A 49,407-nucleotide genomic window follows, 5' to 3' on the forward strand; every position below is an offset into this window, starting at 1 on the left:
GGTCCGGCCTGGGTTTCGGCATCAGTAAGGCTCATGATCTCAACGCTTCCGTCCGGAGGCGCCGGTGCGCCTCTATCGCCGGGGGTCGATATGGATCTTCGGGCCCGGGCCGGCGCCGGCCGGGCGGCGCCCCGCCAGTACGCCGGCGGCGTCGTCCAGGCCGACGGTGGCGGCCACGAGCGGGCGGGCGTCGACCGACCCGTCCGCGTACGCCTCGATGGTCCCGGCCAGACCGGCCGAACCGCTGAGCACGCCGACGGCGGTGACGTCCCTGAACACGAGGTCGCGAGTGTCGATGCGGCTGGGGGACCCCGCGAGACCGACATAGACTACCCGGCCCGCGGGCCTGACCAGGTCGAGCGCGAGCGCCGGGAGGTCCGCCGCAGTGGACGCGTCGACCACGGCGTCCCACGTGAGGGACGGAAGTGACGGCCGGGTCCACACGCCCGCGAAGCCGAGGTCGCGGGCCAGCCGGAGCGTGGGCTCGTCGCGGCCCATCAGATGCACCTGCGCGCCTCGCGTCCGCGCGAGCAGCGCCACGAGCAGGCCGATCGTGCCCGTGCCCAGCACCAGCAGCCGATCGCCGGGCTCCAGGGCGGCGCAGCGCACCGCGCGCAGGGCGTTGCCGCCGGGTTCGACCAGCGCGCCCAGCGTCGCGTCGATCGTCTCGGGCAGCGCGTGCAGTGCCGTCGCCGGTACGGCGAGCCGTTCCGCCAGCGCCCCAGGGAAGCCGTTGCGGATGCCGATCTCCGCCCGGTCGGGGCACACGTGGTGCAGGCCGTCCCGGCACAGGGGGCAGTGGCCGCAGCCCAGCATGGTGTCGGCGGTGACCCGGCGGCCCAGCCAGCCGGGGGCGACGCCCTCGCCGAGCGCCGTGACGACGCCGCACCACTCGTGACCGGGGCGCAGCGGATATCGCGCGTGACCGCTGTGCAGGTAGCTCATCCCACCGGTGAACAGCTCCACGTCGGTGCCGCAGAGGCCGACCCGCTCGACGTCGACGACCACCTGCCCGGGCGCGGCGACCGGGGGCTCGACGTCCCTGACCTCGGCCCTGCCGGGGCCGGTGATGACCAGTGCCCGCACTACCGGGAGAAGGGGCCGGGCGCGACGGCGCCGATGCGGGTGAGGGGCAAGGTCGTGTCTCCTCGACGGGGATCGGGGTTCATGATCGGGGCGGCACCCAGTAGGGCGTCGCCAGGCCGCGTACGCCCACTCGGGCGGTGAACAGGTGCCCCGACCCGGGATGTTCGGCCAGATCGACGCCCTCGGTGGACGTGGTGATGACGAGGACGTCGAGATCCGGCCCGGCGAAGGCGGGACAGGTGACGTTGGGCGCGCCGACCTCGACCGTGGCGAGCAGGCGCCCGCCGGGATCGCGGCACTCCACCCGGCCGCCGCCGAAGATCGCGATCCACAGGTTGCCCTCGGCGTCGGCGCACATCCCGTCGGGCATGCCGTCGGCGAGCCTGAACAGCTCCCGCCGGGGTCCGGTCCGCCCGGTGGCCGGGTCGTAGTCGCGCTCCCAGACCACGTGCGGCGTGCTGTCGATGCTGTAGAAGCGGTCGCCCGCGGGGCTCCAGGCCAGGCCGTTCGACAGGGTCAGGTCGTCGTCGAGGCGGACGCAGGTCGTGCCGTCGAGGCGGGCCAGCACCTCCTGGCCCTCCCGGTCGTCCAGCGCCATGCTGCCGATCAGGAAACGCCCGGCCGGGTCCACGGCGCCGTCGTTGAGCCTGCTCGGTGCGCCGGGAGGCAGCACCCGGGCGAGCTCGGTGCGGCGGCCGGCGGTGTCGACCCGGGTGAGGACCTCACGCTTGGCGACGACGAGTTCCCCGTCGGCGGAGACGGCGACCGCGCAGACGGGGCCGTCGAAGGTGTGCGCCGCGGTGGCGGTGACGGCGCCGGTGGCGGGGTCGAGCCGTCCCTCGTGCACCGCCCCCGCGTCGATGTCCACCCACAGCAGGCGCTGCCTGGCGGGATCCCACACGGGGCCCTCGCCGAGGACGTACACCTCGCCGCAGGCCTGGGCGGCGGTGAACTGCCTGGTCACGGGACCTCCTGTCCGGCGGCGATCGCACCGATGGGCGGTGGGCCGCCGGGAACCGCCCGCGGCGGAGCGAGCGGAAGCGCGGTCATGTTCCGGATACTAGAGCCGATTTCGGGCGGGAGAAAAGGTCCTCACCCGGATCTTCCGGGCAAGGTGAATGGTGGGTTAGCCTCGCAAAGTCTCTGCCTCCCCGCAGATTGGGTGCCGAATGGGGACGAGCCGCAGCGCCGAGTGGTATGCCGGCACTGGTCGCAACGCGTTCATCCACCGGGCATGGATGAGACGCGGGCTGCCCTCCCACGCCTTCGACGGCCGTCCGCACATCGCGATCGCGAACACCGCGTCGGACCTGACCCCGTGCAATCTGCACCTGGACGAGGTCGCCGAGCACGTCAAGCGGGGCGTCTGGGAGGCGGGCGGCGTCCCGCTGAACCTGCCGGTGGTGTCGCTGGGGGAGACGCAGGTGCGCCCCACGGCCATGCTGTGGCGCAACATGGCCGCGATGGCCACGGAAGAACTGCTGCGGGCCAACCCGATCGACGGGGTCGTGCTGCTCGGCGGATGCGACAAGACGATCCCCGCCCTGCTGATGGCCGCCGCGTCCGTGGACCTGCCCGCGGTCGTCGTGCCGGGCGGGCCGATGCTCACCGGGCACTTCCGCGGCGTCCCGCTCGGCTGCGGGACCGACGTGTGGAAGCTCAGCGAGGAGGTCCGCGCCGGGACGCTCACCGAGCCGGAGTTCCTGCGCTCGGAGTCGTCCATGATCCGCAGCAAGGGCCACTGCAACACCATGGGCACCGCCTCCACCATGGGCCTGCTCGCCGAGGTCCTCGGCATGACCCTGCCGGGCGTCGCGGGCACCCCGGCGGCCGACAGCCGGCTGCTGGAGGCCGCGCACGCCACCGGATCGCTCGCCGTCGAGATGGTCGCCGCGGACCGCCGCCCCAGCACGGTGCTCAGCCGGGGCTCCTTCCTCAACGCCGTCGTCGCGCTCGCCGCGCTCGGCGGGTCAACGAACGCCGTCGTCCACCTGCTCGCCATCGCGGGGCGGCTGGGAGTGGAGCTCACCCAGGACGACTTCGACCGTACGGGGTCGGGTGTGCCGCTGCTCGTCGACCTGCTGCCCGCCGGGCGCTTCCTCATGGACGACCTCTACCGGGCGGGCGGCCTGCACGCCGTGCTGCGCGAGGTGCGCGACCTGCTCGACCCGCAGGCGATCACCGTGACGGGCCGTCCGCTGGTGGACTACCTCGACCAGGCCCGCATCCACGACCCCGAGGTCATCCGCCCCCGCGAGACGCCCCTGCTGGAGGAGGCCGGGATCGCGGTGCTCCGCGGCAACCTCGCCCCCGACGGCGCGGTGATCAAACCGGCGGCGGCCTCCCCGGAGCTGCTGCGCCACCGCGGGCCCGCCGTCGTGTTCGACTCCGTCGAGGACCTGCACGCCCGGCTGGACGATCCGGACCTGGACGTCACCCCCGACTCGGTGCTCGTCCTGCGCGGCTGCGGGCCCAAGGGCTACCCCGGCATGCCGGAGGTCGCGAACATGCCGCTGCCCGCGAAGCTGCTCGCCCAGGGCGTACGGGACATGGTCCGCATCTGCGACGGGCGGATGAGCGGCACCGCCTACGGCACGGTCGTGCTGCACGTCGCGCCGGAGGCGGCCGCCGGCGGGCCGCTCGGCCTCGTCCGCACCGGCGACATCGTCGTCCTCGACGTCGAGAACCGCAGGCTCGACGTCGAGGTCCCCGACGAGGAGTTGGCCGCCCGCGAGCCGTCACCGGCCATGGTGCGGGCCTTCGCCGCCCCGCGCCGCGGCTGGGAGCGCCTGTACGTCGAGACGGTCGGCCAGGCGGACACCGGCGCCGACCTGGACTTCCTCACCGGCTCCAGCGGCCACCGGGTGTCGCGCGACTCCCACTAGGTTCCGTCGCCGACGACGACCCATGACACGGTCTCCGGCTCGCCGGGTGGTCACCCCTCCAGGTGGTAGACCCGCGTCGCCGTGTCCCGGAAGACGGCCTCGCGGTCGGCGGCCGGCAGCCCGGCATCCGCGAGCAGCGCCGAGACGGTCTCGGTCCAGAGCGGCAGGGAGCCTGCGAGGAGACAGACCGGCCAGTCCGAGCCGAACATGAGACGACGGGGCCCGAACGCGTCGAGCGCCACGTCGACGTACGGACGCAGCGCGGCGGCGTCCCAATCGTCCCACGCCGCCTCGGTGATCAGGCCGGACAGTTTGGCCGTCACGTTGGGCTCCGCGGCGAGCTCGCGGATGAGACCCGCCCAGGGTTCGAGCTCTCCGGAGGCGATGGGCGGTTTCGCCAGGTGGTCCAGGACGAAGGTCAGCTCGGGCACGGCGCGTACGGTCTCGATCGCGGCGGGCAGCTGGTGCGGCAGGACGAGCAGGTCGTAGGCGAGCCCGGCCGCCGCCACCTGCCGCAGTCCCCGGCGTACGTCGTCGCGGGCCAGCCAGCGCGGGTCGGACTCGCCCTGCACCAGGTGGCGGATTCCGCGTAACAGGTCGCCACCGGGCGAGGCGGCCAGGGCGGCGAGCTCGTCGGCGAGATCGGGCCGGGTCAGGTCGGCCCATCCCACCACCGCGGCGACGGTCCGCGACCGCGCCGCCAGCGCGAGGAACTCGCGCGTCTCCTCGGCGTCGGCAAGCACCTGTACGAGCACGGAGCGGCCGATGCCCGTTCCGGCCGCGGCGGAGGCGTAGTCGGTGAGGGTGAAGTCGCGGCGGATGGGAGCCATCTGCGGGGGGTCCAGCCACGTCTGCGGGCGCCGGGAGAGGTCCCACAGGTGGTGGTGGGCGTCGATGCGGCTCTCGGCCGGAGTCGCAGGGGGAGTCGGGGGAGTCACAGCGGAATTCACAGCGCGTCGAAAGCCTCTCGTGCCAGTTCCCTCAGCGGTCTGCCGGTGGCCTCGGCCAGCGCGGCAAGGTCGTCGTATTCGGGTTTGACCCCCCACGGCCCGTGCTTCATCCTGACGTCCCGGCCGTGCAGGCGTACGGTCTCGAAGTGCCGGGGGAGGGCGATCTTCTCCACCACGCCGCGCCGCAGGCCCAGGCTCCCCGTCTCGGCGAGAACCAGGTTCTGCAGGTCGTCGGCCAGCTCGGGGGGCGTGAGAACGTGCAGGACGTGCGCGGGCCGGCCCTTCTTCATGACGGCCGGTGTGATCCAGGCGTCCGCGGCGCCCGCCGCGAGGGCACGGTCGATGACGTGCCCGAGGACCTCCCCGGTCACGTCGTCGAGGTTCGTCGACAGGACGATCTGCCTGCCGGCCTCGGCCACGGGCTCTCCGATCACGGCCACGGTCACATTGGGCCGGTCGGGCAGCACGCGGCCGCCCGCGCCGTACCCCGTGGCACGCAGGGCCATCTCCGGAGCCGGGCCGTACGTCGTGCCCGCGGCGCGCAGCAGGGCCGCCCCGGTCGGCGTGACCGCCTCTCCCGCCTCCCCGCCCCGCACCCGCGCGCCGGTCAGCAGGGCGAGCGTGGCGGGGGCCGGGACGGGCAGCACGCCGTGGCGGGTGTGCACGGTGCCGCCGCCGAGCGGCAGCGGCGCGGAATGCACGCGCGTCACCCGGAGGTCGCGCAGCGCCGCCGCGCATCCGACGATGTCGATCAGCGTGTCGTGCCCGCCGAGCTCGTGCAGGTGGACGTCGGCGGCCGGCACGCCGTGCAGCGCGCCCTCCACCTCGGCGATCGCGGTCAGCGCCGCCTCCGCCACGGTCAGGCCGGTCCGGGCCGCCATCGCGATCAGTTCCGCGGCCGGGCGCTCGGTGGCGTCGTCGTCGACCTCGATCCGCACGCGGGTGGCGGTCAGCGCTCCGGTGCGCACCCGCTCGGCGTCGAGCCGCCAGCCGGTGAGCCCGGTCGCGGCGACCGCCTGCCGTACGGCGTCGAGCGAGGCGCCTGCGTCGAGCAACGCGCCGAGCAGCATGTCGCCGGCGAGGCCGGTGAACGGGTTGAGGTAGAGGATCATCGGCACGTCCCTGATGTCGTGTCCGCCGCCTGCGGTCCCTCCTCGCCCGCCGGGCCGGTCTCCGCCCGGGACGCCCTCCGCGTGAGGCGGTACGCCGCGAGGGCGGCGCCGAAGCCCGAGTCGATGTTGACCACGGTGATCCCGGCGGCGCAGGAGGTCAGCATGGCCAGCAGCGCCGTGACACCCTCCAGCGCCGCGCCGTATCCGGTGGAGGTGGGCACCGCGATCACCGGCGTCTCGACGAGACCGCCGACGACGCTGGCCAGGGCGCCCTCCATGCCGGCGACGACGATCACGCTGTCGGCCGCGCGCAGGTCATCGGTGGCGGCGAGCACGCGGTGCAGTCCGGCCACCCCGACGTCCCTGACCATGGTGGTCCGCAGGCCGAGCGCGGAGGCGACGGCCGCCGCCTCCGCCGCGACGGGACCGTCGGCGGTGCCGGCCGTGACCACGGCGACCGTGTGCTCGATCCGCCGCGCCTCGCGCCAGACCAGCAGCCGGGCCTCCGGGTCGTACGCGCCGCCGGACACGAGCGCGCGCACGGCGGCGGCCGTGCCGGGTTCGATCCGCGTCACCAGGACCGGCCCGGTGTTCCGCCCGAGCAGGGCGGTGACGATCCCGGCGATCTCGCTCACCTGTTTGCCCGGGCCGTAGACGATCTCGGGCAGCCCCTGGCGCGCCTCGCGGCCGAGGTCCACGCGGGCGTAACCGAGGTCGAGTGCCTCGTTCATGCGGGTACGACGTACGCGAGCGCGGACCGCAGCGGCGGGTGGGGCAGGGGACAGCGGAGCACGTCACTCTCCCGCGAGGTAGGGAATGGTCATCGGCCCCTCCGGCAGGACGCAGACCCGTCCGGGCAGGGCGCGCACGGTGGCGGAGATGTCGCCGGTCTGCTCCAGGTGGGCGGCGGCGAGGTCGGCGTCGCTCAGGTGCGAGGTGTGCATGATCACGCGGGCGTGCCGCTGGACGCGGGCCTGGATCTGGACCTGCCACTGGTCGGGCACGGTCTCGGTGCGGCGAGAGATCTCCTCGAACAGCGCGTCCGGGGAGGCCGCGGAGGTGAGCACGTCCCGGTAGGAGCCGTGGTCGGGGAAGCCGTCCCGGCACTCGGCGGCGCAGACGATGGTCCCGCCGGGCCTGACGACCTGGGCGGCGGCGCTCATCCCCTTGACGGACTGGTAGAGGTTCTGGTCGAGCGGGAAGCCCGCGTTCGTCGTCACCACCACGTCGAACAGTTCGCGAACCGGGCGCATCGCGGCGGCGCGGGCGGCGGCGGTGGCGGCGGCGTGCATCGGCAGCAGATCCCCGCCGAACGCCTGCACGATCTTCTGTTCTCGGTTGAGCACGACGTCGAGGGCGAAAGTGACGCCGGTCGCGGCGGCGATGGCACGGACGTCGTCGTGCACCGGGTTGCCCTCGATGACTCCCCAGGTCGCCCGGGGATCGCCGATGCGGGCCGCGTCGTGCAGCGTGAGCACGGTCTCCAGGGCGGCGAGCCCGGGCGCGACCAGCTTCGGACCGCCGGAGAACCCGGCGAAGAAGTGCGGCTCGACGAACCCCGTCGTGATCCGCACGTCGGCGTCGGTCCACTCCCGGTTCAGCCAGACCGGTACGTCCTTGCCGTGTCGGCCCATCCACCTCAGGGACGACGCGTCACGTGCGTCGTGGTTGACGATCCGTACGGCGTCCACGACCTGGTCGCCGAACATCGCGCGCAGTTCGGCCTCGGTGTTGCCGCGGTGGGTGCCGGTGGCCACCAGGATCACGACGTCGTCCAGGCTGACGATCCCGTCCAGCTCGGCCAGGATCGCCGGGATCATCAGGTGGCGGGGCTGGGGCCGGGTTCCGTCACAGGCGGAGATCGCCACCGTCTGCCCGGGCCGCACCCGCTCACGCAGCGGCGGGCCCGCGACCGGCTCGCGCAGGGCTCGGCGCAGCTCGGCCGCCTCGTCCGCCGCCGCGGGCCGCGCGACCGGGGTGATCACCGTGGTCCGTTCGTCGGGCAGGTCCACCGCGAGCCCGCCGGCGCCGTAGGCGAGGTCAACCCACATGGTCCAGGTCCTCCCAGAGCGCTTCCGGGATGTCCGTCGCCGCCAGCTCCAGATCCTCGGCGATCTCCTCCGCGCTGCGGGCGCCGATGAGGACGGTGGTGACGGCGGGGTGGCGGTGGGGGAAGCGCAGGGCCGCGGCGGGCAGCGGGACGCCGTGGGAGGCGCAGATGCGTCCCAGCTCACGCGCCCGTTCCAGCACGGCGGGCGGGGCGGTGTTGTAGTCGTAGGTGGTGCCGCCGGCGAGGATGCCGCTGTTGAACACCCCGCCCGCGATGACGGCGACGCCGCGCCGCTCGCATTCGGGCAGCAATTCGGCGGCGGTGCGGTCGAGCAGGGTGTAGCGTCCCGCGACCAGGACGGCGTCGAGGTCGGTCTCGCGGACGAACCGGGTCAGCATCTCGGCCTGGTTCATCCCGGCGCCGATCGCGCCGATCACCCCCTGGTCGCGCAGCTCGGCCAGCGCCGGGTAGGCCTGGCCCGCGGCCTGCTCCCAGTGGTCGTCCGGGTCGTGGATGAATACCAGGTCGAAGCGGTCGAGCCCGGTCCGGTTCAGGCTGTCGTCCAGGGAGCGCAGCACGCCGTCGCGGCTGTAGTCCCGCACCCGCACGAACCCGGTGCGGCCGGGGAAGCCCTCCTCCTCGCCCTGGCCGGGGACCAGCACGCGGCCGATCTTCGTGGACACGACCGCATCCCCCGCGTCGGGCAGGCCGCGCAGGAACCGCCCCAGACGCTGTTCGGCCAGCCCGCTGCCGTAGTGCGGCGCGGTGTCGAAGTAGCGGATCCCCGCCTGCCAGGCGGCGGCCAGCACCTGCTCGGCCTGCTGTTCGCTCACCGGCGCGAACAGCCCCGCCAGCGGCGCGGTCCCCAGCCCGTACCGCCCCAGCCTGCCCACCACACTCGGGTGGCGCTCGCCGGCCGTCACGAGGTCACCGGCCTCAGCCGCAGACCGGCCATCCCGCCGTCCACGGCCAGCTCGACCCCGGTCGTCGACCCCGCCCGCGGACTGGCCAGGTAGGCCACCGCGTGGGCGACCTCCTGCACCGTCACCAGGCGGCCGTGCGGCTGCCGGGCGCACAACGCCGCCCGCTCGGCCTCCGGATCGGGCGCGGTCTCCAGCAACCGCCCCACCCACGGGGTGTCCACCGTGCCCGGGCTGACGCAGTTGACCCGGATCCCCTCGCGGATGTGGTCGGCCGCCATCGCCCGGGTCAGCGCCAGCACCGCCCCCTTGGACGCCGAATACAACGCCCGCTGCGGCAACCCCACCGCCGCCGCGACCGAACAGGTGTTGACGATCGCGGCGTGCGGCGACTCACGCAGGTGGGGCAGCGCCGCCCGGGTCACCCGCGCGATCCCCACCACGTTGAGGTCGAACACCCGCAGCCACTCGGCGTCGTCGTTGCCGGCCACCGTGCCCTGCGCGCCGATACCGGCGTTGTTCACCAGCACGTCGATCCGCCCGTACCGTTCCGCCACGGCCGCCACCGCCCGCCGTACGGAGGCGTCGTCGGTCACATCACACACGAACTCGGTGCCGCGCAGGTCCAGCACGGCGACGTGGGCGCCCCGCGCGGTCAGCTCCTCGGCGACCGCCCTGCCGATGCCCGACGCCCCGCCGGTGACGATCGCCACCAGCCCCTCGAACTCACTCCCACTCATGCCTGGCCTATCCGCTGGCGCTGGCGGCCCAGACCGTCGATCTCCAGCTCCACCACATCCCCCGCCCGCAGGTACGCCTGCGGGCCACGGCCCAGCGCCACACCCGCCGGGGTGCCGGTGTTCACCACATCACCCGGCTCCAGCACCATGAACTGGCTGAGATACCAGATCACGTGATGCACCCCGAAGATCTGGTTCTTGGTGCTCCCGTTCTGCCGCAGCTCCCCGTTGACCCACAACCGCAACCCCAGCGCCTGCGGATCACCCACCTCATCCGGCGTCACCAGCCACGGACCCAGCGGATTGAACGTCTCACACGACTTGCCCTTGTCCCACTGACCCCCACGCTCGTTCTGGAACTCCCGCTCCGACACGTCGTTGGCGATCGCGTAGCCGGCGATCACGTCCGCCGCCTCCTCCGGAGACGACAGGTAACGGGCCGTACGGCCGAGGATCACCGCAAGCTCGACCTCGTAGTCGGTCTTCACACTCCGGCGCGGCACCAGCACCTCGTCATCGGGACCGACCAGCGTGTTGGACGCCTTCAGGAACACCACCGGCTCGGCGGGGATCGCCGCCCCCGTCTCCTCCGCATGATCGGAATAGTTCAACCCGATACATACGATCTTCCCCGGCCGGGCCACCGGCGCCCCCACCCGCCCGTACGGCCCGGCCTCCGGCAGCCGCCCCTCCGCCAGCGCCGACCGCACCCGCTCGACCCCGCCCCCCGCGAGGAACCCGCCATCGATGTCGCCCGTCACCGACGACAGATCGAACACCCGCCCGTCCGGTGCCAGCACACAGGGTCGCTCCTCACCCGCCGGACCCACCCGCAACAGCTTCACGATCTTGGCCTCTCCGCTGGTTCACAGGGCCGTACGACGTGCCGAGCCTGCCAGATTCATCGGGTTGAAGTAAAGCCTTTGGTTGGATATCTGCCGACTTGTCTTGACCTTCTCCCGGCGCGATCCTACTGTTCCATTCATATTCATCGGATCAATTGGAGTTCGCCCATGCCGACGATCACCTCTGTGAACGTGATCGACATCAGGTTCCCGACCTCCGCGACGCTCGACGGCTCGGACGCCATGAACCCGGACGGCGACTACTCCGCGGCGTACGTGGTGCTGGAGACCGACGACGGCGACCTGGCGGGGTACGGTCTGACGTTCACGATCGGGCGGGGCAACGACCTGTGCGTGGCCGCCGCCCGGCAGATCGGGGCGCGGCTGGCCGGGCGCGACGTCGACGAGCTGGCCGGGAACCTCGGCGGCCTCTACCGGGAGATCATGGCCGACAGCCAGATGCGCTGGCTCGGGCCGGAGAAGGGCGTGGTGCATCTGTCCGCCGCGGGCGTCCTCAACGCGGCGTGGGACCTGGCGGCCCGCCGGGCCGGCAAACCCCTGTGGCGCGTCGTCGCCGACATGACGCCCGAGGAACTGGTCGCCGCCTGCGACTTCCGTTATCTGTCCGATGTGCTGACCCCCGCCGAGGCCGTCGCGATGCTGGCCCGGCTCGCCCCCACGCGCGAGGAGCGGATCGCCGAGCTGGCCGAGCACGGCTACCCGGCGTACACGACCTCTCCGGGCTGGCTCGGCTACGACGACGGCAAGCTGCGCCGTCTGTGCCGCCAGGCCGTCGCCGACGGCTGGACGCACGTCAAGCTCAAGGTCGGCGCCAACGTGGAGGACGACGTCCGCCGGCTGTCGATCGCCCGGGAGGAGCTCGGCGACCGCGTCCTGATGATCGACGCCAACCAGGTGTGGGACGTGCCCCAGGCCATCGAGTGGGTCAACCGGCTCGCGCCGTACGAGCCGCTGTGGATCGAGGAGCCGACCAGCCCCGACGACGTGCTCGGCCACGCGGCCATCCGCAAGGCGGTCGCCCCCGTCGGCGTCGCCACCGGAGAGCACTGCCACAACCGCGTGATGTTCAAGCAGCTCCTGCAGGCGGGCGCGATCGACTTCTGCCAGATCGACTCCTGCCGCCTCGCGTCGGTCAACGAGATCGTCCCGGTGCTGCTGATGGCCGCCAAGTTCGGCGTGCCGGTCTGCCCCCACGCGGGCGGCGTCGGTCTGTGCGAGCTGGTCCAGCACATGGCCGTGGTCGACTACGTGTGCGTGAGCGGCAGTCTGGAGGGCCGCGTCCTGGAGTACGTCGACCACCTGCACGAGCACTTCACCGACCCCGTCCGCATCGAGCGCGGCCGCTACCTGCTGCCTGAGAAGCCTGGTTACAGCGCTCGTATGCACTCAGAGTCGATCGCCGCGTACCGCTACCCTGATGGTCACCATTGGGGAGGCTGACGTGGGCGTCATCGAGACGGCGATCGACACGATCAAGCAGATGATCATCGATGGGGAACTGCGTCCGGGGCAGAAGCTCCCCGTCGAGAAGAATCTGGCCGAACAGCTAGGTGTCGCCCGCAACACGCTGCGCGAGGCCGTGCGCGCGCTGGTCGCCATGCGGGTCCTGCAGACGCGGCAGGGCGACGGCACCTACGTCACCAGCCTCTCTCCCGACCTGCTGCTCGACGGGATGAGTTTCGTCGCCGACATCCACCTGGACGCCGGGGCGGGGGAGTTCCTGCACGTGCGCAGGATTCTGGAGGCGGAGGCGACGGCGCTGGCGGCCACGCGCATCCCCGACGCCGATCTCGTCCGCCTGGGCGATCTGCTCGACGAGGCCGAGACGGTCGCCGCCTGCGATCCCGTCGACCACGAGAAGCTGATCGCGCTCGACCAGGATTTCCACGCCCTCATCGCCTCCCACTGCGGCAACGCCGTCCTCGCCGCCGTCATCCAGAACATGTCCGGCCGCACCGTACGCGCCCGCATCTGGCGGGGCATGAGCGATCCCGAAGCCGTTCACCGCACGCTCCGGGAGCACCGGGCCGTCCATCGGGCTCTGCTGGCGCGGGACTCCGAGCGGGCCAGGCTCCACGCCGCCCTGCACGTCCTCGGCGTCGAGGAGAGCCTCACCGTCCCACGTGCCTTCGAAGGCGAGGCCGCTCGTGGCTGATCGTCCCGCTTCCAGCGGAGAGAGGACCCCGGACGCCGGTCAGGCGGGCGCGGTGAGCGACGCCATGGACCGGCTGACGGCCCGGCTGCTCCGTGAGGACGCGGTCGTCGTCGCCTACTCCGGCGGCGCCGACTCCGCGTTGCTCGCCTTCGCCGCCGCGAGGGCGCTCGGCAGGCGCGCACTGGCCGTCACCGCGGTCTCACCCAGCCTGGCCGCCTCCGAGCGGGCCGCGGCCCGTGACTTCGCGCGCGCCCACGGGCTGGCGCATCTGGAGGTGTGCACGGACGAGGCCGACCGGCCCGAGTACGCCGCCAACGGCGCCGACCGCTGCTACCACTGCAAGTCGGCGCTGTTCGACGCGCTCACGCCGCTGGCGGCCGCCATGGGTGCCCGGATCGCGCTCGGCACCAACCTCGACGACCTCGGCGACCACCGCCCCGGACAGCGGGCCGCGGCCGAGCGCGGGGCCATCGCGCCGCTGGTGGAGGCCGGGCTCACCAAGGCCGACGTCCGCGCGGTCAGCCGGGAGCTCGGCCTGGTCACCGCGGACAAACCCGCCGCGCCCTGCCTGGCCTCGCGGGTCAGCTACGGCGACCCCGTCACGCCGGAGGTCCTGCGCAGGATCGAGACCGCCGAGGGCGCGCTGCGCGATCTCGGCTTCCCGGTGTGCCGGGTGCGCGCCCATTCCGGCGGCACGCTCGCCCGGGTCGAGGTTCCGGCCACTGAGATCCCGCGCGCGTGCGAGCTGCGCGAGCGCGTGGATTCCGCGGTCCGCGGCGCCGGCTTCACCTTCTGCTCGCTGGACCTGTCCGGTTTCGCGTCCGGACGCCTCAACGCGCTGCTGCCGCTGCTCCCGTCCTGACGGGCTTCCGGCCCTCTCGCGTCCGAGGCCTTCCAACCCGTACGCGGTGATGAGTGGGGGAGGCCGGTCCGGGGATCGGCCTCCCCTTCTCGTCATTCCTGCGACTTGCCGCCGGTGAGGCGGGAGATCGCGAGCGCGGTGAGGATGATCGCCCCGTTGAGCGCCTGGATCCACTGCGCGGGGACGCCCGCGAGGGTGAGGACATTCTGGATCATGTAGAGCAACAGGATGCCGGTGAACGCGCCGAACACCGTGCCCTTGCCTCCGTTGAGGCTGACTCCGCCGATGACGGCGGCGGCGAACACGGTGAAGATCGCGCCGTCGCCCTGGGCGGCGGCCACGGAGGCGAGCCGGCCCGTCAGCAGGAGGCCGCCGATCGCGGCCAGCAGGCTGGCGGAGATCAGCACGATCCACAGCACCCGGTCGGTGCGGATCCCGGCCGCCTTCGCGGCGTCGACGTTTCCGCCGATCGCGTAGAGCGCCCGGCCGAACCGGGTGAATCCCATGACCACGACGCCGGCGGCGAACAGCAGCAGGCATATCCAGATGGACGCGGGCACGCCGAGCCACATGGCCGAGCCGAGGTAGGTCATCGATTCCGGGAGGTTGAAGAAGGTCTGCCCGCCGGAGATGCCGGTGAGGAGGCCACGCAGCACGATGAGCATGCCCAGGGTGACGATGAAACCGTTGAGCCCGAAGCGGACGATGAACAGCGCGTTCACCGCCCCGATCAGCACTCCCACCGCGAGGGTGACGGGGATTCCCCAGGCGCCGGGCAGCAGCCCGAGCCCGGGTCCCGTTCCAGCGGCGACCGTCAGCCATGCGGCCACGCCGGGGGCGAGCCCGAAGGTCGACTCGAGCGACAGGTCCATCCTGCCGGCGATGAGCACGAGCGTCTGCGCCAGGACGAGCAGCGAGATCTCCGACATGGTCTGCAGGATGTTGATCAGGTTGTCGCTCTGCAGGAAGATCGGGTTGACGATCTGCCCGACGATCGCGATCACGATGATCGCGGGGACGAGCGCGAAGTCCCGCAGCCGCGCCAGGGGGATCGGCGGGCGGCGCTTTCTCGCCTCCTCCGGCGCCGGCGGGCTCGGCAGGTGTCCCGTCGTGGCGTGAGCGGTGGTGCTGTCAGGCATCGAGGTCGACTCCTTCCATGGCGGCCACCATCTCGTGGTCGTGCCAGCCGGCGGCCAGTTCCGCGACGACGCGGCCGTGGAACATCACGAGCACCCGGTTGCACAGCCGCAGGTCGTCAAGTTCATCGGAGGCGATCACGACGCCCGTTCCGTTGCCGGCGATCTCCTCGACCTTGCCGAGCAGGAACTCCTTCGACCGGACGTCGACTCCGGCGGTCGGCGTGATCAGTACGAGCAGACGAGGGTCGCTGGCCAGGGCGCGGGCCATCACGACCTTCTGCTGGTTGCCGCCGGACAGCCCGGAGACGGGGAGCTCCGGGCCGGGTGTCTTGATCGCGAGATTGGTGATCATCTCGCGGGCCAGCGCGTCCCTGCGCCGGCCGCTGACGAAGCCCGCCTGACCGAGCCGCTCCGGCACCGTCATCGTGGTGTTGTCGGCGATGGACATCAGGGGGACGAGCCCCTGGTGGTGACGGTCGCGGGGCACGAAGCCCACCCCGGCGGCCAGCGACTCCGGCACGCTCCCGGGGCGCGGGCGGCTCCCGGCCACCTCCAGGGTCCCGTCCTTGGCGGCGCGCAATCCGGCGATGGTCTCGGCGAGCTCGGTCTTCCCGCTGCCGCCCAGCCCCGCCAGCCCCACGATCTCCCCGGCCCGTACCCGCAGGTCGACGTCCTGGTAGACGTCGCCGTCGCACAGGCCCCGTACGTCGAGGACCACCGGGGCCTCCGCCGGGACCGGCGGGCGCACGGCGTGCTCCCGCAGCCCCGCGGCCTCACCGGTCATCGCCGCCACCAGCTCGCCCTGCGGAAGGTCCGCCACCGGCGTGGTGAGGATGTGCCGGGCGTCCCGGAACACCGTGACCATGTCGCAGATCTCGTAGATCTCCTGCAGGTGATGACTGATGAACAGGAACGTGACTCCCTGCTCCCGCATCGCCCGCATCCGCTCGAAGAGCCGGGAGATCGCCGCGCCGTCCAGCTGGGCGGTGGGCTCGTCGAGGATGATGAACCTCGCGCCGAACGACAGCGCCCGGGCGATCTCCACGAACTGCCGCTGCTCCACACCGAGCTCCCCGGCCGGCCGGCGGACGTCGACGTCCACCGACCACGCCTCCAGCAGGTCGGCGGCCTTCCGCCACAGGCCCTTCCACCCGACCAGCCCCAGCCGGTTGCGGTCGTGCCGGTTCAGATAGAGGTTCTCCGCCACGGTCAGCTCAGGGATGATCGTGGACTTCTGGTAGACGCAGGCGACCCGTTCCCGCCAGGCGTCACGGTCCGACAGCCGCGGCGCCGGGGACCCGGCGAAGCGCACCTCGCCCTCGTCCGGCGCCTGCAGCCCCGTCAGGATGGAGACCAGGGTGGACTTCCCCGCACCGTTGCGCCCGACCAGTGCGTGGGTCTCCCCGGGCCCGATCGCTATGTGGGCACGGTTCAGTGCCGTCGTCTCGCCGTACCTCTTGGTGATGCGCTCCGCCTCGGCGACGGGCGGGTCCGAACGGACCGGCCCGCTGTCACGGGCGGGTGGAGGGCTCGCGGGCCCTCCCGCGAACTCTTCCATGGCCACGCCCTCTCAGCTCAGGTTGTTGCCCCACAGCGACTTGTCATCGTGCTTCACGCTGGGGATCCCGCCGTAGGTGCCGCCGTCCGCGGTGACGAGCGGTGCGGACAGCTGGTCCTCCAGCAGGCCGGGCCGCACCTGGATGATGGTGCTGTCGTGATCGGTCTTGCCCGGCTGGAAGGTCTTGCCCTCGATCGCGGCCTGGGCGTACGACAGCGCCCACTTGGCGTACAGGTCCGCGGGCTGGGAGACGGTGGCGTCGATGTTCCCGGCGGCGATGTCCTTGAGCTCCTGCGGGATGCCGTCGTTGGAGACGACGAAGACGTGCTTGGGGTCAGTCGGCGGCACCAGGAGGCCGCGCTGCTTGAGCACCTGCAGCGTTCCGGCGAGGGCGAAGCTCGACTGCATGTAGACGCCCTTGACGTCGGGGTTCGCGGTCAGGACCGTGGAGAGCTTCTGCGAGGCCACGGCGCCGTCCCAGTTGGTCGCCTCGCCGAAGACCTTGATGCCGGGGTAGTTCTGCCTCATGCAGTCGTTGAACGCCTCGGTGCGGTCCCGGCCGTTGATGGAGGCCAGGTCGCCCTCCAGCATGACCACCTTGCCCTTGCCGCCGAGCTTCTCGCCGAGGAACTTGCAGGCCTTCTCCCCGTACGCGCGGTTGTCGGCCCGTACGACCATGAAGGCGTTGCCGGTGTCGGGCCGGGTGTCCACGAGCACGGCGGGAATCTTCTTGCTCTCGAGCTGCTGCAGCGTGGGCGCCACCGCCGCGGTGTCCTGCGGCGCCATGACCACGCCCTTCACGCCCTGACCCACCAGGGTCTGCACGTTGGCGGTGAGCTTGGCGATGTCGTTCTGGGAGTTGGTGGTCTTGACCTCCGCACCCAGCTCGCCGGCGAACTTCGGCACGTAGCTGATGTAGGAGTTCCAGAAGTCCGTATCGGAACGCGGGTAGTCGACGCCGATGACCGGCTTCGCCGCTGCGTCCCCGCCGGAGTTGTCGTTCCCAGTGCCGCTGTTCCCGCCACAGGCCGCGGCGAGGCACCCCGATATGGCTAAGGCCGCGGCGAGCGCGAACCGTCTGCGTTCCATCGTCTCTCCTTCTGAAGCACCACGGCTGCCATGCCGTCCCTGACCGCGCCACGCTCAGGTGACGCCCACGTGCGGGGCTTGGGCGAGACTCGCCGTGAGCGGGCTCATCACGCACAGGACATGGGATGTCTTTCTATGCTCAAACCCCGTCAGTGTCCAGACCTTGAGGACAGAATGGTGATATTCCGTTATTTGGGTGGCTCGCAGTGGGCAAGGGATCCGACGTATCGACTGTCCCGGCCGGGCCGAGATCACGACACATCGCATGTCTGTCCCGGCTGAAGGCGTGGCACGACGGGACCGTGCCAGGCAGCACATGTCACGGCACCCCTCATCCGGCAGGGGTGCGGCTGGTTCCGACAGCCTTCCCACGCACCCGCAGGGACCGTGTGGAGGTCCGCTGTCCTGACATACCAAAATGCAGGTATGTCGTTGACCGAGCAGGCGATCGAACGCATCAGGCACCTCATCAAGGACGGGACGCTTCCCCCGGGCGCCCGGCTGCCTCCAGAACAGGAGCTGGCCGCCGAGCTGGGCCTGTCCCGCAACCTGCTCAGAGAGGCGGTCCGCTCCCTCGTCACCACACGCGTGCTCGAGGTGCGCAGGGGCGACGGCACCTACGTCACGAGCCTGTCGCCGGAGCTGCTGCTCGAAGGAGTCGGCCTCGCCGTGGAGATGATGCGGGGCGACGATCTGCTCGAGATCACCGAGGTGCGGCGCCTGTTCGAGCCGGTGGCGACGGGTCTGGCCGCCGCCCGGATCACCGCCGACCAGCTCGCTGACGTCGAACGGCACCTCAACGCGATGATCGCGGCGCAGGACGACATCGAAGCGCTCAACCACCACGACGACGCCTTCCACCGGGCCGTTTTCGACGCGACGGGCAACAAGTCCCTGTCCGCCCTGCTCGGCGGCATCGCCAGCCGGACGCTCCGGGCCCGTGTCTGGCGCGGGCTCGTCGAGGAGAACGCGGCCGGCCGCACGATTGCCGAGCACGCCGCCATCTACCGCGCGCTCGCGGCCGGCGACGCCCCCCTCGCCCAGGCGGTCGCGCTCATGCACGTCAGCACCACGGAGACCTGGCTGCGGGAGAACCTCGGTCGTTCGCGGTCCGGCGCGGACCCCCAAACGGTGAGGTGATCGCGCCGGTCATCGCGCCGTGCCCCCACCGGGTCACCCCATGACGGCCCTCGCCCGGCCCGAGGTCAGCCGGCCACGGGTTCGGACGGCGCGTCGCCGTCGTCGGGCAGCCGCTGCAGGGACTCCTCCACCCCGATGAGATGGTTGGCCATCCGGATGCGCGCCCGTTCGGGATCGCGCGCCGCGAGCGCCGCCCAGATCGCCACGTGCTCCTCGTGGGTGCGCCGGTCGGCCCCCTCCTCGTGCAGGCTGCGCCACAGCCGGCCGCGGACGGTGCGCCTGGCGAACGCCTCGATCAGGCCGACCATGACCGGGTTGTCGGTATGGGCGGCGATGATGCGGTGAAAGGCGATGTCGATCTCGATGAGACGCTCGTGGTCGTGAGGCGCCTGACCGACGATCCTGGCCGACTCGCCGAGCAGGTCCCTGGCCTGGCGGAGCGCCTCGTCGGTGATCCTGGTCGCGGCCAGCCGTGCCGCTTCGGACTCCAGCAGGCGCCGTACGGAGTGCACGTGCCGCGGGTCGCCTTGGCCGTGCAGCTCGACGACGAAGCCCATCGGAGCCAGCAACTGCGTCGCGTCGAGGTTCGTGATGTACGTCCCGTCACCCTGCCGGGTACTGACGATCCCGAGGATCGACAGCGCCGACACCCCTTCGCGCAACGCCCCGCGCGAGACGCCCAGCGACTCGGCGAGGTCCTTCTCGACGGGCAGGCGGTCGCCGGGCCGCAGGACGCCGTCGAGGATCATCCGCTTGATGCTGTCCACTACATCGTCTGTGCGTGACATGGCAGGTAGGTTCCCAGAGTCCGGCCGGAGCGGGGAGTTCACCCGTCCACCATGGGCGGCCAGGAAGCGGATGCGGCTTGCCCGTACGTCGCCGTCGCCCCATCCCACCCACGTGGACAAGTCAAAGGTTAGATGTTTCCTGCCGTTGCAAGGGTCAGATGGCCGCCTTTCGGGCGTTTATAGACGAATCGTTGACCGATACATCAAATCTTTGTAGCTTTGCCCTCACCCCCTACACAGCCTCGTCACGCAGCCGGTTCGCAGCTCCATTGGCGCGGTGCCGGCCGCCGGCAAGGCCGCAGCGCGCTTGGAGAGCGAATGCCAGATCTGACGCGAAGGCAGTTGATGAAGATCGGCACGGTCGGAGCCGGGGCTCTGATGCTGCCGATGCAATGGACAGCGGTCGCGCGAGCCGGATCGGTGGCGCCTCCGGAGGTGCGCGCCGCCGGCGACCTGGCGCTGTGGTACGACAAGGGCGCCGGCACGGACTGGCTCCGCGCCCTCCCCATCGGCAACGGGCGCCTCGGTGCCATGGTGTTCGGCAACGTCGACGCCGAGCGGCTGCAGCTCAACGAGGACACCGTCTGGGGCGGAGGACCGTACGACCAGAGCAACCCCAAGGGCCTGGCGGCGCTGCCGGAGATCCGCCGGCTCGTCTTCGAGGACAAATGGACCGAGGCCCAGAGCCTGATCGACCAGAACATGCTGGGGAAACCCGCGGGCCAGCTCGCCTACCAGACGGTCGGCAACATCAGGCTCAACTTCCCCGGCACGAGCGGGTTCTCGGAGTACAACCGTCGGCTCGACCTCACCACCGCCACCACGTCCGTCGACTACCTCCTGAACGGCGTGCGGTACAAGCGCGAGGTGTTCGCGAGCGCACCCGACCAGGTCATCGTCGTCCGCCTGACCGCCGACAAGCCAGGCTCGATCACGTTCACCGCGACGTTCGACAGTCCCCAGCGCACGACACGCTCCAGCCCTGACGGCACGACGGTGGCGCTCGACGGCGTCTCGGGCGACTTCGAGGGCATCCCCGGCTCGGTCAAGTTCCTGGCGCTGGCGCGGGCCCTCGCCGAGGGCGGCAGTGTCACCAGTTCCGGCGGAACACTCCAGGTGTCCGCCGCCGACAGCGTGACCCTGCTGATCTCCATCGGCTCCAGCTACGTGAACTACAAGGACGTCAGCGGCGACTACCAGGGCATCGCGCGGCGGCACCTCGAGGCCGCCCAGCAGACGCCCCACGACAGGCTGCGCAGCCGTCACGTGGCCGACTACCAGGCATTGTTCAAGCGGACGTCACTCGAACTGGACCGCACCGACGCGGCCGACCAGCCCACGGACGTCCGGATCGCGCAGCACTCGGCCGTCGACGACCCGCAGTTCTCCGCGCTGCTGTTCCAGTTCGGCAGGTACCTGCTGATCAGTTGCTCGCGTCCCGGGACCCAGCCGGCCAACCTGCAGGGCATCTGGAACGATTCCCTGACCCCGTCGTGGGACTCGAAGTACACCATCAACGCCAACCTGCCGATGAACTACTGGCCCGCCGGCTCGACGAACCTGTCGGAGTGCTACGAGCCGGTGTTCGACATGATCCAGGACCTCACGGTGACCGGTGCCCGCACGGCCCAGGTGCAGTACGGCGCCGGCGGCTGGGTCACCCACCACAACACCGACGCGTGGCGGGCGACCTCGGTCGTCGACGGCGCGTTCTGGGGCATGTGGCAGACCGGCGGCGCGTGGCTGGCCACCATGATCTGGGACCACTACCTGTACACCGGCGACGTCGAGTTTCTCCGGAAGAACTACCCGGCGATGAAGGGCGCCGCCCAGTTCTTCCTCGACACCCTCGTGGAGGAACCGAAGCTGGGATACCTGGTCACGAACCCATCGAACTCGCCCGAGCTCAGCCATCACGCGAACGCCAGCGTGGCCGCCGGTCCGACGATGGACAACCAGATCCTGCGCGACCTGTTCGACGGCTGCGCCGAGGCGAGCGAGGTTCTCGGCCTGGACGCCGGCTTCCGGGCGCAGGTCCTGGAGGCCCGGAAGCGGCTGGCTCCGATGAAGATCGGCTCGCGCGGCAACATCCAGGAGTGGCTGTACGACTGGGTGGAGACCGAGCGGAACCACCGGCACATCTCGCACCTCTACGGCCTGCACCCCAGCCACCAGATCACCAAGCGGGACACCCCCGAGCTGTTCGAGGCCGCGCGGCGGACGCTGGAACTGCGCGGCGACGACGGCACGGGCTGGTCGCTGGCCTGGAAGATCAACTACTGGGCGCGGATGGAGGAGGGCAAGCGGGCGCACGACCTGGTCCGCCTCCTCGTGACGCCGGCCAGGCTCGCCCCGAACATGTTCGACCTGCACCCTCCGTTCCAGATCGACGGCAACTTCGGCGCGACGTCCGGCATCGCGGAGATGCTGCTGCACAGCCGCAACGGCGAGCTGCACCTGCTGCCGGCCCTGCCAGAGGCCTGGCCGAAGGGACGGGTCAAGGGCCTGCGGGGCCGCGGCGGTTACACCGTCGGCGCGGCGTGGAGCGACGGGCAGGCCGACGAGTACCTCGTCACGCCCGACCGTGACGGCGTCGTCAGGGTACGCGGCGCGATCTTCGCCGGGCGCTACAAGGTGGTCGACGACACGCGCGGCGGCACGGCCCGCACCGAGAAGGCCGAGTCCGACCTGATCGAACTCACCGGGAAGGCCGGGCACACCTACCGCGCCTACGCCCTGCAGAAGGTCAAGATCAGCGCGCCCGCCGAGGTGAGCCCGGGCCAGGAGGCGAAGGTCGGCGTCACCGTCCGGGCGGTCGAGATGCCGCTGGCGCCCAGGACGGTCGTGACCGTCGAGGCGCCGGAAGGGTGGAGCGTCTCACCGGAGAAGGTCGAGTTGCAGCCCCTGCGGCCCGGCGCGGAGCGCACCGTCGAATTCACCGTCATCCCCGCCCAGGGCCAGGGCGCGGGCGACGTGGCCCTGATCGGCACGGCGAGCGGCACCCAGGCCGGCAGCGGCTGGACCGCGTCCGCGAAGGCCACGGTCCGGGTATGGGACGGACGGGAGAAGCCGCTGGAGGAGCTCTTCAGCAACGTCGCCGTCACCGACGACGCCAACACCGCTCCCGGGAACTTCGACGGCAACGGCGCCAGCATCTCCGCCCAGGCGCTGGCCCAGGCCGGGGTCACCCCGGGGAGCACCGTCACCAAGAACGGGCTGAACTTCACCTGGCCCGGCGGCGCGGTGGGCACCCCCGACAACGCCATCGCCTCGGGGCAGTCGCTCAAGGTGACCGGCACCGGCAAGACGCTCGGATTCCTGTTGTCCGGCACGTACGGCGCGGTGTCCGGACCGGCCACCGTCGTCTACAAGGACGGCACGAGACAGACCTTCACCCTCAGCTCACCGGACTGGTACGGCGGGCCAAGGCCGGAGGGCGACGCCGCCGTCGTGGCCGCCTACCAGAACCGGCCGAACAACCAGCGGCAGAACACCGCGGCCACCATCTACTACGCGGGCGTGGCCCTGCAGAACAAGGAGGTGTCCCGCGTGGACCTGCCCAACATCAGCGCGCGGGCGGCGAACGGGGTGGCGACGATGCACATCTTCGCCGTCGCGATCGGCGGCTAGCGCCCCACCTGAACGAGCCGGACGACATGGCCGGGGGCGCGGCGTGGGACGACCCGCGCCGCGCCCCCCGGCTCACGCATGCCGATCGCTCCGCTCCGTGTTCTCGCACACTCGATGAAAATTTCAGACATCCCATTTCTGGGCAGCAACGGGATCAACGCTCTCGTAGACATGGGTTGAATGCACCCAGGGTGGCGAGGGTGGCGGCAATGCCGACGCGGCATGCGCAAACGTGCGAACTCGCGCGCCTAACGCTCATCTCCGCTTGTCGTACGCCCCACGCTCCGCTGGGCCAGATCGCGTCACCGTCACGTCCGGCGGCGGGGGAGTGTGGACATATCGCCGCCCTTGGCGTACAACGACATCCAATGTCTCCGCGGTGACCGTCCTTTCATCTTCGTGAAACATCCAAGGGATCGTGCTCATACGTACTGTTGCCGAATCTCCCCGATCGTGAGAGGTGCCTCCCCATGTCCGCATCCTCGTTCCGGCTCAGTCGCAGGCAGCTGCTCGCCACGGCCGCGGTCGCCACGGCTGCCGGTGTGCTGAAGACCGGTCCCGCGTGGGCCACCGCCGGTCCGCAGAGCTACACCCCGAGCTGGTCGTCGGTGGACCAGCACCCGCCGGCCGCCGAGTGGTTCCAGGACGCGAAGTTCGGCATCTACTACCACTGGGGGGTCTTCAGCGTCCCCGCGTACGCGAACGAGTGGTATCCGCGGAACATGTACAACAACGGGTCGAACGAGAACAATCACCACAAGAGCGTCTATGGTGACCCGTCGGTGTGGCCGTACCACAACTTCATCAACGGGGCACGGGACAAGGCCGGCAACTGGGTGCAGTTCGCGCCGAAGCTGAAGTCCGCCGGGGGCAACTTCGACCCCGCCGAGTGGGCCCAGCTGTTCGCCGACGCCGGCGCCAGGTTCGCGGGCCCGGTGGCCGAGCACCACGACGGTTACTCGATGTGGAACAGCCGGGTGAACGAGTGGAACTCGGTCGCCACCGGCCCCAGGCTCGACCTGCTGCGGTTGCACGCCGACGCCATCCGGGCCAAGGACCTCAAACTGCTCGTGGCCATGCACCACACGTACAACTTCACCGGCTTCTACCAGTGGGTGCCGGCCCAGTCGACCACCTCGCTGAAGAAGCTGTACGGCCAGCTCAGCTTCGCCGAGGAGCAGCAGCTGTGGTACGACAAGCTCAAGGAGGTCATCGACGGCTACCAGCCGGACATCATCTGGCAGGACTTCAACCTCAGCCGGCTGGACGAGTCCCGGCGGCTGGACTTCCTGGCGTACTACTACAACCAGGCGGTGGCCTGGAACAGGGACGTCGTCGCGACGTACAAGGACGGGTTCAACACCCGGGGCGAGGTCTTCGACTACGAGCGCGGCGGACCGGCCGCCATCCAGAACCCCTACTGGCTGACCGACGACAGCATCTCCAGCTCCAGCTGGTGCTACACCGTCGGCATCGGCTACTACTCGCTCAACGCCATGCTGCACTCGCTGATCGACCGGGTCAGCAAGAACGGCAACATGCTCCTGAACATCGCCCCGATGGCCGACGGCACGATCCCGTCCGGGCAGCGGTCGATCCTGCTGGGCATCGGGGATTACCTCACCCGTTTCGGCGAGTCCATCTACGCCACCCGGGCCTGGGCGACTTACGGCGAGGGCCCCACTCAGATGGGCGGCGGTTCCTTCACCACGCCGCGGGCGGGCACCAACACCGACATCCGTTTCACCCGCAGCAAGGACAACACGGTGCTGTACGCCACCGTGCTGGGCTGGCCGGGCGGCACCCTGCACATCACGACTCTGGGCGCCAACCGGATCAACCTGAGCAACCTGGCCTCGGTGCAGTTGCTCGGCCCCTCGGCCGGTCAGTACACCACCCTGCCCAACCGCACGCAGGACGGTTCCGCCCTGCACATCTCGATGCCCTCGTCCAACGCCCCGTTCAGCGCCCCGGCGTACGTGGTCAAGCTGACCTTCAACGGCCAGATCCCCGCCCTGGGCTCCGGCGGCACCCCCACCGGCTACGTGCGGATCGCCAACGTCGCCACCGGTCTGGTGCTGGACAGCGGCGGCAACGTGGCGTCGGGGTCGAATCTCAAGCAGTGGAACTGGGACGGCAGCACCAACCTGCAGTGGCAGCTGGTGGACCTCGGCGGCGGGTGGTATCGCATCGTCAACCGCACCAACGGCCTGGTGGCCGACAGCTGGGGCAACACCGCCAACGGCGCCAACGCCAGGCAGGCGGCCTGGAACGGCGGCAACAACCAGCAGTGGCGCCTGAACGATCTCGGCAACGGCCGCTACCAGATCGTCAACCGCGGCACCGGGACGTCCCTCGACGGCATGGGCTACACCACCGCCGGCTCCGCCGTCGGCATGTGGACGCCCAACGGCAGCACCAACAACCAGTGGACCATCACCGCGCTCTGACCAGGCCCACCACGCATCCGCTCTCGACCCTCGCGGCTCGAGGCGGGACACGGCTGCTGACCGTCACCTTCCTGGCGAGGGGAGGTCTCCGATGCGGAGGGACTTCGTTCCTCCGCATCGGAGACCCTCGGGTGAGGGCCCCTCGACGGACACGCTGCTCGCCAAGCCGACCGGCAGCGTGATGGCGGGGGTGGTCACCTGCCCGCGGTCACGGCTTTCAGCTCGTCGAACGCCTCGCGAACGAACCGGCTCAGGTCCGGCTCGCCGGTCCCGCTGATCCAGCGCTCGAACGCTATTTTGAACACGGCGATCCCCGCCTCGGCGGCCAGGCTCGCGGCCGGGTCAGGGACGCCGCGCCGCCGCAGGGCGTCGGCGAGCGCCGCGGACAACGACGCGAGCTTGATCAGCTCGCGTTCCCGCAGTTCCGCGTTGGCGGCGATGACGGCCTGCCGCTGCCGGGCGCTCTCGTGACGCTCGTGGAACAGGACGCCGACGCTCGCGACGGCTCCGGCGATCACGTCGATCGGCGCCGCGGAGTCCGGCGCGGCGTCGACGGCGTTAACGAGGTGATCCCGCAGCGAGCCCGAGCCCGAAAACAGCACCTCGCGCTTGTCCGCGAAGTGCCGGAAGAACGTGCGCTCCGTCAGCCCCGCCCGCTTGGCGATCTCCGCCACCGTGGTCTGCTCGTATCCGCGCTCGACGTAGAGCTCGATCGCCGCCTGCGCGAGACGGCCGCGCGCGTTCGGCTCCCATCGACCCATGCCCAGGATCCTACCCTGATGACAGCGGCTGACATCAGTGCTACCCTGACGACAGTCACTGACATCGTCATCCGCTCGGGGTGCACGGGGAGTCCTCGCTGTGCACCGGTGCGGAGGGCAATCGACCACTTGGAGCACGTCATGCGCGTATTCGTCACCGGCGCGTCCGGCTGGATCGGCTCCGCCGTCGTCCCCGAACTCATCGGCGCGGGGCACGAGGTCGTCGGTCTGGCGCGGTCCGACGCCTCGGCCGCCGCACTCACCAGGGCCGGGGCGCAGGTGTGCCGCGGCACCATCGACGATCTCGACACCCTGCGGAGCGCGGCCGCGGCGTCGGACGGCGTGATCCACCTCGCGTTCAAGCACGACATCGCCTTCAGCGGCGACTTCCAGGGCGCCGCAGACGCGGATCGCCGCGCCGTCGAGACGTTCGGCGAGGCCCTCGCGGGCTCCGACCGGCCGTTCGTCCTCGCCTCCGGGCTCCTCGGGGTCACGCCGGGGCGGGTGGCGACCGAACGGGACGGGCGCGGTCCCGGCTCCGACGCGGGACACGACGGCCCGCGGGCCCGGCAGGCCACCGCGCTGAGGACGCTCGGCCTCGCCTCCCAGGGCGTCCGCTCGTCGGTGCTGCGCCTGCCCCCCACGGTGTACGGCGAGGGAGACCACGGCTTCATGGCGGCCCTGGTCGGCATCGCCCGCGACAGGGGCGTCTCCGGTTACGTCGGCGACGGGTCCAACCGCTGGCCCGGGGTGCACCGGCTCGACGCCGCGCACCTGTTCCGCCTCGCACTGGAGAAGGCCCCCGCGGGTTCGGTGCTGCACGCGGTCACCGACGAAGGCGTGCCGATCCGCGCCGTCGCCGAGGTGATCGGCCGCCACCTCGACCTGCCGGTGGTCTCGATTCCCCATGAGGAGGCGGGTGAGCACTTCTCCTGGCTGGGCGGCATGATCGGGGCCGACGCCCCGGCGTCCAGTGCGCTGACCCGTGAACTGCTGGGATGGCAGCCGGTGCAGCCGGGGCTGATCGACGACCTCGACAAGGGCCACTATTTCCGTGCCGGGTGACCCGGCAGGTGCGCCGGTGCGGGATCGTCAGGGCCGGGGGAGGGCGATGGAGGTCGCGATGTGCCCGTCGCTCACCACCCACCGGCCCCGCAGGGCGCGCGTTCCCATGGCCGGGTCGGCGACCAGGAGCCGTGCTCGGAACGTGCCGGAGGGCTCGATGTCCACGACCGCCTCGGAGAAGTCGAGCCAGCGGCCGGTCAGCGGGAACCACACCTTGTAGACCGACTCCTTGGCGCTGAACAGGATCCTGTCCCAGCAGACCTCGCCGTCCGCGTCGCCCAGCGCCCGGAGGGCGGCGATCTCCCCGGGCGAGGCGATCGTGACAAGGACCTCCTCCGAGAGGGGTTCGTGCGGTTCCGCGTCGATGCCGACCGCGCGGGCGACGTCCGCGGAGGCGACGGCCGCCGCGCGATAACCCGAGCAGTGCGTGATGCTGCCGACCGTGCCGGCGGGCCAGACGGGCGCGCCTCGCTCGCCGCGCGGGATCGGCACCGGCGTCACGCCGATCCGGGCCAGCGCGAGCCGGGCGCAGTGGCGTCCGGTGACGAACTCGCGCCGCCGCCGGTCGACGGCCCGCGCGATCAGTGGCCTCTCCTCCGGGAACAGCGTCTCCTCCGGTACGTCGCCGAACTTCTCGGCCGACGCCACCCACGGAGGCAGGATCTCGCTGATCATGCGGCGGTGCACCATCCCCCCATGCTGCCCCCCGAAGCGCTGTCGCGGAAAAGCGGTGGGAGTCGCCTTCGCCGCGGCGGAGTGTTCTCCCAGGAGGGCACCGAGGTTATCGCAGACAATGGCTTACTTTCCGCCGGCCTGCCCGGCCACGGGCGGTCCACTGCCGCTTCCCGATCGACGCTCGATCACGGCAGGCGACCAGCGGGGCCATCCGTGGACCGGAACCGCTCTGGCGTCGCGTCGGCCGCCTCCTGCCGGAGGGCTGCCGCGCGCTCCTCGCGGCGGTTCCTGTACTGGCTCGCGCCCACGGAGATCACGAGGCAGGCGCAGATGACCGTGAGCGACAGCCATACGGGGATCTTGTACACGTCCGCCAGGAGCATCTTCGCGCCGACGAACACGAGGATCGCCGCCAGGCCGTACCGCAGATAGCCGAACCGGTGCATGGCCCCGGCCAGCAGGAAGTACATCGCCCGCAGCCCCAGGATCGCGAAGGCGTTGGAGGTGAAGACGAGGAACGGCTCGGAGGTGACGGCGAAGATCGCCGGGATCGAGTCGACGGCGAAGACGATGTCGCTGGTCTCCACCGCGACCAGGACGGCCAGCAGCGGCGTCGCGGCCCACCGGCCGCCGGGCCGCCCGTCCGCGTCCTGCCGTACGAGGAACCGCTGGCCCTGGTAGGAGTCGGTGACGGGGATGAGCCGGCGCATCGCGCGCAGCACCGGATTGCGGTCGGGGTGCACCTCGATCGCCGAATGCCTGGCCATCTTCACGCCCGTGTAGAGCAGGAAGGCGCCGAAGACGTACAGGATCCAGTGGAAGTGGTCGAGCAGGACGGCGCCCGCGCCGATGAACATCGCACGGAAGACCAGCGCGCCGAGCACGCCGAAGAACAGCACGCGATGCTGCAGTTCGCGGGGGACGGCGAAGAACGAGAACAGCAGCGCGATCACGAAGACGTTGTCGACGGCCAGGGACTTCTCGATGAGATAACCGGCCAGGTACTGTCCGCCCGCGTCCGGCCCCCAGACCAGCCAGACCACGACCCCGAAACCGAGGCCCAGCGCGATCCACACTCCCGACCAGGCCAGCGCCTCGCGGACGCCCACCACGTGGGCGCGGCGATGGGCGAACAGGTCCACGGCGAGCATGGCGAGGATGACCGCCAGAACCGCGGCCCAGACCCACAGGGGCACAGACATCGTCAACCTCCTCACCGCCGCATGGGCGGGCTCGGCAGGCCGACGGTCTCCCCGTGCCACCGCAAGCGGTGACCCTCGCGCCGGGACGCCCTACGACGGCGGCCGTGATGACGACGCTGAGGAAGCCGGGTACTCCCCCTCGAACTGTGTTCAAGTATTCACGAAATCAGCTTCGTGCGTCAACCGGCGCCCCGAACAGTTCGAGCAGCTCGCCGATGTGCCGGTGCCGCTCGATCGGGTGGCGGAACGGGGCCAGCGGGTTGATCGTGTAGTGGTTGCGCCGTCCTACGCGCTCACGGCGCAGGTAGCCGGCCGCCTCCAGGTCGGAGACGATCGCCTGGGCCGCCCGCTCGGTGATGCCGACCGACTCGGCGACGTCCCGCAGCCGCGCGTCGGGATCGCGGGACAGCGCGAGCAGGACGTGCGCGTGGTTGGTGAGAAACGTCCAGCCGCCCGCGGGGGAGGAGGTGCTCATACCTCATTATGCGATGAGGGATTCACGAAACCCAGATCGGCTACCCGCGGCACCGCCACGGCGAAGACCCGCCAGGGCCGCCGAGGAGTACGTATACGCGCAGAAGTGTGCCGCAAACTGGGCAGAATGGGGCTTTCAGGATCTTCGGGAGGCTTCACGTGACCATCGACGTCGGACGGGTACGGGCGGACACGCCGGGATGTGAGCACGTCGTCCACCTCAACAACGCCGGTTCGTCCCTGCCGCCCCGTCAGGTGACCGAGGCCGTGGTCGACCATCTGCGTCTGGAGGAGCGGGTCGGCGGTTACGAGGCGGCCGCGGCCGCCCTCGACCGGTCCGAGCGGACCTACGACGCGGTGGCCGAGCTCGTCGGCGCGGACCGCGATGAGATCGCCCTCGTGGAGAACGCCACCCGCGCCTGGGACATGGCCTTCTACTCCCTGCCGTGGAAGCCGGGCGACCGCATCCTCACCTCGCGCGCCGAGTACGCCAGCAACGCGATCGCCTTCCTGCAGATCGCCAGACGGCACGACGTACGGGTCGAGGTGGTGCCCGACGACGAAACCGGTGCCCTGTCCGTCGAGGCGCTGCGGGACATGATCGACGAGCGGGTCAAACTGATCGCCGTCACCCATGTGCCGACCCAGGGCGGCCTGGTCAACCCGGCGGCCGAGATCGGCGCCGTGGCGCGGGAGGCCGGGGTGACGTTCCTGCTGGACGCCTGCCAGTCGGTTGGGCAGTTGCGGGTGGACGTCCGTGAGATCGGCTGCGACCTGCTGTCGGCGACCGGCCGCAAGTTCCTGCGCGGGCCGCGCGGCACCGGGTTCCTGTACTGCTCGCGGCGCATCCTCGACCGCCTGGAGCCGCCGTTCCTCGACCTGCACGCCGCCACCTGGACCTCCGCCGACTCCTACGAGGTGCGCGGCGACGCCCGGCGGTTCGAGAACTGGGAGGGCTACGTGGCGGGCAAGATCGGTCTCGGCGTGGCCGCCGACTACGCGCTGAGCCTCGGGCTCGACGCCATCGAGGAGCGGGTGACCGGCCTCGCCGAGACATTGCGCGGGCGGCTGGCCGCACTCCCCGGAGTGACCGTGCACGACCAGGGCGCGCGGCGGTGCGGCATCGTGACGTTCACCGTGGACGGGCACGACAGCCGGGACGTGGCCGCCCGGCTGTCGGCCTCGAAGGTCAACGTCTCGGTGTCCGCCGCGTCCTCCGCCCGGTGGGACTTCGAAGCCCGCGCCCTGCCCTCCCTCGTGCGGGCCTCGGTGCACTACTACAACACCGAGGAGGACCTGGACCGGCTGTGCGAGGCGCTGCCCTCCAGGTGAGCTGGGTCGTGTCCGTGATACGGCAAAAGATCACGGACACTCCCTAGAGGCTCCAGTCGATGACCGGCCCCGCGGGCACGATGCGCAGCGGGTTGATCTTCGGGTGGGTGCCGTAGTAATGCCGCTTGATGTGGTCGAAGTTCGTCGTGCCGCCGAAGGCCGGGTTCGCGTACAGGTCCCGGGCGTAGCGCCAGAGGTTGGGGTAGTCGGCCAGGCGGCGGAGGTTCGCCTTGAAGTGGGTCACGTACACCGTGTCGAACCGGGCCAGTGTGACCCACAGGCGGACGTCGGCCTCGGTGAGCCGGTCGCCGAACAGGTAGCGGCGGCCGGCCAGGCGCTCCTCGAGCTCGTCGAGCGCCGTGAACAATGTCGTCACGGCCGCGTCGTACGCCTCCTGGCTCTCGGCGAAGCCGCACTTGTACACGCCGTTGTTGACGTCGGCGTACACGCGCTCGTTGAGCGCGTCGATGTCTTCCCGCAGGTCCTTCGGGTAGAGGTCGATTCCCGGCCTGGCCCACCGGGCGAACGCCTGGCCGAGGTCGAGGCTGATGTCGGGGAAGTTGTTGCTGACGATCCGGCGGGTGCGCCGGTCCCACAGCACGGGCACCGACACGTGGCCGTCGTAGCCGGGCTCGGTCGCCTCGTACGCCTCCCGCAGCAGGGTGAAGCCGTTGAGGTCGTCGGGGCCGTGGCCGGGGCCCTCGCGAAACGCCCACCCGCGCCCGTCGCGGACGGGATCTACGACGGACATCGACACGACGTCCTCCAGGCCGAGGAGCGCCCGCACGATGACCGAGCGGTGGGCCCACGGGCAGGCCAGTGACACGTACAGGTGATACCGGCCGGGCTCGGCGGGATATCCGCCGCTCCCGTCGGTGGTCACGCGGTCGCGGAAGCCGTACAGGGGCCGCTCGAACGACCCGTCCGGCCGGGTGGCCGCCTTGATGGTGTAGTCGCCGTAAGCCGCGAAGTCCACCGGACTCGCCACGGGGGCCGTTGTCGTCACGCCGCCACCGTCCTCTCGTCTCCGACGAGACGAGAGTAACGGGAGCCGGTGACATGACCGCCACGGTGTCGGCGGCGCCGATACGGCATCCCGGGGACGGCGGTGCCGCGCCTGCGCGCCGCGCGTGACCGGTGCGGGGCGGGGGCGCCGCCCGCCGTCGGCCGGGGTCCGGTCAGTGGGCCGGGCCCATGTGCGCCGATCCCGTCGTGCGGAAGCCGCCGGGCTGCCCGCGCTCCATCATGCCGAACCGCATGGTCGCGAGACCGAAGAGCAGGATGAGCGCGCCCACGATCACGTTGCTGATGATCGTCGCGGTGGTCGCCATGCCCCCGCGGATCACCCAGGGGGCGATGATGGTCCAGATACCGAGCAGCGGGGCGACCCAGGAGATTCCGTAGGTGCGCCCGAACGCCGAGCTGTACCCCATCGCCAGGAGCGCCACGGCGAGGCCCGTGATCAGATTGTTCACGGCAAGCGGAGTTCGCGTGCCGCTGAATCCGACGATCCACGGCGAGAGCGCTAGATACAGGCCGCTCAGGAGCGTGAGCCCGTCGGCGAGTTGCGCGGCGGGATTCGCCGCGGCGGCCTCGTAGCGAGCGCGCATCTGCATGATGTCGGGATGCGTCCCGATGTCGGCACCGTGTGTCATACGTCACACCACCCTTCAGAGGTGTGTGCTGAAGTTCTTATTCCTAGCGTACGCCCGATTCGTCACTTTTTCCCGTTTTGGTGGGATTGTGTTTGCGGGGTGTGAGCGGCGACACGCCGGGTGGCGTTTAGCCCCTTCACCAGGGGAAAGAGGGAGTTCGTCAGCTTCTGGAACCGAGAGGAGCGCCCGGATGAGCACGGAGGACAAGTTCCGCAACAAGTCGGAAGAGGTCGCCGGCAAGGCCAAGGAGGGGCTCGGCAGGGTCACCGACGACGAGAGCCTGGAGGCCGAGGGCCGGGCCGACCAGTCCAAGAGCCACATGAAGCAGGCCGGCGAGAAGGTCAAGGACGCCGCCGGCAAGGTGAAGGACGCCTTCAAGGACTGACCGGCCCGCGACGATTTCGCGGGAGGCGACAGGCCGTACAGGGCCCGTGCGGACGGGCCGGTGGCCGTCGCCGGGGGGCGAGGGGCCGCCGAGCCGGGCGTGATGTGCCCGGCGCTCCCGTCCCCCTTGATGGTGGAGAGCGGCCGGCTCCCTGGGGGAGCCGGCTTCCGCGTTCACCGGACGTTCACTGTGGGGCGTCCACTTGCGGGACGTTCAGTGTGCTTTCGCCGGCTGCGGCTCCTGTGGTGACGGGCGCCGTCCCCGGACTCGTGGTTCGGGACTTTCGGGCCGGCGGCACCGGCCCGCGATGACCAAAGACGTGCGCCGGTCAGGCCGCGTGCGGCAGCGAGACGCGGAAGGTCGACGTCAGAAGAGCCTGGACGAGACGCACGAGCAGCGCCTCCAGGACCATGAGGGCCGCCCGGGAGAGTACGGCGGCGAGGAACTCAGACACTTCACACCTCAGTAGGACAAATCGGCTTCTAGGGAAGAGTGACGCATCAACCTCCCAAAACGGCGTAGTTAAGGTTACCGTTCGGTGAGCGGTCGGTGACCGTTGCGGATACACGTCCTGATCATGCGTTCCCTGCCGTGTCCCCGATCATGATTTGCCCCCGGCGCGGGGCGTGAGCGTGCCCCGGCCCCGCCTGGTCCCCGTGCCGGTCCTCCGCCGGCTGTCTCTGGGCGCGCGCCGCTCGCGCGGTGCCGCCGGTTCGCGGACCCGCGCGAGGCGCCCTGCGTTATTTGGCGCCGGCCCTGCTGCGCCGGGTGGTGGTGGCGGGGGTCTTCGCCTCGCCCTTGGCCGAGGTGGCCCTCCTCCCGGCCGTCCGGCCTGTCGCCGGCGCCGCAGGCTCCTGCATGGCTCCGGCCCCGGTCGCGGCCGTCCCCGGTGTGGGCGCGGCCGTCCCGCGGGTCTCCCTCTGCGGGCCGCCGAACGGGGACCAGCGCTGCTCGCGGCCCCTGGCGCGCTGCGCGATCATCGTTCCCGCGCCGATCGCCGCCGCCACCGGCCACTCCAGGATGCCGAGCGCGGCCAGCGCACCGAGACCGCCGTAGTACATGATCCGCTCGGGCGGCGGAAGGAACGTGCGGGCGACGTCCACGGCGTGCCCGACGTCCTGGCCGCTGATGTGCGGCATGCCGACGTGCGGCAGGTGCATTTCGGGCGCCCGCAGCTGGACTCTCAGGAACGGCAGGTTCAGGTCCAGCTGGGGCCGGTGCTCCTCCTTCATCTCCATGCCCGGGCCGGTGGGCGGAGCCGGAGTGGGCGTGGGTGTTGGCGTGGGCGGCTTGGTCGTCGTCCGGGCACGGGTCGTCCGGCCCCGGGCGGTCGTCGTGCCGGTCGTGGCCGTGCCGGCAGGCGTGCCTGCCGTGGTCGTGCCCGGCGTCGCCTCGGTCGTGGTCATGGATCCTCCCCCGATGACGTGTCTCCCGACGCGGATCTGTGCCCGACCCGCGAGAGCTTCGGGAAAATGACCTTTCTATCCTCTATCGAGCCCCCTGTGGTTGCTGGTGCTGATAGCGACTATTTGCCTACTTTTGCCGGTGCTTTCGTCTCCGTACGCCCCTGCGCGAGGATGACGGGCATGACACGGCCGCCTCGACGTGCTCGTGCACCCGGGCGGGGCCGGGACCCGTCCCCAGCTCAAGGACCCGGACCACCTCGCGTGGGTGCGGGACCTGCGCGCACGCGTGCCCCTGATGACCAGCGTCTGCACCGGATCGCTCGTCTTCGCCGCGGCCGGGCTGCTGGCGGGCCGCCCCGCGACAACCCACTGGGGCGCCCTCGACCTGCTCGCCGAGCTGGACCCGACCGTCGACGTCCGGCGCGAGGAGCGCTTCGTCGACGACGGTGACGTCGTCACCTCGTCCGGGGTGTCGGCGGGCATCGACATGGCGCTCCACCTGGTGGCACGGCTCGCGGGGGTCGAGCGGGCCCGCGAGGTGCGCCGGCACATGCAGTACGACCCCGAGCCACCGGTTTGACGGCTCGACCGGTCTACCGGTCGAGGACGTGCAGCGCGCGGGAGCCGGTGCTGAGCAGCTCCGGCCCCTCCACACCGCACACGACCACGTCGGCCACCCGGGCGCCGAAGAGGTCGGGCAGGTAGATGGCGGGCTCCAGGCATACGGTCATCCCGGCCTCGAACCTCTCCCCGGCCGCCAGCCAGGGCCCCTCCGCCGGGCTCAGTCCGATGCCCCGGCCGGCTCGGACGGCGGCGTAGTCGCCGTAACCGCTGCCGTCGATGACCTCGCCGGCGATCGTCGCGGCCTCTGCGCAGGCCACCCCGGGCCGTACGCGGTCGACGGCGGCCCGCTGGGCGGCGAGGACGACCGAATACATGGCGTCGAAGTCCTCCGGCGGCTCGGCCACCGCGAAGACCCGGGCGACCTCGGCGCAGTAGCCGTTCCAGCGTCCGCCGACCGAGACGAGCAGCGCGTCGCCGGGATTGATCACCCGCTCGCACGGCCGGTGACGCGCGTCGGCGGAGTGCTCGCCCGCGGCGACGAGCACGGAGGGCGCCCCTTCGCAGCCCGTCTCTGCGAGCATCGCCCGCAGCCTGCGGGCCATCGCCAGCTCGGTGGCGCCGAACCACGTCAGCTCGCGCGCGGCGAGCAGCACGGCGTCGGCCGCCGCGGCGGCATGCCGCATCGCGGTCACCTCGTCGGCCCGCTTGCGCAGGCGGAGCGGCGCGAGCACGGCCGAGGCCAGCACGAGTTCCGCGTCCAGGCGCAGCGCGAACAGCTCGGCGGCGTGCATCTGCGGGTCCACCGCCACGCGGCGGGCCGTCGGCGGCACGAGGGCCGCCGCCTGCGCGGGGTCGTCGGCCGGGGCGGGCGGCCCGTCGAGCGCCACCACGAGGTAGCTCTCCTCGCCGCCCGCGGCCGACAGCGGGGCCGCCCGCAGATACCGGAAGTCCGGGGAGGGCCGCAGCACGAGGGCGTCGATGCCCGCCCCGGCCATCCCGGCGCGCACGTCCTCCAGCATGAGCGGGTCGATCATGGCGTGGAGGACGACTCCGGCGCGTGCAGCCAGCAGGCCGCCGGTCCGAAGTCCGGCTCCCGCTCCCGGCACACGTCCATGACGAACGGGCAGCGGGGGTGGAACCGGCAGCCCGCCGGGGGATCGGCGGGGTCGGGCACGTCCCCGGGCAGCTCGGCGGGCAGCACCCCGGCGCCGTCGGGGGAGGGGATCGCGGCGAGCAGCGCCCGCGTGTACGGGTGCTTCGGGTCGGCCCACACCTCCGCGGTCGGCCCGGTCTCCACGACCTTGCCGAGGTACATGACCGCGATCCGGTCGGCGATCAGCCGTACGACGGACAGGTCGTGGCTGATGAACAGCAGGCCCGCGCCGGACTCCACGGCGAGGTCGCGCATCAGCCGGGCCACCTGCGCCTGGGCCGAGGCGTCCAGGGCGGAGATGGGCTCGTCCCCGATCAGCAGCGACGGCCGGGCGGCGAGCGCCCGCGCGATCGCGACGCGCTGCCGCTGCCCCCCGGAGAACTCGTGCGGGTATCGGCCGGCGAACGCGCGCGGCAGCCCGACCCGTTCGAGCAGGTCGGCGGGCTCGGTCGCGGTGTCGCCCGCCGTACGCAGCCCGTCGGCGATCTGCGCGCCCACGCGGCGGCGCGGGTTCAGCGAGGAGTACGGATCCTGGAACACCATCTGCACGCCGGTCAGCGCCGGGTCCCTGCGGCGCAGCCCGAGGGGCGTCACCGGGTGCCCGCCGACGAGGATCCGTCCCGAGGCCGCGCCGTGCAGCCCGCACACCGCCCGGGCCAGGGTGGACTTGCCGCACCCCGACTCGCCGACCAGGCCGACGACCTCGCCGGCGGCGACGTGCAGGCTGGCCCCGGCCACGGCCCGCACGACCGGGCGGCCCGGCGTGCGGTGCTCCACGACCAGGTCCTCCACGGACAACAGGGGCCCAGTCAGAGGCACGGTCATGGCGAGTTCTCCCCAGGAGGCACGGGCAGGGCGTCGAGCAGCGAACGGGTGTAGGGGTGGCGCGGCTCGCGCAGCACCTGGCCACGCGGGCCGGTCTCCACGACCAGGCCGTCCTTCATCACGCTCACCTCGTCGGCGACCGCCGACATCACGCCGAGGTCGTGGGTGACGAGGAGGACGGCGAGGCCGAGGTCGTCGCACAGGCCGCGCAGCAGGCGGAGGATCCCGGCCTGCACGGTCACGTCGAGCGCGGTCGTCGGCTCGTCGGCGATCAGTACTTCGGGCTCGCAGGCCAGGGCGACGGCGATGGCGATCCGCTGCCGCATGCCGCCGGAGAACTGGTGCGGATAGCGCTTCAGCGCCTCCTCCGGGCCGGGGATGCGCACCTTGGCGAGCAGGCCGGCGGCCCGCTCGCGCGCTTCCTTCCTGCCGACGCCCAGGTGGTGGCCCATGTGCTCGGTGAGCTGCCGCTCCACCGTCAGCATCGGGTGCAGGCTGGTCGCGGGGTCCTGGAAGACCATGGCGATCTTGGCGCCGCGCACTTGGTTGAGCTCACGGGCCGGCATCCCCAGCAGGTCCCGGCCGCCGAAGGCGATCCGCCCCGACACGCGGGAGCCGTGGGGGAGCAGGCCGAGCACGGCGAGACCGGTCATGGTCTTGCCCGAGCCGCTCTCGCCGGCGAGGCCGTGCACGCGGCCCGCCTCCAGGCTCAGGTCGACGCCGTGCAGCACGTCGTGGCCGCCGATCGACAGTCGCAGCCCCTCGATCGACAACGCGGCCGTCCCTGACTCTGCTGTCACAGCGCACGCTCCTTGATCGCCCGGGCGGTACGCGGGTCGAGCGCGTCGCGCAGCGTGTCACCGAGGAAGTTGAACGCGAGGACGACCGTCAGGATCGCGAGCCCGGGGAACGTCGCGACCCACCAGCTGTCGAAGACGTCCACCCCGGCGGCGACCATCGCGCCCCACTCGGGGGACGGCGGCTTGGCGCCGAGCCCGAGGAACGACAGGCCCGACAGCAGCAGCAGCGCGGTGCCGATGTCGAGGGTGGCGAGCACCAGCACGGGCCCGGTGACGTTCGGCAGCACGTCCACCCGCAGCGAGCGCCAGGCGGAGAAGCCCAGCAGCCGCCCGCTCAGCACGAACTCCCGCTCCCGTACGCCGAGCACGAGCCCGCGGGTCACCCGCGCGTACGCCGGCCAGGCGACGACGAGCACGGCGAGCACCGCGTTGCCGAGGCTCGCGCCGAGGGCGGCGGCGACGACCATCGCGAGGATGACGGTGGGGAAGGCGAACACGAGGTCGGCCAGGCGCATGATCGTCTCGTCCACCCACCGGCCGAAGTATCCGGCGCAGGCGCCGAGCAGGCCGCCGATCAGCACCGACAGCACCACGAGCAGCAGCGTGAGCGGGATGGACACCCGCGCGCCATACATGATCCGGCTGAGGATGTCGCGGCCGAGCTGGTCGGTGCCGAGCCAGTGGCCGGGGCCGGGCGGCGCGAGCCTGGGCAGCTCCTGCGCCAGCGGGTCGTGCGGCGCGAGCACCGGCGCGGCCAGTGCGACCACGATCCAGGCCAGCGCGACGACGGTGCCGACGATCGCCAGCGGCCGCCGCCACGCCTGCGGAAGCCGGCTCACGCGGGTGCGCGCGAACAGGCCGGCGCGCTTCATGAGACCCTCACCCTCGGGTCGATGACGCCGTAGAGCACGTCGACGACCAGGTTGATGACGAGGTAGACCACGCCCACCACGAGACCGACGCCCATGATGGCGGGCAGGTCGAGGGTGGTGGCGCTCTTGTAGGCGTACTGGCCGACCCCCGGCCAGGCGAAGACGGCCTCCACCAGCACGGTGCCGGACAGCAGGCTGCCGAACGCCAGGCCGGCGACGGTGATGACGGGCACCAGCGCCGGGCGCAGGACGTAACGGAACAGCACCACCCGGCCGGGCAGGCCCTTGGCGCGGGCGGCGCGTACGTAGTCCTGCCCGAGCACCTCCAGCACGGCCGAGCGGGTGAACCGCGTCAGCAGGCCGATCGTGTAGAGGGCCAGCACGAGCGCCGGCGCGGCCAGGTGGCCGACGGCCGAGGAGAACACGTCCCAGCGTCCCGACAGCAGGGCGTCGACCGTGTAGAGGCCGGTTACCTGCGGCGGTGGGGTCATCCCCGGATCGATGCGGCCGCTGCCGGGGGTGACCTGCAGCCGGAAGAAGAACACGTAGAACGCCACCAGCGCGAGCCAGAACGTCGGCACCGAGATGCCGATCAGGCTCAGCACCCGCAGCACGTGGTCGGAGAGGCGGTCGCGGCGCAGCGCGGCGATCACCCCGAATCCGACGCCGAGGATCAGCGAGACGAGGATGGCCGCCCCGGCCAGCTCCAGCGTGGCCGGCACGGACTCGGCGAGGTCGTCCAGCACCGGGCGGTGGCTCTGCTGGCTCGTCCCGAGGTCGCCGTGCAGCAGCCCTTCGAGGTGCATCAGGTATTGCTGCGGCAGCGGCCGGTCGAGGCCGTGATCGGCGCGCCACTGGGCCACGATCGCCGGGTCGCCGAGCGCCCGCTGGCCGAGGTTGGCCGACACCGGGTCGCCCGGCACCAGGTTGGTCAGCACGAAGGTGACCAGCGTGATCCCCACCGCAAGCAGCAGCGCCGTGACGATCCGCCGGACCAGGAACCGGGCGAGCGGGCTGCGCAGCGCCCGGTTCCTCGTACGGCGGCTACTTGGCGCCGAGGTCGGCGACATTGATCGTCCACACGGGGTGGTACTCCACACCGGTGACGGACGCCGCCGTCACGATGTTCTGGCCGGGCTGGATCAGCGGCATGAACGGACCGGTCGCGTTGAGCTTCTGCTGGAAGTCGGTGTACGCCTGCTTGCGGTCGTCGTCGGTCACCGCGGCGCCGGCCTTGTCGGCCGCGGCCTCGACGTCCTTGTCCGCGCCCGCCTTCCATCCGGCCCGCAGGCCGACCAGCTTGCCCGGGGCGAACGACAGGTAGTTGCTGGGGTCGGGGAAGTCGGGGCCCCAGTACCACAGGCCCAGCTCCTCCTTGCCGTTGCGGTAGTTGTCCAGCGCGGTGGTGACCGGGGCGGGGGTCAGCTCGACCGTGATGCCGACCTCCTTGAGGTTGGCCTGGATGCGCTCGGCCAGCGGCTGGAAGGACAGGCCGTTCACAGTCAGCTCGCTGGGGTACTCCAGCTTGACCGTGGGGTTCGTCACGCCGCTCTGCTGGAGCGCCGCCTTGGCGCCCTCGACGTCGCGCTTGGCCGCCTGGTCGGGCGGGAGCGCGCCGAGGAACATCGACGGGATGATGCCCGACGCCTGCGTCGAGCCCTCGCCGGCCAGCTCGAGCAGGCCGGGATAGTCGATGCCCTTGCGCACGGCCTCGACGAACTTGGGGTTGGAGGTGATCTTGCTGACGCCCGAGTCCTGGTTGGCGAGCAGGAAGAACACGTACGCCGAGGCGGTCCGCTTGACCTGCAGGCCGCCGGAGACGCCGGCCACCTGGTCGCCGGACAGGTTCAGCGCCACCTGGCTGTCGCCGCGCTGCACGTTGAGCTTCTGCGTGGCCGACTCGACGTTGCGGATGACCACCTTGTCGTAGTACGGCTTCTTCGCGCCCCAGTACTGCGCGTTCGCCTTCAGCACGACCTGGCTGCTCACGTTGAACGACTCGATCGTGTACGGACCCGAGCCGGCCGAGGCGGAGTTCAGGTACTGCTCGGCCTTGTCGTTCGGGTCGTTCGTCGCGCCGTGCTCCTTGGCCACCTTGGAGTTGAGGATGCCGAGGGCCGGGTTCGGCAGGATGTACGGAAGCGCCGGGTTGGGGTTCTTCGACGTCAGCGTGATGGTCGTGTCGTCGGTCTTGGCGATCTCCACGCCGTCGAGCAGGAACGACGGGGTGCCCTTCATGTCGCGCACGCGGGTGAGGGAGAACACCACGTCGTCGGCGGTCACCGGGGAGCCGTCGGCGAACTTGGCGCCCTGCCGCAGCTTGAGCGTGAGCTCCTTGCCGTCGGGCGACAGTTCGTACGACTCGGCGAGCGCGGGCACCGGCTTGGTGACGTCGGAGCCTTCGAACGTGAGAAGCGTGTCGTAGGTCGCCTTGTCGACGATGAGACCGGTGGGCTCGTAGGTCCGTCCCGGGTCGGCCGTCTTGAGGTCGAACGAGGTGTCTATCACGAGCGTCTTGCCCGCGGCGCCGCTTGGGGTGCTGCTGGACGAGCCGCCGCCGGAGCAGGCCGCGAGGGCGAGTGCGCCGGTCAGCGCGACCGGCAGAAGGCCGGCCCTCGCCTGCCACGAACGGGTCGTCATTGTGGTCCTCCGAAAATTGGCCAACCCTTGGCCGTGTGGACGTTTGGTCGCCGATCGTCCAGGATTGTCCGGCAGAAAGTCCAGCTCCTGCGGCCAAGCCGAGACGAATCTCCCATGGAGGAAGAACCAGTGACCGAAATGTCAAGCAACTCGGGGTCCGGGGGCGGCGCCACTGGACGGATCGGCATCGGCCTGGAGCTGGACGCCACCCATCTGAAGATCCTCGAGGTGCTCAGGGACAACGGGCGGGTCTCGGTGTCCGCCCTCGCCGAGCGGGTGGGAATCTCCCGGGCCAACGCCTACACGCGCTTCGAGGCGCTGCGCGCCGACGGCGTGATCAGGCGCTTCACGGCCGAGATCGACCACCAGCGGGCCGGCCTCGGCATCGTCGCGCTGATCTTCGTGACCGTGCGCCAGCAGATGTGGCGGCAGTTCCGCGCCCAGCTCGCCCAGATGCCGGAGGTGGAGTACTGCGCCATCACCACCGGGCAGCACGACGCCATGATCCAGGTGAGGATGGCCGACGTCGCCGAGGTGCACGCGATGGTCACAGAACGCCTGGCCAACATCCCGGCCGTCAAGGCCACCGAGACCGTGTTCATCCTCGACGAGGTGCTCAGGCGGCCGTACGTGCTGCCGAGCGACCGGGAGCGGGACCGGGGACGCGGCGCCCCGCGGCGGCCCGGCCCCTCGCCCTCGTCTGACCCCGAGCAGGGACAGGGGCAGGGGCAGGGGCTGCCGCTCGGCAAGATGCGTTTCGTCGGCGCGGCCGAGGGCCGCGCGGCGCTGCGCGACGCGACCTAGCTAGATCACTTCGGCGCAGACGCTGACGTGGGTGGCGTCGTCGCCCTCGAACTGGAACTCCTCCACCAGGCGCAGCCGGCCGTCCTCGGCCGTCTCGATGCGGCTGGTGCTGCGGCCGCTCGCGCGTTCGCCGGTCTTCAGCAGGTGGACGTAGGACAGCTCGATGCGGTCGGCGTCCCGGGTGCCGACGAACCGGCCGTGGACGACGGTGTCGCCCGTGTAGTGCCCCCAGATGACGCCGCCCGACTCCTCGTAGGCGAACTCGGTGGGGGCGTCGGCGTCCACCGTGCTGGCCGTGGAGCTGATCATGACGAAGCGGCGGCCGTTGAGCAGGTCTGTGTCGTTCACGATCCCGCATCGTGCCGAACCGAACGAGATTCGCAACCCGCTCTGGACGTTCCGTTCGCCGGACCCCGGCCGCGCGGGTGATCCGTCCAGATCACCCGCCGCGGCCGGGTCCGATCGCGAACAGGTGTCAGCGGCCGACGATCTCGGCGAGGGCGGCGAGCGCCGCGCCCCGGGCGCCGGCCATGTCGAGGTCCTCGACCAGCGTCACCGCGGCCACCCGCCGCTGCTCCTCGCGCAGCAGGGTGTGCTCGCGGACCTTCTCCAGGAACCACTCGCGGAAGTGCGGGGCCGCCTCGACCACCCCGCCGCCCAGGAAGTACGCGTCCGGGTCGGTGAAGTTGGCCGCGATGGTGAACAGCCTGCCGATGGCCATGGCCTGCTGCTCGAAGACCTTGAGCGCGAGCGGGTCGCCGTTCTCGGCGTAGCCGCGCAGCAGCTTGGCGGCCTTCCCGACGGGCTCGACCCCGTTGAGCTCGTGGCCCGGGAAGCGGGTCAGCCAGTAGGGCAGCAGGTTCTTCTCGATGCCGGTCAGCGAGGCGACGCTCTCGGCGTCCCCGACGAAGCCGCAGTTGCACTCGGGCAGCGGCTGGCCCTCCTCCAGCAGGCCCTGCAGGGGGATGTGGACGTGCCCGAGCTCGCCGGCCATCCCGGCGGCGCCCTTCACCACGTGCCCCGACTGGATGACGCCGCCGCCGAGGCCGGTGCCGACGATCGCCGAGACCGACGAGTGCTGCCAGGCGTCCGGCCCGAAGCGTACGTGGTGGGAGTAGAGAGCGGCGGCGTTGCCGTCGTTGTTGTAGACGACCGGCAGACCCAGCCGGGACTCCAGAGCCCCGCGGAAGTCGAAGCCGAACCAGCCGGGATCGACGAAGTTGGTCGCGCCCTTCGAGGAGATCACGCCGTCGGCGCTGGCCGGGCCGGGAGTGTCCAGGCCCACCGCCCGTACGGTGGAGCGCGGCGTGCCGGTCAGCTCCAGCACGTTGTCGAGGGCGAGCAGCAGCTGCTCGACCGCGACCTCAGGACCCTCCCGTACGAGGCTGGGCGTCTCGACCATCCGGTCCACGAGGAACCGCCCTGAGGCGTCGAGAACGGTCGCGTTGTTGCTTGTGCCGCCGTTGTCGAGCCCGACGACGACCCAGGACCCTGCATCTGCCATTGGGGGTTGTCCTTTGCGTTCGCGCGTGTCAGTGCGAAGACTACGAGAGTCGGGCGCTCGGGGGCACCGGCCGGGGGCCGGACAGGCAGGGCGCGTCACGTGGGCGGGCGCGCCGGGGTGCCCGCGGTGAAAGATTCAGTTCGCCCCGTCGCCCGCGCCCGGCCGTCTCCGGCCCATGTCGTGCCCGTGAGCTGCGCGGGCGTCGTCGCCGCTCGGGCGGGACCGGCCCGGGAGCGGTGGCGTCCGTTGACCGGTTCCGCGACCCGGAGAAAACATCTGCGTCCGGGGGGCCGCAGCGTCGCGACCCATCTGTCCCAGTGGCCGCGGCCCCGAGCGGGAGCGCCTGACCTCGCCTGTCCGTGCTCGTTTCGGGAGGAGGGCGGGGCGCGCGAGCCGGGTGGCGTGCCGAACGAGCAGATGCGCAGAAAACGAGGTACGCATGAAGCAGTTCCGTTCCGTCCGAGGGCATCGCCCCGCCGCCCGCGGCCTGCCGGGCTCTCCGGCGGCGCGCCTGGTCGCGGCCCTGGCCGCGCTGGTCGCCGGCCTCGTGGTCGTGCTGGTGCCCGGCCCCGCGACCGCGGCTCCCGTCTGCAAGGTGGACTACACGACCAACCAGTGGCCGGGCGGCTTCACCGCGTCGGTGCGGCTCACCAACCTCGGCTCGGCGGTCAGCGGATGGACGCTGAGCTGGACGGCGGGCACCGGCCAGCAGATCACCAACGCCTGGAACGCCCAGGTCGGCCAGTCGGGCACTACCGTGACCGCGACCAACGTCGCCTGGAACGGCTCGCTGGCCACCGGCGGCACCGCCGACTTCGGGTTCCAGGGCACCTGGTCGGGCAGCCTCACGACGCCGTCCGACTGGTCGCTGAACGGCGTGCCGTGCGGCGGCACCTCCTCTCCCTCTCCCTCTCCCTCTCCGTCTCCTTCGCTCTCGCCGTCGCCGAGGCCGACACCGTCGCCGTCGCCGACCGTGGACCACTCGCCGTCGCCGTCTCCTTCGCCCTCGCCGTCCCCTTCGCCGTCTCCCTCGCCCAGTCCTTCGGTGACGCCCTCGCCGTCCGGCTGCTCGGGGAACGGCCTGGTCGTCTGCTCCGGCTTCGAGGATCAGTCGGGCACGCCGTCGGGTGAGTGGCAGGTGACCACTCCGAACTGCTCGGGGACCGGCACCGCCACGATCGACACCGCCACCGCGCACAGCGGCGGCAGGTCGCTGCGGATCAACGGCGGCGGCAACTACTGCAACCACATCTTCGCCGGGACCACCAAGAACGTCTCCGCCATCTCACCCGTGGTGTACGGGCGCATGTGGGTGCGCCACACGACGGCGCTCCCGGCGGGCCACGTCGCGATGATCACGATGTCGGACTCCAGGGACGGCGGCAAGGATCTGCGCATCGGCGGCCAGAACGGCGCGCTGCAGTGGAACCGGGAGTCCGACGACGCCACGTTGCCCGAGCAGAGCCCCTCCGGCGTCGCGCTGAGCGCCCCGCTGCCCGTCAACCGCTGGGTCTGCCTGCGCTTCCAGATCGACACCACGCAGCAGGCCATGCGTACGTACCTGGACGACCAGGAGATCGCCGGCCTGCGGGTGGACGGCACGCCGACCACCGACGTGGACGCGCAGTGGCTGCGCCGCTCCACCGCGCCGCGGCCCACGACGTTCCGTCTGGGCTGGGAGAGCTACGGCGGCGACTCGGACACGATCTGGTACGACGACGTGGCGCTGGGATCGAGCCCCATCGGCTGCTGATCACCGCACGGCAGGGGTAGATAGCCGGGTGTCCGCCATGTGCGGTCAGGTTCGACCGTGGTCCCGTTTCGTCCGGCGCCCGGCCTCCCGTCGGAGGCCGGGCGCCGTATCCGAGGGGAGAGGGACATGACCGACGTGCAGCACCCGGTGCCCGAACTGATGAAGGAAGGCGACGTCGTCGACCTGCTCGTCCACCAGCACTCGCTGATCAGGGACATGTTCGACGAGGTGGAGCACGCCGCGCCGGGCAGGCGCCACGAGCCGTTCCGGCGGCTGGTGCGCATGCTGGCCGTCCACGAGACGGCCGAGGAGGAGATCGTCCACCCCTACACGCGGCTGCGGGTGGACGGGGGAGCGGAAGTGGTGGCCGACCGGCTCAAGGAGGAGCGCGAGGCCAAGGAGATGCTCCGCAGGCTGGACGAGATGGGCCCGGAGCACCCCGGCTTCATGCCCGAGCTGGACAAGCTGCGGATGGCCGTGCTCACGCACGCGCGGGCCGAGGAGCGTTACGAGTTCGCCAGGCTCCGGGCCGAGACGACGGCCGCGGAGCGGCGGGCCATGGCGCTCGGCGTCCGGGCCGCCGAGGCGATGGCCCCGACCCGTCCGCACCCGGGGGTGGAGTCGATGACGAGGAACCTGCTGCTGGGCCCGCCCGCGGCGATCATGGATCGGGCGCGCGACCTGATCCGCCAGGCGCTGCGCAGGTAGGAGCATGAGCCCCGGCTCGGGTCCGTACGCGTGCGTGCGGGCCCGGGCCGGGCCCCGTTTCAGTGGGTGCGCAGGCTGTAGAGGGGGTGGGTGCCCTCGGTCTCCAGGCGGTACTCGTCGCCCGACCTGGCGCGGTTCTCGTCGATGACGCGCTCGCTGGGCGGCTCCTCCCCGCCCATGAGCTGCTCCTGCCAGCGCTGGAACCGCTCGTGGGCCTCCTGGACGTACCCGGTGCCCAGCGTCGTGTAGTCGATCTGCGTGGCGATCAGCTCGCGCAGGTACTCCTTGTTCGGCTCGAACGTCACCGGCTTCGGCAACTCCCGGGCCACCAGTTGCTCCGGATCCCGCCCGTCGTGCTGCCGGAACAGGTCCGCGGCGATCCGCAGGTGCTCCAGCTCCATGTTCAGATGCAGCTCCCAGATCGCCTTGATCCTCGGGTCGGACTCGGTCTTCATGAACGAGTGGTACAGGTAGCACTCGTTGTACTCGTGGTTGAGCCACTGCTCCCACCACGTCTCGCCCGGGTCGAGCAGCGACTCGTAGTGCGTGACGTGCTCTTCCTCGATCAGCCCGATCTCCTGGTAGAGCTGCCGCGCGATGGGCTCCATGTACATCGGGCCGACGTTCATGTAGAAGTTCATCGTCTGCTGCTCCGCGGACATGATCGTCAAGGCGTGCAGCTTGGAGATCGCCTGCGCCGTCTCCCGGTTGTAGTGCTCCCGGACGTTGTCGGCCGGGTGCCGGTGGTGCATCTTCGTCGGCCGGCCCGGCATCACCTCGGTCAGCTGGTCGACGATCTTCTCGGCCTTGCGGTGCTCGATCATCTCGTACAGGTTGGCGTACCGGTACAGGTGGTCGAAGTCCTCCAGCACGCCGAACTGGTAGGCCTGCTTGAGATAGGGGTCGGGCTCCATCCGGGCCACCCAGGCGGTCAGGTCCACCGCCACCTGCTCGTAGGCGAGGGTCGTCTCCAGCACCGAGGCCAGCCCCGGCAGCAGCCAGTTGACCGCCTTCTGCTGCTGGGCCTCGATGTAGCGCACCTCCGCCAGGCGCTGCCGCACCTCCAGGTCGGGGCAGCGCCTGGCGAAATGATGGCTGAACATGATCGCTTCGATCTCGATGCCGTTCATCGTGATGATCCGGCACCGGGTGTAGGGATCGGCGCGATCCGGATCGATCGGCGTGACATTCAGCTCGCGCCAGTTGCGCACCTGCCGATCCAGCGGGATCCCCCGCTCCTGCAGCGGATTGAACGTCATCTCGGTGCTCCTCCCCACGATTGGCGCTGGGCGTACCCAAACCGTGGAATGCGACAAACGTGGACATTCGGAGGCTTTGACCGGGATTGTCATCCGGTGGCGTGGGGTCCGTCAGCCGGTGGACGCCGTCTCGGAGTGCGGGTCGCCGACCTTCTTCGACTGCGGTGAGCCCCGCTCGCGCAGGAAGATCGCCAGCAGGACCATGGAGGCGACCGCCAGGAACTCCGACTGCCAGTTCTGCAGCGTACGGTTCCAGAAGTCGGGGGAGGTCACGTAGCCGACCCAGTCGACCGGGTCCTCCAGCTGGGCGAGCTGCTCGTTGTTGTAGGCCGCGAGACCGGCGACCGACTGGGCCAGCCAGGACAGCAGGAAGAGCAGTCCCATCACGATGCCCAGGGAATGGCTGAAGACCGTCCGTCGCCAGCCGGGCGCCGCCGCCCAGGCGGGGGAGCCGGGGCCGGCGTGCGGGCCGACCTTCTGCTCGGCATCGGACTCCAGGCCCTCCTCGCCCCTCTTCTTCGACTCCGGCGAGCCGCGCTGGATCAGCCAGGCGGTGATGAGGATGTAGAGGAAGAACTGCAGATACTCCGACTGCCAGTTCTCGGCCACGTCGACGGCGAAGCTCGACGAGGTGACGTAGTGGGCCCACGTGACGGGGGAGCCGCCTTCGGCCACCTGTTCCTCGTTGAAGGCCGCCGCGCCCGCGACCGACTGCCCGGCCAGGGTGACCAGGAACAGCAGCAGGAAGCACAGTGCGAGCGCGTTCTCCCTGACCAGACGCTTCATCGCCGCTACCTCCCCGCGAGGCCGACGACGATCACGTACGCGAGGACCAGCGCGATCGTGACCAGCAGCACCGCGTAGAGCGTGCGCGCACCGTTCACGTCTCCACCTCGCATTCGTACGGCTGCCCTGTGTGCGACTGATCCGGGCGGGACTCGCAGCCCGCGGCGCGCACCCGCCAGCCGTCGGGGAACCGGTGCAGGAAGAGCGTGTCGCCGTCCACCCGTACGCGCGCCTCGTCGCCCCAGACGTCGACACCGCGTACCGCGCCCGCCCGCAGTCCGGCCGACACGATCTGTTTCTCGCAGTCGTCCAGTGACCGCGCGGCCCTGGGTGCCAGGAGCAGGCATGCCTCCCCTCCCCGGCCTTCTCCGGCCGCGGACAGGAACCGCTCCGCCGTCCCGGCGACCGAGGTGTCCTCCGCTGAGGCGCACCCTGTGACGATCAGCGCGGGGGCGACCAGCGCGAGGCAGACGACCGCCGTTGCTCGTATGCCCATGGACCGCGACTACCCGAGCGGCGGAAGTGAAACCTGAACAGAGTTTTCGTCGGTTATATGGGATTAATCACCCCTCGCGCGTAATATGGGCGAGGCCGGAAGCGGTCCGGATAGGGTCGTCTCACCAGCGGAGGTGGGACCCTTGCACGACTTCCAGGTGTCGGTGGCGCAGTCGCCTCCCTTCACCCTCGTCACCCTCAGTGGCGAACTCGATGTGATCACGGTCCCGAAGCTGCGTGAGCGGGTGGCTCCCCTTCTGGTCCGGCCCGCGACGCGCATCCTGTTCGACGTCGAGAAGCTGCGGTTCATCGACAGCGCCGGCATGAGGGTGCTCATCGACGCCTGCGTCCGCACCCCGCCGAAGGACGGTGACGGCGCCGTCTGCGGGATGAGCCCGCAGATGCGTCACCTGTTCTCGCTGCTCGGCCTCATCTCGCGGCTCACCGTGTATCCGACCCGCGCCGACGCGTTGCGCCATCCGGTGGCCATGCCTTCCGACACGGCCCGGATGAACTGACCGGCCGGCGCGGAACCGGATCCTCACCGGGTCCTCCGGAGGAAGCCCGGTTCTTCAGGACCGGGAGGAATCCGGACCTCGTCAGGAGTGGCCCGGCGAAGCCGGGACAGCCTTGAACGAGAAGCGCTCACGACTTTGCTCCTTCTGCTGACCGGTTAGGCAAAACGCTTGTAAAGTTCGAACGTGCGTACGGCTTACAAGGTGCGGATCTACCCCACCGCCGAACAAGCCGCGGTGTTGAACCGCACGTTCGGCTGCGTACGCCTGGTCTGGAATCTGGTCCTGGCGTGGCGGCAGGCCCGCTACCGTGCCGAGGGCGTGACAACCTCCTACGCGCAGACCGACCGGTAC

48 protein-coding genes are annotated in these 49,407 nt (G+C 71.1%); 16 read left to right on the forward strand and 32 right to left on the reverse strand.

Translation table 11 applies throughout. The features are described from left to right. Positions 1 to 72 precede the first annotated feature (72 nt). Positions 73 to 1,086 (reverse strand): zinc-dependent alcohol dehydrogenase, encoded by a 1,014-nt coding sequence (locus Msi02_RS38925; RefSeq protein WP_204052768.1) that lies wholly within the window; start codon positions 1,084 to 1,086, stop codon positions 73 to 75. A gap of 79 nt (positions 1,087 to 1,165) precedes the next feature. Beyond that, on the reverse strand, positions 1,166 to 2,050 hold the full coding sequence (locus Msi02_RS38930; RefSeq protein ID WP_204052769.1) for an SMP-30/gluconolactonase/LRE family protein: 885 nt from the start codon (positions 2,048 to 2,050) through the stop codon (positions 1,166 to 1,168). A gap of 205 nt (positions 2,051 to 2,255) precedes the next feature. Between Msi02_RS38930 and Msi02_RS38935 the strand changes: the two genes are divergently transcribed. Beyond that, entirely contained in the window at positions 2,256 to 3,971 is a 1,716-nt protein-coding gene (locus Msi02_RS38935) for an IlvD/Edd family dehydratase (RefSeq protein ID WP_204052770.1), read from the forward strand. Between the two features lie 50 nt (positions 3,972 to 4,021). On the opposite strand, the gene Msi02_RS38940 is transcribed toward Msi02_RS38935, so the two are convergent. The 7 genes from Msi02_RS38940 to Msi02_RS38970 form a co-directional block, all read right to left on the reverse strand. Continuing rightward, the gene (locus Msi02_RS38940; RefSeq protein WP_204052771.1) at positions 4,022 to 4,909 is read right to left on the reverse strand and encodes an amidohydrolase family protein; all 888 of its coding nucleotides are present in this window, start codon (positions 4,907 to 4,909) and stop codon (positions 4,022 to 4,024) included. A gap of 8 nt (positions 4,910 to 4,917) precedes the next feature. After that, complete coding sequence (gene larC, locus Msi02_RS38945) at positions 4,918 to 6,033, reverse strand: nickel pincer cofactor biosynthesis protein LarC (protein WP_204052772.1); 1,116 nt, start codon at positions 6,031 to 6,033, stop codon at positions 4,918 to 4,920. Further along, the gene (gene larB, locus Msi02_RS38950; protein ID WP_204052773.1) at positions 6,030 to 6,764 is read right to left on the reverse strand and encodes a nickel pincer cofactor biosynthesis protein LarB; all 735 of its coding nucleotides are present in this window, start codon (positions 6,762 to 6,764) and stop codon (positions 6,030 to 6,032) included. The genes larC and larB overlap by 4 nt, the downstream gene beginning before the upstream one ends. 63 nt (positions 6,765 to 6,827) lie before the next feature. Next, positions 6,828 to 8,084, reverse strand: a complete 1,257-nt coding sequence (larA, locus tag Msi02_RS38955; protein ID WP_079316594.1) for a nickel-dependent lactate racemase — start codon at positions 8,082 to 8,084, stop codon at positions 6,828 to 6,830. Next, positions 8,074 to 9,006, reverse strand: coding sequence for an aldo/keto reductase (locus Msi02_RS38960; protein ID WP_239109178.1), 933 nt, complete (start codon positions 9,004 to 9,006; stop codon positions 8,074 to 8,076). Before Msi02_RS38960 ends, larA begins: the two co-directional genes overlap by 11 nt. Continuing rightward, positions 9,003 to 9,743, reverse strand: a complete 741-nt coding sequence (locus tag Msi02_RS38965; RefSeq protein WP_204052774.1) for an SDR family NAD(P)-dependent oxidoreductase — start codon at positions 9,741 to 9,743, stop codon at positions 9,003 to 9,005. The genes Msi02_RS38960 and Msi02_RS38965 overlap by 4 nt, the downstream gene beginning before the upstream one ends. Then, a complete protein-coding gene (locus Msi02_RS38970; RefSeq protein WP_275414217.1) occupies positions 9,740 to 10,543 on the reverse strand; it encodes a fumarylacetoacetate hydrolase family protein in 804 nt (267 codons plus the stop codon). Before Msi02_RS38970 ends, Msi02_RS38965 begins: the two co-directional genes overlap by 4 nt. Positions 10,544 to 10,756: 213 nt before the next feature. Between Msi02_RS38970 and Msi02_RS38975 the strand changes: the two genes are divergently transcribed. Genes Msi02_RS38975 through larE form a run of 3 tightly spaced genes read left to right on the forward strand, consistent with a single transcriptional unit; the run spans position 10,757 to position 13,626 of the window. Next, positions 10,757 to 12,049 carry an L-fuconate dehydratase gene (locus Msi02_RS38975; protein ID WP_204052776.1) on the forward strand — a complete coding sequence of 431 codons (1,293 nt, stop codon included), beginning with the start codon at positions 10,757 to 10,759 and terminating at the stop codon, positions 12,047 to 12,049. 1 nt (position 12,050) lies between these two features. Beyond that, positions 12,051 to 12,764: a FadR/GntR family transcriptional regulator gene (locus tag Msi02_RS38980; protein ID WP_079316590.1), complete on the forward strand. Its 714-nt coding sequence runs from the start codon at positions 12,051 to 12,053 to the stop codon at positions 12,762 to 12,764. Positions 12,765 to 12,816: 52 nt separating this feature from the next. Next, on the forward strand, positions 12,817 to 13,626 hold the full coding sequence (larE, locus tag Msi02_RS38985; RefSeq protein WP_204052777.1) for an ATP-dependent sacrificial sulfur transferase LarE: 810 nt from the start codon (positions 12,817 to 12,819) through the stop codon (positions 13,624 to 13,626). A gap of 92 nt (positions 13,627 to 13,718) precedes the next feature. Here larE and Msi02_RS38990 read toward each other — a convergent pair whose 3' ends face one another. From Msi02_RS38990 to Msi02_RS39000, 3 genes are read right to left on the reverse strand one after another with little or no spacing between them, the layout of a single operon-like run. Further along, entirely contained in the window at positions 13,719 to 14,765 is a 1,047-nt protein-coding gene (locus Msi02_RS38990; RefSeq protein WP_204052778.1) for an ABC transporter permease, read from the reverse strand. Continuing rightward, positions 14,758 to 16,323 carry a sugar ABC transporter ATP-binding protein gene (locus tag Msi02_RS38995; protein WP_204052779.1) on the reverse strand — a complete coding sequence of 522 codons (1,566 nt, stop codon included), beginning with the start codon at positions 16,321 to 16,323 and terminating at the stop codon, positions 14,758 to 14,760. Before Msi02_RS38995 ends, Msi02_RS38990 begins: the two co-directional genes overlap by 8 nt. Before the next feature lie 12 nt (positions 16,324 to 16,335). Beyond that, a complete protein-coding gene (locus tag Msi02_RS39000; RefSeq protein WP_204052780.1) occupies positions 16,336 to 17,412 on the reverse strand; it encodes a sugar ABC transporter substrate-binding protein in 1,077 nt (358 codons plus the stop codon). A gap of 426 nt (positions 17,413 to 17,838) precedes the next feature. Here Msi02_RS39000 and Msi02_RS39005 point away from each other — a divergent pair, with 426 nt between their 5' ends. Further along, positions 17,839 to 18,552: a FadR/GntR family transcriptional regulator gene (locus Msi02_RS39005; RefSeq protein WP_204052781.1), complete on the forward strand. Its 714-nt coding sequence runs from the start codon at positions 17,839 to 17,841 to the stop codon at positions 18,550 to 18,552. 65 nt (positions 18,553 to 18,617) lie between these two features. On the opposite strand, the gene Msi02_RS39010 is transcribed toward Msi02_RS39005, so the two are convergent. Further along, on the reverse strand, positions 18,618 to 19,340 hold the full coding sequence (locus Msi02_RS39010; RefSeq protein ID WP_204052782.1) for a FadR/GntR family transcriptional regulator: 723 nt from the start codon (positions 19,338 to 19,340) through the stop codon (positions 18,618 to 18,620). Between the two features lie 318 nt (positions 19,341 to 19,658). Here Msi02_RS39010 and Msi02_RS39015 point away from each other — a divergent pair, with 318 nt between their 5' ends. Together Msi02_RS39015 and Msi02_RS39020 are read left to right on the forward strand one after the other, a co-directional pair. Continuing rightward, entirely contained in the window at positions 19,659 to 22,970 is a 3,312-nt protein-coding gene (locus tag Msi02_RS39015; RefSeq protein ID WP_204052783.1) for a glycosyl hydrolase family 95 catalytic domain-containing protein, read from the forward strand. A gap of 470 nt (positions 22,971 to 23,440) precedes the next feature. After that, entirely contained in the window at positions 23,441 to 25,420 is a 1,980-nt protein-coding gene (locus tag Msi02_RS39020) for an alpha-L-fucosidase (RefSeq protein WP_204052784.1), read from the forward strand. Between the two features lie 194 nt (positions 25,421 to 25,614). On the opposite strand, the gene Msi02_RS39025 is transcribed toward Msi02_RS39020, so the two are convergent. After that, complete coding sequence (locus Msi02_RS39025) at positions 25,615 to 26,181, reverse strand: TetR/AcrR family transcriptional regulator (protein WP_204052785.1); 567 nt, start codon at positions 26,179 to 26,181, stop codon at positions 25,615 to 25,617. 141 nt (positions 26,182 to 26,322) lie between these two features. Between Msi02_RS39025 and Msi02_RS39030 the strand changes: the two genes are divergently transcribed. Then, on the forward strand, positions 26,323 to 27,246 hold the full coding sequence (locus Msi02_RS39030; protein ID WP_204052786.1) for an SDR family oxidoreductase: 924 nt from the start codon (positions 26,323 to 26,325) through the stop codon (positions 27,244 to 27,246). A gap of 27 nt (positions 27,247 to 27,273) precedes the next feature. On the opposite strand, the gene Msi02_RS39035 is transcribed toward Msi02_RS39030, so the two are convergent. From Msi02_RS39035 to Msi02_RS39045, 3 genes are all read right to left on the reverse strand, one after another. Continuing rightward, positions 27,274 to 27,921 carry a 4'-phosphopantetheinyl transferase family protein gene (locus Msi02_RS39035; RefSeq protein ID WP_204052787.1) on the reverse strand — a complete coding sequence of 216 codons (648 nt, stop codon included), beginning with the start codon at positions 27,919 to 27,921 and terminating at the stop codon, positions 27,274 to 27,276. Positions 27,922 to 28,106: 185 nt separating this feature from the next. Then, entirely contained in the window at positions 28,107 to 29,123 is a 1,017-nt protein-coding gene (locus Msi02_RS39040) for a TerC family protein (RefSeq protein ID WP_204052788.1), read from the reverse strand. 166 nt (positions 29,124 to 29,289) lie between these two features. Beyond that, positions 29,290 to 29,598, reverse strand: a complete 309-nt coding sequence (locus Msi02_RS39045) for a helix-turn-helix transcriptional regulator (RefSeq protein ID WP_079316579.1) — start codon at positions 29,596 to 29,598, stop codon at positions 29,290 to 29,292. A 158-nt stretch (positions 29,599 to 29,756) separates the two neighbouring features. On the opposite strand from Msi02_RS39045, the gene Msi02_RS39050 reads away from it, so the two are divergent. Beyond that, a complete protein-coding gene (locus tag Msi02_RS39050) occupies positions 29,757 to 30,929 on the forward strand; it encodes an aminotransferase class V-fold PLP-dependent enzyme (RefSeq protein ID WP_204052789.1) in 1,173 nt (390 codons plus the stop codon). Between the two features lie 43 nt (positions 30,930 to 30,972). Here Msi02_RS39050 and Msi02_RS39055 read toward each other — a convergent pair whose 3' ends face one another. Next, positions 30,973 to 31,935 carry a glutathione S-transferase family protein gene (locus tag Msi02_RS39055; RefSeq protein WP_239109179.1) on the reverse strand — a complete coding sequence of 321 codons (963 nt, stop codon included), beginning with the start codon at positions 31,933 to 31,935 and terminating at the stop codon, positions 30,973 to 30,975. Positions 31,936 to 32,107: 172 nt separating this feature from the next. Further along, positions 32,108 to 32,584: an SPW repeat protein gene (locus Msi02_RS39060; protein ID WP_204052790.1), complete on the reverse strand. Its 477-nt coding sequence runs from the start codon at positions 32,582 to 32,584 to the stop codon at positions 32,108 to 32,110. 190 nt (positions 32,585 to 32,774) lie between these two features. Here Msi02_RS39060 and Msi02_RS39065 point away from each other — a divergent pair, with 190 nt between their 5' ends. Then, on the forward strand, positions 32,775 to 32,969 hold the full coding sequence (locus tag Msi02_RS39065; RefSeq protein ID WP_142560504.1) for a CsbD family protein: 195 nt from the start codon (positions 32,775 to 32,777) through the stop codon (positions 32,967 to 32,969). A 328-nt stretch (positions 32,970 to 33,297) separates the two neighbouring features. Here Msi02_RS39065 and Msi02_RS44175 read toward each other — a convergent pair whose 3' ends face one another. Then, on the reverse strand, positions 33,298 to 33,423 hold the full coding sequence (locus Msi02_RS44175) for a hypothetical protein (protein WP_275414218.1): 126 nt from the start codon (positions 33,421 to 33,423) through the stop codon (positions 33,298 to 33,300). A 286-nt stretch (positions 33,424 to 33,709) separates the two neighbouring features. After that, entirely contained in the window at positions 33,710 to 34,375 is a 666-nt protein-coding gene (locus Msi02_RS39070) for a hypothetical protein (RefSeq protein ID WP_204052791.1), read from the reverse strand. Between the two features lie 199 nt (positions 34,376 to 34,574). Between Msi02_RS39070 and Msi02_RS39075 the strand changes: the two genes are divergently transcribed. Beyond that, positions 34,575 to 34,955, forward strand: coding sequence for a DJ-1/PfpI family protein (locus Msi02_RS39075; RefSeq protein WP_204052792.1), 381 nt, complete (start codon positions 34,575 to 34,577; stop codon positions 34,953 to 34,955). Between the two features lie 13 nt (positions 34,956 to 34,968). On the opposite strand, the gene Msi02_RS39080 is transcribed toward Msi02_RS39075, so the two are convergent. From Msi02_RS39080 to Msi02_RS39105, 6 genes are read right to left on the reverse strand one after another with little or no spacing between them, the layout of a single operon-like run. Continuing rightward, on the reverse strand, positions 34,969 to 35,973 hold the full coding sequence (locus tag Msi02_RS39080) for a M24 family metallopeptidase (protein ID WP_239109181.1): 1,005 nt from the start codon (positions 35,971 to 35,973) through the stop codon (positions 34,969 to 34,971). Next, on the reverse strand, positions 35,970 to 36,917 hold the full coding sequence (locus Msi02_RS39085) for an ABC transporter ATP-binding protein (protein ID WP_204052793.1): 948 nt from the start codon (positions 36,915 to 36,917) through the stop codon (positions 35,970 to 35,972). Before Msi02_RS39085 ends, Msi02_RS39080 begins: the two co-directional genes overlap by 4 nt. Beyond that, positions 36,914 to 37,717 carry an ABC transporter ATP-binding protein gene (locus tag Msi02_RS39090; RefSeq protein ID WP_204052794.1) on the reverse strand — a complete coding sequence of 268 codons (804 nt, stop codon included), beginning with the start codon at positions 37,715 to 37,717 and terminating at the stop codon, positions 36,914 to 36,916. Before Msi02_RS39090 ends, Msi02_RS39085 begins: the two co-directional genes overlap by 4 nt. Then, positions 37,714 to 38,589 (reverse strand): ABC transporter permease, encoded by an 876-nt coding sequence (locus tag Msi02_RS39095; RefSeq protein WP_079316556.1) that lies wholly within the window; start codon positions 38,587 to 38,589, stop codon positions 37,714 to 37,716. The genes Msi02_RS39090 and Msi02_RS39095 overlap by 4 nt, the downstream gene beginning before the upstream one ends. Then, positions 38,586 to 39,659, reverse strand: a complete 1,074-nt coding sequence (locus tag Msi02_RS39100; RefSeq protein ID WP_204052795.1) for an ABC transporter permease — start codon at positions 39,657 to 39,659, stop codon at positions 38,586 to 38,588. Before Msi02_RS39100 ends, Msi02_RS39095 begins: the two co-directional genes overlap by 4 nt. Further along, complete coding sequence (locus Msi02_RS39105) at positions 39,634 to 41,229, reverse strand: ABC transporter substrate-binding protein (protein WP_204052796.1); 1,596 nt, start codon at positions 41,227 to 41,229, stop codon at positions 39,634 to 39,636. The genes Msi02_RS39100 and Msi02_RS39105 overlap by 26 nt, the downstream gene beginning before the upstream one ends. Before the next feature lie 138 nt (positions 41,230 to 41,367). Here Msi02_RS39105 and Msi02_RS39110 point away from each other — a divergent pair, with 138 nt between their 5' ends. After that, positions 41,368 to 42,033: an Lrp/AsnC family transcriptional regulator gene (locus Msi02_RS39110; protein ID WP_239109186.1), complete on the forward strand. Its 666-nt coding sequence runs from the start codon at positions 41,368 to 41,370 to the stop codon at positions 42,031 to 42,033. Here Msi02_RS39110 and Msi02_RS39115 read toward each other — a convergent pair whose 3' ends face one another. Together Msi02_RS39115 and Msi02_RS39120 are read right to left on the reverse strand one after the other, a co-directional pair. Then, positions 42,034 to 42,381 carry an avidin-fold protein gene (locus Msi02_RS39115; protein ID WP_239109182.1) on the reverse strand — a complete coding sequence of 116 codons (348 nt, stop codon included), beginning with the start codon at positions 42,379 to 42,381 and terminating at the stop codon, positions 42,034 to 42,036. 127 nt (positions 42,382 to 42,508) lie between these two features. Then, positions 42,509 to 43,537 (reverse strand): ROK family protein, encoded by a 1,029-nt coding sequence (locus tag Msi02_RS39120; protein WP_204052798.1) that lies wholly within the window; start codon positions 43,535 to 43,537, stop codon positions 42,509 to 42,511. 439 nt (positions 43,538 to 43,976) lie between these two features. On the opposite strand from Msi02_RS39120, the gene Msi02_RS39125 reads away from it, so the two are divergent. Both Msi02_RS39125 and Msi02_RS39130 read left to right on the forward strand, forming a co-directional pair. After that, a complete protein-coding gene (locus Msi02_RS39125; protein ID WP_204052799.1) occupies positions 43,977 to 45,290 on the forward strand; it encodes a cellulose-binding domain-containing protein in 1,314 nt (437 codons plus the stop codon). 126 nt (positions 45,291 to 45,416) lie between these two features. After that, complete coding sequence (locus tag Msi02_RS39130) at positions 45,417 to 45,998, forward strand: hemerythrin domain-containing protein (protein WP_239109184.1); 582 nt, start codon at positions 45,417 to 45,419, stop codon at positions 45,996 to 45,998. Positions 45,999 to 46,057: 59 nt separating this feature from the next. On the opposite strand, the gene Msi02_RS39135 is transcribed toward Msi02_RS39130, so the two are convergent. From Msi02_RS39135 to Msi02_RS39145, 3 genes are all read right to left on the reverse strand, one after another. After that, positions 46,058 to 47,257: a hypothetical protein gene (locus Msi02_RS39135; RefSeq protein ID WP_204052800.1), complete on the reverse strand. Its 1,200-nt coding sequence runs from the start codon at positions 47,255 to 47,257 to the stop codon at positions 46,058 to 46,060. 111 nt (positions 47,258 to 47,368) lie between these two features. Continuing rightward, positions 47,369 to 48,043 (reverse strand): DUF6766 family protein, encoded by a 675-nt coding sequence (locus Msi02_RS39140; RefSeq protein WP_204052801.1) that lies wholly within the window; start codon positions 48,041 to 48,043, stop codon positions 47,369 to 47,371. A 94-nt stretch (positions 48,044 to 48,137) separates the two neighbouring features. Next, on the reverse strand, positions 48,138 to 48,539 hold the full coding sequence (locus tag Msi02_RS39145; protein ID WP_204052802.1) for a hypothetical protein: 402 nt from the start codon (positions 48,537 to 48,539) through the stop codon (positions 48,138 to 48,140). A gap of 142 nt (positions 48,540 to 48,681) precedes the next feature. On the opposite strand from Msi02_RS39145, the gene Msi02_RS39150 reads away from it, so the two are divergent. Together Msi02_RS39150 and Msi02_RS39155 are read left to right on the forward strand one after the other, a co-directional pair. Further along, positions 48,682 to 49,056: an STAS domain-containing protein gene (locus Msi02_RS39150; protein ID WP_204052803.1), complete on the forward strand. Its 375-nt coding sequence runs from the start codon at positions 48,682 to 48,684 to the stop codon at positions 49,054 to 49,056. A 183-nt stretch (positions 49,057 to 49,239) separates the two neighbouring features. Next, a partial coding sequence (locus tag Msi02_RS39155; RefSeq protein WP_204052809.1) for a helix-turn-helix domain-containing protein occupies positions 49,240 to 49,407 on the forward strand: 168 nt, incomplete at its 3' end.

The organism is Microbispora siamensis (assembly GCF_016863095.1).
GTDB lineage: Bacteria > Actinomycetota > Actinomycetes > Streptosporangiales > Streptosporangiaceae > Microbispora > Microbispora siamensis.

Coding starts and splice junctions, on each gene's coding strand:
- Msi02_RS39085 (WP_204052793.1), bottom strand. CDS start 36,917: ATGACCGTGCCTCTGACTGGGCCCCTGTTGTCCGTGGAGGACCTGGTC.
- Msi02_RS39020 (WP_204052784.1), top strand. CDS start 23,441: ATGTCCGCATCCTCGTTCCGGCTCAGTCGCAGGCAGCTGCTCGCCACG.
- Msi02_RS38995 (WP_204052779.1), bottom strand. CDS start 16,323: ATGGAAGAGTTCGCGGGAGGGCCCGCGAGCCCTCCACCCGCCCGTGAC.
- Msi02_RS39010 (WP_204052782.1), bottom strand. CDS start 19,340: ATGTCACGCACAGACGATGTAGTGGACAGCATCAAGCGGATGATCCTC.
- Msi02_RS39040 (WP_204052788.1), bottom strand. CDS start 29,123: ATGTCTGTGCCCCTGTGGGTCTGGGCCGCGGTTCTGGCGGTCATCCTC.
- Msi02_RS39035 (WP_204052787.1), bottom strand. CDS start 27,921: ATGATCAGCGAGATCCTGCCTCCGTGGGTGGCGTCGGCCGAGAAGTTC.
- Msi02_RS39080 (WP_239109181.1), bottom strand. CDS start 35,973: ATGATCGACCCGCTCATGCTGGAGGACGTGCGCGCCGGGATGGCCGGG.
- Msi02_RS39120 (WP_204052798.1), bottom strand. CDS start 43,537: ATGGCAGATGCAGGGTCCTGGGTCGTCGTCGGGCTCGACAACGGCGGC.
- Msi02_RS39025 (WP_204052785.1), bottom strand. CDS start 26,181: ATGGGTCGATGGGAGCCGAACGCGCGCGGCCGTCTCGCGCAGGCGGCG.
- Msi02_RS39000 (WP_204052780.1), bottom strand. CDS start 17,412: ATGGAACGCAGACGGTTCGCGCTCGCCGCGGCCTTAGCCATATCGGGG.
- Msi02_RS38935 (WP_204052770.1), top strand. CDS start 2,256: ATGGGGACGAGCCGCAGCGCCGAGTGGTATGCCGGCACTGGTCGCAAC.
- larC (WP_204052772.1), bottom strand. CDS start 6,033: ATGATCCTCTACCTCAACCCGTTCACCGGCCTCGCCGGCGACATGCTG.
- Msi02_RS39130 (WP_239109184.1), top strand. CDS start 45,417: ATGACCGACGTGCAGCACCCGGTGCCCGAACTGATGAAGGAAGGCGAC.
- Msi02_RS39105 (WP_204052796.1), bottom strand. CDS start 41,229: ATGACGACCCGTTCGTGGCAGGCGAGGGCCGGCCTTCTGCCGGTCGCG.
- Msi02_RS39065 (WP_142560504.1), top strand. CDS start 32,775: ATGAGCACGGAGGACAAGTTCCGCAACAAGTCGGAAGAGGTCGCCGGC.
- Msi02_RS39125 (WP_204052799.1), top strand. CDS start 43,977: ATGAAGCAGTTCCGTTCCGTCCGAGGGCATCGCCCCGCCGCCCGCGGC.
- Msi02_RS39030 (WP_204052786.1), top strand. CDS start 26,323: ATGCGCGTATTCGTCACCGGCGCGTCCGGCTGGATCGGCTCCGCCGTC.
- larB (WP_204052773.1), bottom strand. CDS start 6,764: ATGAACGAGGCACTCGACCTCGGTTACGCCCGCGTGGACCTCGGCCGC.
- Msi02_RS39140 (WP_204052801.1), bottom strand. CDS start 48,043: ATGAAGCGTCTGGTCAGGGAGAACGCGCTCGCACTGTGCTTCCTGCTG.
- Msi02_RS39145 (WP_204052802.1), bottom strand. CDS start 48,539: ATGGGCATACGAGCAACGGCGGTCGTCTGCCTCGCGCTGGTCGCCCCC.
- Msi02_RS39060 (WP_204052790.1), bottom strand. CDS start 32,584: ATGACACACGGTGCCGACATCGGGACGCATCCCGACATCATGCAGATG.
- Msi02_RS39070 (WP_204052791.1), bottom strand. CDS start 34,375: ATGACCACGACCGAGGCGACGCCGGGCACGACCACGGCAGGCACGCCT.
- Msi02_RS39015 (WP_204052783.1), top strand. CDS start 19,659: ATGCCAGATCTGACGCGAAGGCAGTTGATGAAGATCGGCACGGTCGGA.
- Msi02_RS39045 (WP_079316579.1), bottom strand. CDS start 29,598: ATGAGCACCTCCTCCCCCGCGGGCGGCTGGACGTTTCTCACCAACCAC.
- Msi02_RS38965 (WP_204052774.1), bottom strand. CDS start 9,743: ATGAGTGGGAGTGAGTTCGAGGGGCTGGTGGCGATCGTCACCGGCGGG.
- Msi02_RS39005 (WP_204052781.1), top strand. CDS start 17,839: ATGTCGTTGACCGAGCAGGCGATCGAACGCATCAGGCACCTCATCAAG.
- Msi02_RS39135 (WP_204052800.1), bottom strand. CDS start 47,257: ATGACGTTCAATCCGCTGCAGGAGCGGGGGATCCCGCTGGATCGGCAG.
- Msi02_RS38975 (WP_204052776.1), top strand. CDS start 10,757: ATGCCGACGATCACCTCTGTGAACGTGATCGACATCAGGTTCCCGACC.
- Msi02_RS38990 (WP_204052778.1), bottom strand. CDS start 14,765: ATGCCTGACAGCACCACCGCTCACGCCACGACGGGACACCTGCCGAGC.
- Msi02_RS39110 (WP_239109186.1), top strand. CDS start 41,368: ATGTCAAGCAACTCGGGGTCCGGGGGCGGCGCCACTGGACGGATCGGC.
- Msi02_RS39100 (WP_204052795.1), bottom strand. CDS start 39,659: ATGTCGCCGACCTCGGCGCCAAGTAGCCGCCGTACGAGGAACCGGGCG.
- larA (WP_079316594.1), bottom strand. CDS start 8,084: ATGTGGGTTGACCTCGCCTACGGCGCCGGCGGGCTCGCGGTGGACCTG.
- Msi02_RS39095 (WP_079316556.1), bottom strand. CDS start 38,589: ATGAAGCGCGCCGGCCTGTTCGCGCGCACCCGCGTGAGCCGGCTTCCG.